Annotated in this window: 54 protein-coding genes and 1 tRNA gene (2 of these 55 cut by a window edge); 26 read left to right on the forward strand and 29 right to left on the reverse strand. The window is 69.2% G+C overall.

Annotated elements, in window-relative coordinates:
- Positions 1–130: the end of a dihydrofolate reductase gene (locus BR07_RS0103070; RefSeq protein WP_027504172.1), read on the forward strand. 350 nt of this gene lie to the left of the window's left edge; 130 of the gene's 480 nt are visible here — the last part of the coding sequence; its start codon lies off the left edge, out of view; the stop codon is at positions 128–130.
- A gap of 40 nt (positions 131–170) precedes the next feature.
- Positions 171–497, forward strand: a complete 327-nt coding sequence (locus tag BR07_RS0103075; protein ID WP_027504173.1) for a cupin domain-containing protein — start codon at positions 171–173, stop codon at positions 495–497.
- Positions 498–544: 47 nt separating this feature from the next.
- Here the strand turns inward: BR07_RS0103075 and BR07_RS0103080 are convergent, their stop codons facing one another.
- Positions 545–1,498, reverse strand: coding sequence for an acyl-ACP desaturase (locus BR07_RS0103080; protein WP_027504174.1), 954 nt, complete (start codon positions 1,496–1,498; stop codon positions 545–547).
- A gap of 321 nt (positions 1,499–1,819) precedes the next feature.
- Here BR07_RS0103080 and BR07_RS0103085 point away from each other — a divergent pair, with 321 nt between their 5' ends.
- From BR07_RS0103085 to BR07_RS23095, 4 genes are all read left to right on the forward strand, one after another.
- The gene (locus BR07_RS0103085; RefSeq protein ID WP_307095423.1) at positions 1,820–3,061 is read left to right on the forward strand and encodes a PucR family transcriptional regulator; all 1,242 of its coding nucleotides are present in this window, start codon (positions 1,820–1,822) and stop codon (positions 3,059–3,061) included.
- Between the two features lie 54 nt (positions 3,062–3,115).
- A tRNA-Arg gene (locus BR07_RS0103090) sits at positions 3,116–3,188 on the forward strand.
- A gap of 25 nt (positions 3,189–3,213) precedes the next feature.
- Positions 3,214–4,110 carry a DUF3089 domain-containing protein gene (locus BR07_RS0103095; RefSeq protein WP_027504176.1) on the forward strand — a complete coding sequence of 299 codons (897 nt, stop codon included), beginning with the start codon at positions 3,214–3,216 and terminating at the stop codon, positions 4,108–4,110.
- A gap of 681 nt (positions 4,111–4,791) precedes the next feature.
- Positions 4,792–6,129 carry a DEAD/DEAH box helicase gene (locus tag BR07_RS23095; protein WP_051612974.1) on the forward strand — a complete coding sequence of 446 codons (1,338 nt, stop codon included), beginning with the start codon at positions 4,792–4,794 and terminating at the stop codon, positions 6,127–6,129.
- Here the strand turns inward: BR07_RS23095 and BR07_RS0103105 are convergent.
- Positions 6,109–7,392 carry an MFS transporter gene (locus BR07_RS0103105; RefSeq protein WP_027504177.1) on the reverse strand — a complete coding sequence of 428 codons (1,284 nt, stop codon included), beginning with the start codon at positions 7,390–7,392 and terminating at the stop codon, positions 6,109–6,111. The genes BR07_RS23095 and BR07_RS0103105 overlap by 21 nt on opposite strands.
- A gap of 141 nt (positions 7,393–7,533) precedes the next feature.
- Here BR07_RS0103105 and BR07_RS0103110 point away from each other — a divergent pair, with 141 nt between their 5' ends.
- Positions 7,534–9,522 (forward strand): ATP-binding cassette domain-containing protein, encoded by a 1,989-nt coding sequence (locus tag BR07_RS0103110; protein ID WP_037184420.1) that lies wholly within the window; start codon positions 7,534–7,536, stop codon positions 9,520–9,522.
- Positions 9,519–10,250, forward strand: a complete 732-nt coding sequence (locus BR07_RS0103115) for an energy-coupling factor transporter transmembrane component T family protein (protein ID WP_027504179.1) — start codon at positions 9,519–9,521, stop codon at positions 10,248–10,250. The genes BR07_RS0103110 and BR07_RS0103115 overlap by 4 nt, the downstream gene beginning before the upstream one ends.
- A gap of 3 nt (positions 10,251–10,253) precedes the next feature.
- Here the strand turns inward: BR07_RS0103115 and BR07_RS0103120 are convergent, their stop codons facing one another.
- The 13 genes from BR07_RS0103120 to BR07_RS0103180 form a co-directional block, all read right to left on the reverse strand.
- Entirely contained in the window at positions 10,254–10,685 is a 432-nt protein-coding gene (locus BR07_RS0103120; RefSeq protein WP_027504180.1) for a type II toxin-antitoxin system Rv0910 family toxin, read from the reverse strand.
- Between the two features lie 68 nt (positions 10,686–10,753).
- Complete coding sequence (locus tag BR07_RS0103125) at positions 10,754–12,415, reverse strand: solute symporter family protein (protein ID WP_231476145.1); 1,662 nt, start codon at positions 12,413–12,415, stop codon at positions 10,754–10,756.
- Positions 12,412–12,774: a DUF485 domain-containing protein gene (locus BR07_RS0103130; protein ID WP_027504182.1), complete on the reverse strand. Its 363-nt coding sequence runs from the start codon at positions 12,772–12,774 to the stop codon at positions 12,412–12,414. The genes BR07_RS0103125 and BR07_RS0103130 overlap by 4 nt, the downstream gene beginning before the upstream one ends.
- Before the next feature lie 141 nt (positions 12,775–12,915).
- Positions 12,916–14,649, reverse strand: a complete 1,734-nt coding sequence (locus tag BR07_RS0103135; RefSeq protein WP_027504183.1) for a sodium/solute symporter — start codon at positions 14,647–14,649, stop codon at positions 12,916–12,918.
- 31 nt (positions 14,650–14,680) lie between these two features.
- The gene (locus BR07_RS0103140) at positions 14,681–15,037 is read right to left on the reverse strand and encodes a hypothetical protein (RefSeq protein WP_027504184.1); all 357 of its coding nucleotides are present in this window, start codon (positions 15,035–15,037) and stop codon (positions 14,681–14,683) included.
- A gap of 1 nt (position 15,038) precedes the next feature.
- Entirely contained in the window at positions 15,039–15,863 is an 825-nt protein-coding gene (locus BR07_RS0103145; RefSeq protein ID WP_051612976.1) for a LytR/AlgR family response regulator transcription factor, read from the reverse strand.
- Positions 15,864–15,896: 33 nt separating this feature from the next.
- The gene (locus BR07_RS0103150) at positions 15,897–17,036 is read right to left on the reverse strand and encodes a sensor histidine kinase (RefSeq protein ID WP_037184426.1); all 1,140 of its coding nucleotides are present in this window, start codon (positions 17,034–17,036) and stop codon (positions 15,897–15,899) included.
- Between the two features lie 29 nt (positions 17,037–17,065).
- Positions 17,066–18,244, reverse strand: a complete 1,179-nt coding sequence (locus tag BR07_RS0103155; protein WP_051613065.1) for a lipase family protein — start codon at positions 18,242–18,244, stop codon at positions 17,066–17,068.
- 77 nt (positions 18,245–18,321) lie between these two features.
- Complete coding sequence (locus BR07_RS0103160; RefSeq protein ID WP_027504188.1) at positions 18,322–19,953, reverse strand: Na+/H+ antiporter; 1,632 nt, start codon at positions 19,951–19,953, stop codon at positions 18,322–18,324.
- Between the two features lie 24 nt (positions 19,954–19,977).
- Complete coding sequence (locus BR07_RS0103165) at positions 19,978–20,166, reverse strand: antitoxin (RefSeq protein ID WP_027504189.1); 189 nt, start codon at positions 20,164–20,166, stop codon at positions 19,978–19,980.
- A 5-nt stretch (positions 20,167–20,171) separates the two neighbouring features.
- A complete protein-coding gene (locus BR07_RS0103170) occupies positions 20,172–21,293 on the reverse strand; it encodes an MBL fold metallo-hydrolase (protein ID WP_231476150.1) in 1,122 nt (373 codons plus the stop codon).
- 51 nt (positions 21,294–21,344) lie between these two features.
- On the reverse strand, positions 21,345–23,027 hold the full coding sequence (locus tag BR07_RS0103175; protein ID WP_051612977.1) for a purine-cytosine permease family protein: 1,683 nt from the start codon (positions 23,025–23,027) through the stop codon (positions 21,345–21,347).
- Positions 23,028–23,187: 160 nt separating this feature from the next.
- The gene (locus BR07_RS0103180) at positions 23,188–23,922 is read right to left on the reverse strand and encodes an enoyl-CoA hydratase (protein ID WP_027504192.1); all 735 of its coding nucleotides are present in this window, start codon (positions 23,920–23,922) and stop codon (positions 23,188–23,190) included.
- Between the two features lie 93 nt (positions 23,923–24,015).
- Here BR07_RS0103180 and BR07_RS0103185 point away from each other — a divergent pair, with 93 nt between their 5' ends.
- The 7 genes from BR07_RS0103185 (at position 24,016) to BR07_RS0103215 (ending at position 31,343) form a co-directional block, all read left to right on the forward strand.
- Positions 24,016–25,101, forward strand: a complete 1,086-nt coding sequence (locus BR07_RS0103185; protein ID WP_027504193.1) for an NAD(P)-binding domain-containing protein — start codon at positions 24,016–24,018, stop codon at positions 25,099–25,101.
- The gene (locus BR07_RS0103190) at positions 25,098–26,738 is read left to right on the forward strand and encodes an ABC-F family ATP-binding cassette domain-containing protein (RefSeq protein WP_027504194.1); all 1,641 of its coding nucleotides are present in this window, start codon (positions 25,098–25,100) and stop codon (positions 26,736–26,738) included. The genes BR07_RS0103185 and BR07_RS0103190 overlap by 4 nt, the downstream gene beginning before the upstream one ends.
- Before the next feature lie 136 nt (positions 26,739–26,874).
- Positions 26,875–27,162 (forward strand): helix-turn-helix transcriptional regulator, encoded by a 288-nt coding sequence (locus BR07_RS0103195; protein WP_027504195.1) that lies wholly within the window; start codon positions 26,875–26,877, stop codon positions 27,160–27,162.
- Complete coding sequence (locus BR07_RS23100) at positions 27,159–27,725, forward strand: hypothetical protein (RefSeq protein WP_037183974.1); 567 nt, start codon at positions 27,159–27,161, stop codon at positions 27,723–27,725. Before BR07_RS0103195 ends, BR07_RS23100 begins: the two co-directional genes overlap by 4 nt.
- Complete coding sequence (locus tag BR07_RS0103205; protein WP_027504196.1) at positions 27,722–28,618, forward strand: ABC transporter ATP-binding protein; 897 nt, start codon at positions 27,722–27,724, stop codon at positions 28,616–28,618. Before BR07_RS23100 ends, BR07_RS0103205 begins: the two co-directional genes overlap by 4 nt.
- Positions 28,615–29,835 carry an ABC transporter permease gene (locus tag BR07_RS0103210; RefSeq protein ID WP_027504197.1) on the forward strand — a complete coding sequence of 407 codons (1,221 nt, stop codon included), beginning with the start codon at positions 28,615–28,617 and terminating at the stop codon, positions 29,833–29,835. The genes BR07_RS0103205 and BR07_RS0103210 overlap by 4 nt, the downstream gene beginning before the upstream one ends.
- A 20-nt stretch (positions 29,836–29,855) precedes the next feature.
- Positions 29,856–31,343 (forward strand): carboxyl transferase domain-containing protein, encoded by a 1,488-nt coding sequence (locus BR07_RS0103215; protein ID WP_027504198.1) that lies wholly within the window; start codon positions 29,856–29,858, stop codon positions 31,341–31,343.
- Here the strand turns inward: BR07_RS0103215 and BR07_RS0103220 are convergent.
- The gene (locus BR07_RS0103220) at positions 31,324–31,854 is read right to left on the reverse strand and encodes a CGNR zinc finger domain-containing protein (RefSeq protein WP_027504199.1); all 531 of its coding nucleotides are present in this window, start codon (positions 31,852–31,854) and stop codon (positions 31,324–31,326) included. The genes BR07_RS0103215 and BR07_RS0103220 overlap by 20 nt on opposite strands.
- A gap of 165 nt (positions 31,855–32,019) precedes the next feature.
- A complete protein-coding gene (locus tag BR07_RS0103225; RefSeq protein WP_027504200.1) occupies positions 32,020–32,700 on the reverse strand; it encodes a GOLPH3/VPS74 family protein in 681 nt (226 codons plus the stop codon).
- Between the two features lie 42 nt (positions 32,701–32,742).
- Between BR07_RS0103225 and BR07_RS0103230 the strand changes: the two genes are divergently transcribed.
- Positions 32,743–34,626, forward strand: coding sequence for a propionyl-CoA synthetase (locus BR07_RS0103230; protein WP_027504201.1), 1,884 nt, complete (start codon positions 32,743–32,745; stop codon positions 34,624–34,626).
- Between the two features lie 13 nt (positions 34,627–34,639).
- Here BR07_RS0103230 and BR07_RS0103235 read toward each other — a convergent pair whose 3' ends face one another.
- The 3 genes from BR07_RS0103235 to BR07_RS0103245 all read right to left on the reverse strand — a co-directional run bounded on the left by BR07_RS0103235 (position 34,640) and on the right by BR07_RS0103245 (position 39,298).
- Positions 34,640–35,995: a cryptochrome/photolyase family protein gene (locus tag BR07_RS0103235; protein WP_027504202.1), complete on the reverse strand. Its 1,356-nt coding sequence runs from the start codon at positions 35,993–35,995 to the stop codon at positions 34,640–34,642.
- A gap of 38 nt (positions 35,996–36,033) precedes the next feature.
- A complete protein-coding gene (locus BR07_RS23105) occupies positions 36,034–36,969 on the reverse strand; it encodes an esterase/lipase family protein (RefSeq protein ID WP_051612978.1) in 936 nt (311 codons plus the stop codon).
- A 151-nt stretch (positions 36,970–37,120) separates the two neighbouring features.
- Positions 37,121–39,298 carry a glutamine synthetase III family protein gene (locus BR07_RS0103245; RefSeq protein ID WP_027504203.1) on the reverse strand — a complete coding sequence of 726 codons (2,178 nt, stop codon included), beginning with the start codon at positions 39,296–39,298 and terminating at the stop codon, positions 37,121–37,123.
- Between the two features lie 232 nt (positions 39,299–39,530).
- Between BR07_RS0103245 and BR07_RS0103250 the strand changes: the two genes are divergently transcribed.
- Positions 39,531–40,238: a response regulator transcription factor gene (locus BR07_RS0103250; RefSeq protein WP_027504204.1), complete on the forward strand. Its 708-nt coding sequence runs from the start codon at positions 39,531–39,533 to the stop codon at positions 40,236–40,238.
- A gap of 53 nt (positions 40,239–40,291) precedes the next feature.
- Entirely contained in the window at positions 40,292–41,611 is a 1,320-nt protein-coding gene (locus tag BR07_RS0103255; protein ID WP_197027712.1) for a sensor histidine kinase, read from the forward strand.
- Between the two features lie 25 nt (positions 41,612–41,636).
- On the opposite strand, the gene BR07_RS0103260 is transcribed toward BR07_RS0103255, so the two are convergent.
- Both BR07_RS0103260 and BR07_RS0103265 read right to left on the reverse strand, forming a co-directional pair.
- Entirely contained in the window at positions 41,637–41,993 is a 357-nt protein-coding gene (locus BR07_RS0103260) for an FKBP-type peptidyl-prolyl cis-trans isomerase (RefSeq protein WP_027504206.1), read from the reverse strand.
- A 70-nt stretch (positions 41,994–42,063) separates the two neighbouring features.
- A complete protein-coding gene (locus tag BR07_RS0103265; RefSeq protein WP_027504207.1) occupies positions 42,064–42,750 on the reverse strand; it encodes a DUF2848 domain-containing protein in 687 nt (228 codons plus the stop codon).
- A gap of 101 nt (positions 42,751–42,851) precedes the next feature.
- On the opposite strand from BR07_RS0103265, the gene BR07_RS0103270 reads away from it, so the two are divergent.
- Entirely contained in the window at positions 42,852–44,213 is a 1,362-nt protein-coding gene (locus tag BR07_RS0103270; RefSeq protein WP_027504208.1) for an MFS transporter, read from the forward strand.
- Here BR07_RS0103270 and BR07_RS0103275 read toward each other — a convergent pair.
- Positions 44,210–44,851: a GntR family transcriptional regulator gene (locus BR07_RS0103275; protein ID WP_027504209.1), complete on the reverse strand. Its 642-nt coding sequence runs from the start codon at positions 44,849–44,851 to the stop codon at positions 44,210–44,212. The genes BR07_RS0103270 and BR07_RS0103275 overlap by 4 nt on opposite strands.
- Before the next feature lie 59 nt (positions 44,852–44,910).
- Between BR07_RS0103275 and BR07_RS0103280 the strand changes: the two genes are divergently transcribed.
- Positions 44,911–45,708, forward strand: coding sequence for a carbon-nitrogen hydrolase family protein (locus tag BR07_RS0103280; RefSeq protein ID WP_027504210.1), 798 nt, complete (start codon positions 44,911–44,913; stop codon positions 45,706–45,708).
- 37 nt (positions 45,709–45,745) lie between these two features.
- Here the strand turns inward: BR07_RS0103280 and BR07_RS0103285 are convergent, their stop codons facing one another.
- From BR07_RS0103285 to BR07_RS0103295, 3 genes are read right to left on the reverse strand one after another with little or no spacing between them, the layout of a single operon-like run.
- Positions 45,746–47,053 (reverse strand): citrate synthase, encoded by a 1,308-nt coding sequence (locus BR07_RS0103285; RefSeq protein WP_037183979.1) that lies wholly within the window; start codon positions 47,051–47,053, stop codon positions 45,746–45,748.
- A gap of 52 nt (positions 47,054–47,105) precedes the next feature.
- A complete protein-coding gene (locus tag BR07_RS0103290) occupies positions 47,106–48,032 on the reverse strand; it encodes a carbohydrate kinase family protein (RefSeq protein ID WP_027504212.1) in 927 nt (308 codons plus the stop codon).
- Positions 48,029–49,003, reverse strand: a complete 975-nt coding sequence (locus BR07_RS0103295; RefSeq protein ID WP_027504213.1) for an aldose 1-epimerase family protein — start codon at positions 49,001–49,003, stop codon at positions 48,029–48,031. Before BR07_RS0103295 ends, BR07_RS0103290 begins: the two co-directional genes overlap by 4 nt.
- A gap of 53 nt (positions 49,004–49,056) precedes the next feature.
- Between BR07_RS0103295 and BR07_RS0103300 the strand changes: the two genes are divergently transcribed.
- On the forward strand, positions 49,057–49,803 hold the full coding sequence (locus tag BR07_RS0103300; RefSeq protein WP_231476153.1) for a CPBP family intramembrane glutamic endopeptidase: 747 nt from the start codon (positions 49,057–49,059) through the stop codon (positions 49,801–49,803).
- Here the strand turns inward: BR07_RS0103300 and BR07_RS0103305 are convergent.
- A complete protein-coding gene (locus tag BR07_RS0103305; protein ID WP_027504215.1) occupies positions 49,790–50,488 on the reverse strand; it encodes a TetR/AcrR family transcriptional regulator in 699 nt (232 codons plus the stop codon). The genes BR07_RS0103300 and BR07_RS0103305 overlap by 14 nt on opposite strands.
- Before the next feature lie 98 nt (positions 50,489–50,586).
- Between BR07_RS0103305 and BR07_RS0103310 the strand changes: the two genes are divergently transcribed.
- Positions 50,587–51,504: an NAD-dependent epimerase/dehydratase family protein gene (locus BR07_RS0103310; protein ID WP_027504216.1), complete on the forward strand. Its 918-nt coding sequence runs from the start codon at positions 50,587–50,589 to the stop codon at positions 51,502–51,504.
- On the opposite strand, the gene BR07_RS0103315 is transcribed toward BR07_RS0103310, so the two are convergent.
- Both BR07_RS0103315 and pdxH read right to left on the reverse strand, forming a co-directional pair.
- Positions 51,495–52,757, reverse strand: a complete 1,263-nt coding sequence (locus BR07_RS0103315) for an MFS transporter (protein WP_027504217.1) — start codon at positions 52,755–52,757, stop codon at positions 51,495–51,497. The genes BR07_RS0103310 and BR07_RS0103315 overlap by 10 nt on opposite strands.
- Entirely contained in the window at positions 52,754–53,365 is a 612-nt protein-coding gene (pdxH, locus tag BR07_RS0103320; protein WP_027504218.1) for a pyridoxamine 5'-phosphate oxidase, read from the reverse strand. Before pdxH ends, BR07_RS0103315 begins: the two co-directional genes overlap by 4 nt.
- A gap of 143 nt (positions 53,366–53,508) precedes the next feature.
- Between pdxH and BR07_RS0103325 the strand changes: the two genes are divergently transcribed.
- The 4 genes from BR07_RS0103325 to sepH form a co-directional block, all read left to right on the forward strand.
- A complete protein-coding gene (locus BR07_RS0103325) occupies positions 53,509–54,630 on the forward strand; it encodes a citrate synthase 2 (RefSeq protein ID WP_027504219.1) in 1,122 nt (373 codons plus the stop codon).
- Between the two features lie 194 nt (positions 54,631–54,824).
- On the forward strand, positions 54,825–55,775 hold the full coding sequence (locus tag BR07_RS23110) for a hypothetical protein (RefSeq protein WP_081821055.1): 951 nt from the start codon (positions 54,825–54,827) through the stop codon (positions 55,773–55,775).
- Positions 55,776–55,908: 133 nt separating this feature from the next.
- On the forward strand, positions 55,909–57,030 hold the full coding sequence (serC, locus tag BR07_RS0103335) for a phosphoserine transaminase (protein WP_027504220.1): 1,122 nt from the start codon (positions 55,909–55,911) through the stop codon (positions 57,028–57,030).
- Positions 57,031–57,158: 128 nt separating this feature from the next.
- On the forward strand, positions 57,159–57,671 hold the 5' portion of the coding sequence (sepH, locus tag BR07_RS0103340; RefSeq protein ID WP_027504221.1) for a septation protein SepH. The gene runs 348 nt beyond the window's last position; 513 of the gene's 861 nt are visible here — the first part of the coding sequence; its start codon is at positions 57,159–57,161; its stop codon lies off the right edge, out of view.

The raw sequence follows: 57,671 nt of genomic DNA on the forward strand, positions 1-57,671 counted from the left end.
CGATCTGGACGTCCCCGGCGGCGACACGGTCGCTCCCGAGGTACCGGCATCGTTCACCCGGACCGAGGGCGCCTGGCAGACGAGCAGCGCATCCGATGTTCGCTATCGATTCGTGCGCTACACGCGCTGATTCGCCGCGCCGGGGCCCGCTGAGCGGGACAATACGACGCATGGACAAGAAATCGCTGACCGCGCTCGCTCGACAACAGCTGAAGCTGGCGAAGACCGCGTCCAGCGGGCGGAGTTCGCACACCGTCTACGGCGGACATCAGCGCAGCCTGCGGCAGACCGTCGTCGGCCTGGCCGCGGGCAACTCGCTGGCCGAGCACGATCTGAACGGGGAGTCCACGGTCCTGGTCCTCAGCGGCCAGTTGCAACTGGTGAGCGGTGAGCGATCCTGGAAAGGTTCCGCGGGCGATCTCCTCGTCGTCCCCGACGCCCGCCACAGTGTGGAGGCCGTCGAGGACGTCGCGTTCCTGCTGACCGTCGCGATGTAGGACGGGCAGGCCGGAGGCCGGTCGATCGAAGACGGTCGTCAGATCTGTCAGACGGCGATGGCTTCGCCGCGTTCGCGGTCGCGGGCCAGTGCTCGGTCGCGTGACTCCTCGAAGCGCACCGCCTGCTTCTCGAGGTCGGCCAGGTAGTCGGCCACCATCTCGCGCAGCTTCTCGCCCTCGGGTCCGAAGTCGGTGCGCTCGAAGATGTCCCACTTGCGCAGCACCGGCATGATGACCTCGTCGAGGTGCTGGCGCAGGTCGTAGATGCCGTACTTCGCGATGAGGACGGCGTTGCGACGGAAGTCCGGCTGGTTGAGCCCCGGCATCTGGAAGTTCATGACGACGTCGGCGATCGCCTTCATCGTCTGGTCCGGCGCGAGCTCGATGGCCGCCGAGCACATGTTGCGGTAGAAGATCATGTGCAGGTTCTCATCGGCCGCGATGCGGGCGAGCAGTGCGTCGGCGATCGGATCGTTGCAGGCCTTGCCGGTGTTGCGGTGCGACACCCGGGTGGCCAGCTCCTGGAACGTCACGTAGGCGACGCCGTGCAGCAGGTTGGCGCCCTCCATCGGCGAGTCGATACCGACCGTCATGTGCTCCATCCGCGCCTGCTCGAGCGCGACGGGATCGACGCTCCGGGTGACGACGAGATAGTCGCGCATCGCGATGCCGTGGCGGTTCTCCTCCGCGGTCCAGCGACCGACCCAGGTTCCCCAGGCCCCGTCCATCGAGAAGTTCTCGGCGAGCCCGCGGTGGTAGGAGGGCAGATTGTCCTCGGTCAGCAGGTTGGTGACCATGGCCGCCTTGGCGACCTTCGACAGCGACGACTGCTCCGGCGACCAGTCCTGGCCGCCCAGCATTGCGAAGTTCTTGCCGTCGCTCCACGGAATGTAGTCGTGGGGGTTCCACGGCTTGGCCAGCGTCAGATGGCGTTCGAGATTGGTTTCCGCTACCGGCTGCAGTTCGCGCAGCAGCTCGATCTGTGACAGCACCTGTGGCATGAGGTTCCCCCGTGACGCGTCGTGTTCCGTCGACCTGGCCGGCCGACGAGAGGTGACGCTAGGACGGGTCCGATCGGGCCACCGCCGCCTTGCGTCGATGTTGGGACGAGTCGCAGGACGGTCCGATTCCGCCTGGCTCGGGTCACAGCGCCGCGAGGAAACGCGGGACGAAACTACACATATGAACTTTTATTGCCCTACAATCTGAACTTGCGCCCCGTTTTTGTGCGAGTGACGAGCCAGTCGACCGTCGACGTGGAGGGAAACCGCCACGTGACACGGAGTGGACGTACGGCTCGCCGACCGGAAGGAACTAGTTACGTGAGTGTCGAGAACACGCAGTCGTCCCAGGCGGCTGCGGTGGAGAAGAGCACCACCGGACTCATGGTGGCAGGCCGCACCGGCGTGCCGCCACGCGACCTCGAGAACGTCGCTCGTCGGACGGTGGGTCAGCCGGCTGCGGCCACCCGCACGTCGACACTCGGCGCGACCCTCCGGGCTGACGTCACGGAACTGACGGTGTCCTGCCTGTCCATGGCCGTCGGCGTCGGCGACGCACCCACCACCTCGGACGAGGACATCGCCGAGCTCGGTGGCCGCGCGGCGCAGTGGGCCCGCGAGGGTGTTCCGCTCCGCGCCGTCCTCGGCGTCTACCACGAGGGCATCCAGATGGGCTGGGACCTGGTGTCCGAGCGCGCGACGGGCAATCTCAAGGCTGTCGCCAAGGCGTTCGTCGCCCTGTCGGAGCGCATCTCGACGGCCGCGTCGGCCAGCTACGTCGACGAACTGCAGGCCGTCGCGAGCGAGCACCACACCGCCGCGCACACCGTCGTCACCGCACTGCTCAGTGGCCACAACGCGCGTTCGGTGGCCCGCCAGTCGGGCATCGAGCTCGCCGACTCGTTCACCGTGCTGGCCGTCTCCATCGCCGCGCATCCCGACGAGTCCAACCCCGCCCTGCCGCGCGCGGTCACCGCCCGTCGCAAGCTGCGCCGCGTGCAGGCCGAGCTGGCCCTCGTGTGCGACCGCTCCCCCCTGTCGATGCTGTCCGCCGAGGGCGGCACCATTCTCGTTCCCGGCGAGCGCGACGACGAATGGGTCGCCACTCTCGTGGAGCGCATGTCCGTCGCCGCCGAGACCGCGGTCACCGCCACGGTCGCCACCAGTTCCGTCAACGACGTGCCGGCCGCCTCGGATCAGGTGCACGAGCTTCTCGACCTCGCCCAGCAGCTTCGTCGACCCGCCGGTGTCTACCGCATGACCGACCTGGTTCTCGAGTACCAGCTCACCCGCCCCGGCCCCGGCCGGGCGTACCTGTCACGCGTTCTCGTCCCGTTGGACAACTCGCCCGAGCTGCTCGAGACCCTCGAGATCCACATCAACCACGACCTCAACCGTCAGCGCTCGGCGCGTCAGCTGCACCTGCACACCAACACGGTCGACTACCGCCTCAAGCGGATCGCGCACCTCACGGGGTTCGATCCCACGCGCCCGTCCGGAATGCGGCACCTGCAGGCCGCACTGGTGGCACGCAAGCTGGAGGCCATCTCGCCCAGCGCCTGACAGACATGTCGACCCGGTAGAGTGCTGAGCGTCAGCCCGGCTCTCGCCGGGTCGGCCCTCGTAGCTCAGGGGATAGAGCAACCCTCTCCTAAAGGGTAGGTCGCAGGTTCGAATCCTGCCGAGGGCACCGAAAGCCCCGCTACAGTCCAGCCATGACGCGCGCGCTCCTCCTGGTGGCAGCCCTGTTCGGCTCACTTTTCCTGTCGGTGCCGGCCGCGTCGGCAGCACCGTCGACAACCTGGCTCTGCCGGCCCGGCACCGCGGATCCGTGTGGTGGTGGCACCGACGCCCCTGTCGACTGCTTCTACGTCTACCCCACCGCCTCTCTGCAACCGGCGCAGTCGGCGAACCTCGACACATCCCCCGAACTCGCCTTCGCCGCGGCGGCGCAGGCCCGCCCGTTCGGCTACGTGTGCAACGTCTGGGCTCCGGTCTACCGTCAGGCCACGCTGCTGAGCCTCGCCACGGCCGACGGTCCCGCACGCGATGCGGCACTCGCCGCGGCCTACGTGGACATCGATGCGGCGTGGACCGATTTCCTCGCGCAGCGGAACTCGGAACGCGGTGTCGTGCTTGTCGGCCATTCGCAGGGTTCACGCATGCTACGCACGCTCCTGCAGCAACGCATCGAACCGGATCCCGCGACGCGAGCGCTGTTGGTGTCCGCCATCATTCCCGGCATCTCGGTGCGGACGTCGGACTTCACCACCGTCGCCCCGTGCACGGATGTGAGCGAGACCGGTTGCGTGGTCGCGTATTCCACGTTCTCGCGCACTCCCCCACCCGACTCCCGCTACGGCGGCGACGGCATCCTCTGCACCAACCCGGCGTCGCTCGAAGCGAATGCCAGGACGCCGGTACTGGGGCCGTTGCCGAACCTCACGGCGCAGTGCGACGGTGACAACGTGCTCATGATCGACGGCCCCGGAGCCTCGGCCCTGCCCACGCTGCCGAACGCGACCTGGGGGCTGCACCTGCTGGACCTGACGATTCCGCAACAGACACTGGTCGATCTGGTGCGGTCGCAGAGCGCGGCGTTCACTGCCTGACCGCACACCGATTCCGTGAGGCGCACACCCGCTGCGGCCTGCTGGGAGGGATGTGCGCCCACCAGAGGGGGGGTGCACACCCCTACCGGGCCAGCATCTCCCGCGCACCCACCGCAGCCCCGTGCGCGCCGGTCACACGGGGTGCGCACACGCGAACCAGACCCGCACGCCGAAGCGCACACCGATTCCGTGAAGCGCACACCCGCTGCGGCCTGCTGGGAGGGGTGTGCGCTCACCAGAGGGGGTGTGCACACCCCTACCGGGCCTTGCACCGAAGCGCACACCCACCGCAGCCGCGCGCGCTCATCACCCGGGTGCGCACACGCGAACCAGACCCGTACTCCGAACCGCACACCGATTCCGTGAGGCGCACACCCGCTGCGGCCTGCCGGGAGGGGTGTACACCCACCAGAAATGGTGTGCACGCACTGCCGATCCCGTTCCGCCACAACAACTCCACCCGGCAGAGCGTGCACAGCACCCACCCCACGCGCTGCGAGACGGCGGTCACAGCGACGGACCGGCTATACTGGGTCACGCTGCTGCGCCACTGTGCGCGGCGTACGTCGTGGAATCAGCACGAATTTTTCTTACGGCGATCGGAACTGCCCACCGGCAGTCTCGCCATTCTGCGCTCCGCCACAGGAGTGCTCAGATGCCCGAAAGGCACTCGAACTCTTCATGACTTCTTCCTCCTTCGCCGACCTCGGCGTCAGTGACCGTCTCGTCCGCGCTCTCACAGCTGCCGGCATCGCGTCACCGTTCCCCATCCAGGCGGACACCCTGCCCGACACGCTGAAGGGTCGCGACGTCCTCGGACGCGGAAAGACCGGCAGCGGAAAGACTCTCGCGTTCTCCATCCCCATGGTGTCCCGGCTCGGCGAGACGTTCTCGGGCGTCCGCAAGCCCAACCGCCCGCGTGGTCTGATCCTCGCCCCCACCCGTGAGCTGGCCACCCAGATCGCTGCCGCCCTCGAGCCGCTCACCATGGCGTCGAACCTGCGCGTCACCACGATCTTCGGTGGCGTCTCGCAGGCACGCCAGGTCACCGCGCTCAGCCGCGGCGTCGACATCGTCGTCGCCTGCCCCGGTCGCCTCGAGGATCTGATGAAGCAGCGTCTGGTGACGCTGGACGACATCGAGATCACCGTGCTCGACGAGGCCGACCACATGGCGGACCTCGGCTTCCTGCCCGGCGTCACGCGCATCATGAAGGCCACACCCTCGCACGGACAGCGCATGCTGTTCTCGGCGACGCTGGACAACGGCGTCGACAAGCTGGTCAAGCAGTTCCTCACCGACCCGGTGCAGCACTCCGTCGACGAGGAGAACTCCCCCGTCGCCGCGATGACCCACCACATCTTCGAGGTGGGCGGCGTCGACGGCAAGAAGGCGCTGGTCCAGCGCCTCGCCTCCGGTGAGGGTCGCCGCATCCTCTTCATGCGCACCAAGCACCAGGCTCGCAAGCTGGCGCGTCAACTCACCGAGGCCGGCATCCCGTCCGTCGACCTGCACGGCAACCTGTCGCAGGCTGCGCGTGACCGCAACCTCGCTGCGTTCTCCAACGGCGACGCGCGCGTGCTCGTGGCCACGGACGTCGCGGCGCGCGGTGTGCACGTCGACAACGTCGAGCTGGTCGTCCACGTCGATCCGCCCGCCGAGCACAAGGCCTACCTGCACCGCAGTGGCCGTACGGCCCGTGCGGGCAGCGCCGGCGACGTCGTCACCGTCGTCCTGCCGGAGCAGCGTCGAGACCTGTCGGTCCTGATGCGCAAGGCCAAGATCGACGCGGCGCCGCAGCGCGTGACCGTCGACTCACCGGCCGTCCAGGAGCTGGTCGGCGACGTCGCGGCCTACGTCAAGCCCGCTCCCAAGGAGGCCGCACCGGCTCCGAAGCAGCAGCAGCCCGGACGCGGACGCTCCACCCGCGGCGGTCATGCCGGCAACTCCAACGGGGGTTCGGGTCGACGTCGTCGCCCCACCACCGCGCGCAGCGAATCAGCCGGTTACCGGGGCTGATCGCCGAGCGATCCCGACGCTGAGCACCGCCGCCACGACGCAGAGACCAGCTGCGCCGAACCAGGCGGCGGTGTACTCACCGGTGGCATCGCGCACGACCCCCGCCACCACGGACGCGATGCCCGCGCCCACCTGGTGCGAGGCGAACACCCAGCCGAAGACCAGCGGCCCCTGCGTGCCGAACACCTCGCGGCACAGAGCGATGGTGGGCGGCACCGTGGCGACCCAGTCGAGGCCGTACACGACGATGAACACCACGATCGACGGGTGCAGGGCGTCGGACAGCAGCGCCGGCAGGAACAGCAGGGCGACGCCTCGGAAGGCGTAGTACGCGCCCAGCAGCAGTCTCGGATCCACCCGGTCGGTGAGCCAGCCCGACGCGATGGTGCCCACGATGTCGAAGATCCCTACCACGGCCAGCAGTCCGGCGGCCGTGGTCTGCGGCATGCCGTGGTCGTGCGCGGACGGGATGAAGTGCACCCCGACCAGCCCGTTCGTGGTGGCGCCGCAGATCGCGAAGCCCACCATCAACGCCCAGAACGTCCGCACGGACGACGCGTCCCGCAGTGCTCGGATCGCCCGCATCGCGGGATTCCCCGTGACGAGCACCGGGGCGGGCTGCTCGGTCGCCCCGTACGGCAGCTCCCCCACCTCCTCCGGAGAGTTCCGCAGAAACAGCAGGACGAACGGCACCACGGCCAGGGCACCGCCCGCCACGACGAGTGACGCCGTCCGCCATCCCGAGCTGTCGGCGAGCGCGGCGACCACGGGCAGGAAGATGAGCTGACCGGTCGCGGACCCGGCCGTGAGGATGCCGGACACGAGCCCGCGCCGCCGCACGAACCATCGGTCGGTGACCATGGCGGCGAAGACGAGTGCCATCGATCCGGTACCCAGGCCGATGAGCAGTCCCCACGTCAGCAGGATCTGCCACGGCGCGGTGACGAACACGGTGAGGGCGCTGCCCAGGGCCACGACGGTGAGGGCGACGGACGTCACCGTCCGGATGCCGAAGCGGTCCATCAGTGCCGCCGCGAACGGTGCGGTCAGCCCGAAGAGCAGCAGGTTGACACCCACCGCCGCGGACAGCACGCCGCGCGACCAGCCGAACTCGTCGGTGATCGGCACCATCAGCACCGACGGAGCGGCGCGGAACCCCGCGGCCCCGAGGAGTGCGAGGAACGCCACGGCGGCGACGATCCAGGCCCGGTGCACGCGTCTCGGGCGCGTGATCTGCACGGCGGCGTCGGAGTCGGACGTCATGGCTCACTTTCTCGTTCCGCGGGTCTCCGTCGGAACGGGAACCGGACACGCCGGTGGCACACTCGAGGGGTGAGATCCAGAACGGCCACAGGTCGCGGTACGAAGACGCTACACCCGGACGAACTCGCGACCGGATCGGTGATGACCGCCCTCGCCGTCGCGTTCTCGGTGATCGGCGCCCTCATTCCCGTGGCGGGTGCGCTGCAGATCGTCGCCATCGTCCCGTTGGCCGTCATCGCCCACCGCCACCGCCTGCGGGCACTGGCCGTCGCCGGTACCGCCGGCATGCTCGTGTCGTTCGTCGCGGGCGGGTTCGGCACCGCGCTGACGATGACGATCTCCGGAGTGCTGGCCGGCATCGTGGGAGTGAGCGTCCGACGCGGACGTGGGTTCACGTCGGTGCTCACCCTCTCGCTGCTCACCGGCGCCGTGGTGGGCGCCCTCTCCGTGCTGATGCTGCTGATCCTCAGCGGACTGCGCGAGCTGTTCCTCACCGTCCTCGACAACTCGATCCGCGGCAGCGCGGACATCGTCGGCAGGATCGCACCCGCCGAGGACGTCGCCACCGCCGTGGCCGACTACGCCTCCTTCGCCCTGGGGTACTGGTGGGTGCTCGTCTTCGTCTCGGCGCTGATGTCGACGGCCGTCAGCGGCGTCGTCGCGTGGTGGGTGCTGCGCGCCACCCTGTCCCGCCTCGGCGAGCTGGAGTCGCGGGGCGAGTTGCCCGACGTCGTGGTCACCCCCGACGACGCGGCCGCACCGCACCCCGTGCCCGTGCGGTTTACGGGCGTGACCTACCGCTACCGGGGCGGTCACGACGACGCGCTGGGCCCACTCGATCTCGAGATCGTGCCCGGCCGTTTCGTGGCCGTCGTCGGCGCCAACGGATCCGGCAAGTCGACCCTCGCTCGCATCCTGGTGGGCACCGAGCCGACGGGCGGCCGGATCGACCGGACGGGTTCCACCGGGCTCGGCCTGATCGGCGGAACCGCGATGATTCTGCAGCATCCCGAGTCCCAGATCCTCGGTACCCGCGTGGCCGACGACGTCGTGTGGGGCCTGCCGGCGGCGGCGCGGCCGACACCGGACCGTGTCGAGGCCCTGCTCGCCGAAGTGGGCCTGGCCGGGTACGGGCTGCGCGACACCGGCAGCCTGTCCGGTGGCGAACTGCAGCGCCTCGCCGTCGCCGCGGCGCTGGCTCGCGAACCACGGCTGCTTGTCGCCGACGAGGCCACCGCGATGATCGACCCCGAGGGACAGCGCGATCTCGTCGAACTGCTCGCCCGGCTCCCCCGTCGCCACGGCATGGCCGTCGTCCTCATCACCCATCGCGCGACCGAGGCAGCGCTGGCCGACGACGTCGTACGGCTGCACCGCGGCCGCCGGGTGATGCACGACCCGAACTGGATGTCGTCGACTCCGCTGCGGACGGATCCGCTGCCGCCGCCCGGACCACCGTTACTGGTGCTGCGCGGCGTCGGTCACGTGTACGACCGACGCGGTCCGTGGGCCACCCGCGCGCTCGAGGGAATCGACCTCACGGTGCATCGCGGCGAGGGGTTGCTCGTCATCGGCGGCAACGGCTCCGGCAAATCCACGCTGGCCTGGATCATGGCCGGCCTGACGAAGCCCTCCGAGGGCACGTGCGAGCTCTCGGGCAAGGCCACGTCGTCGTCCGTCGGCACCGTCGCGCTCTCGTTCCAGCACGCTCGATTGCAACTGCAGCGCCGCACCGTGTCCGAGGACATCGAGGCCGCGGGAGGAACCGACGTGGGCACCATCGACGTCAGCCGTGTCCTCGACCAGGTGGGACTCGATCGCCGCATCGCGGGCGCGCGTGTCGACGAACTGAGTGGCGGGCAGATGCGGCGCGTCGCGCTGGCCGGACTTCTGGTGGGCAAGCCGGACGTCCTGGTGCTCGACGAACCGCTCGCCGGACTCGATCCGCCGGGTCGACGGGAGATCACCGCCCTGCTCACCCATCTGCGCCGCACGGGGCTCACCCTCGTCATCATCTCGCACGACGTCGACACCCTGGCGTCCGTCCGCTCGCGCACCGTCGTGCTCGACCACGGCACCGTGGCGCCCGAGTCCACGAACGACACCATCGAACGAGGAGCGACCCGGTGAGAGGCACACTGCTCCGCGAACTTCCGCGGGAGACGTCGGTCCACCGACTCTGGGCGGGAACGAAACTCGTGGCGGTCACGCTGCTGGGCGGGTCGCTGGTGGTCTACCCGACCTGGCCGATGCTCGCCGCGGTGTCCGTCGTCCTGCTGCTCGCGGCGATCGCCGCACGAGTCCCGGTGTTCGCGATCCCCGTTCCGCCGTGGTGGCTCTGGGGACTGGTCGCGTTCGGTGCCGCGGTGAACTCGGTGGTCGGCGTCGACGCCGTGTGGATCTACTTCCGCGGCATCCTGTTCGGCGTCGTGCTGCTGTGGGCGACGCTCACCGTGGCCTGGACGACGTCGATGGCGGACATCGCACCGGCCATCGCCACTCTGTTGTCGCCCCTGCGCAGAGTCGGTGCGCCCGTGGACGAGTGGGCCGTCTCGATGGCTCTGCTGCTGCGGTCGCTGCCGATGTTGGTCGACGACGTCTACACGCTGGTGGCCGCACGCAAGCTCCGACCCCGCAAGAGCACGCGCAGCGGCAAGACGCAGGACACATTCCTCATCGACATCATGGCCGCCATCATGTCGGTGGCCATCCGGCGGTCGGCCGACATGGGCGAGGCGATCGCGGTGCGCGGCGGCAGCGGCAGCATCACGTCGGGCCGACGTCGCCCGCACGGATCCGACGCGGTCGCCCTGGTGCTGGTGATCGCCGCGTGCGCGACGGGGGTCGTACTGTCCTGACGCTCAGGAGAAGACGGTGACGAACGTGTCGACGGACTTCTCGATGTCGCCCTTGAGCGCACGCGCCACACCGGATCCCACGGGACCGAACAGGGGCGCGCCGCCGAGATCGATCGTCATCTTCAGCTCGGAGCCGTCCTTCTTCTCCGCGACGGTGAGCTTCAACGAGACCTTGACCCCGCCCTTGCCCGCGCCCTTCAGTTCGAGCTCGCGCGGCGGGGAGTACTTCTTCACGGTCCACTGCACCCGGTTCCGCATGCCCTTGACCGACACCACGGACGCCATCTGCGTGCCCTCGGACAGTTCGGCGGGCAGGTCGCCGCGCCACCCGTCGTGAATGCTGAGCCATTCCTCGTACCGCGTCAGATCGGATGCGCCGTTCCAGGCATCCTCCGCGGACAGAGGAACGATGCGGACCACCTCGAGTTTCGCCACGCCGTGAACACTAGCGCGTGACGACACCCGCGGTGGCCCGCATCGTGTCCGAACTTCCAGGACGAATCCTAGTGAGCGACCGGCTTCTCGGCGCCGACGCCGGTGAGGGATCGCACCTCCATCTCCGCCGCCTTGTCGGTGCTCTCGTTGTCCTTGCTCGTCAGCGTTCCCACGATGCCGAGGATGAAGGCGAGCGGGATCGAGACGATGCCCGGGTTCGACAGGGGGAACCAGGCGAAGTCCGAGCCCTTGATCATCGCCGTCGCCGAGCCGGACACGGCCGGGGAGAAGATGATGAGCACGATGGTGGAGATCAGACCGCCGTACATGCTCCACAGCGCGCCGCGCGTGGTGAAGCGTCGCCAGAAGAGCGAGTACAGGATGGTCGGCAGGTTGGCCGCCGCGGCGACCGCGAAGGCCAGCGCCACGAGGAAGGCGATGTTCTGTCCGTTGGCCAGGATGCCGCCACCGATGGCGAGGATGCCGATGACGACGGCGGTGATGCGGGAGACCTGGACCTGCTTCTTGTCGTCGACCTTGCCCTTCTTGATGACACCGGCGTAGATGTCGTGAGCGAAGGACGCGGACGCCGTGATGGTGAGGCCGGCGACGACCGCGAGGATCGTCGCGAAGGCGACCGCCGAGATGACGCCCAGCAGGATCACCCCGCCGAGTTCGAACGCGAGAAGCGGTGCGGCAGCGTTCTGTCCGCCGGCCGCGGCGAGGATGCGGTCCGGTCCGACGATGGCGGCGGCGCCGTAGCCGAGCACCAGCGTGAAGAGGTAGAACGCACCGATCAGCGCGATCGCCCAGACGACGCTGCGACGGGCTTCCTTGGCGGTGGGCACCGTGTAGAAGCGCATGAGCACGTGCGGCAGGCCGGCGGTGCCGAGCACCAGGGCGATACCGAGCGAGACGAAGTTCAGCTGCGACGTGGCCGAGCCGCCGTACTGGGCGCCGGGGGCGAGAACGTCACGCGCGGCGACGGTCTCGGAGACCGAGTCGCCGACCATGGTCTGCGCGCTGCCGAGGATCTCGGACAGGTTGAAGCCGAACTTGGCCAGCACCATCACCGTCATGAGACCGGCACCGGCGATGAGCAGCGCGGCCTTGATGATCTGCACCCAGGTGGTGCCCTTCATACCGCCGACGAGGACGTAGACGATCATCAGGACGCCGACGACCGCGATGACGATGGACTGTCCCGTGCGATCCGAGATGTCGAGGAGCAGTGCGACGAGGCCGCCGGCTCCGGCCATCTGCGCGAGCAGGTAGAAGAACGACACCGTGAGTGTCGACAACGCGGCGGCGGTACGCACCGGGCCCTGCTTGAGGCGGAAGCTCAGCACGTCGGCCATCGTGAACTTGCCGGTGTTGCGCAACATCTCGGCGACGAGAAGCAGGGCGACGAGCCACGCGACGAGGAAGCCGATGGAGTACAGGAAGCCGTCGTAACCGTAGACGGCGATGGCGCCCGCGATGCCGAGGAAGCTCGCCGCGGAGAGGTAGTCACCGGCGATGGCGACACCGTTCTGCGGTCCGGAGAAGCCGCCGCCCGCGGTGAAGAACTCCGCGGAGGTGGCGTTCTTCTTGCTGGCCTTGATCACCACGGCCATGGTCACGATGACGAAGACCGCGAAGATCGAGATGTTGACGAGCGGGCTGCCGACGGTCTCGGCCTCGATCGTCTGCTGGGCCAGGAACTGCTGCGCGGCAGAGTAGGTGGTCACTGGAGGGGTCCTTCGAGTTCGTCGCGGATCTTCGCGGCACGGGGGTCGAGCTCACGGTTCGCGAACTTCACGTAGATGCCGGTGATGGCGAACGTCGTCACGAACTGTCCGAGTCCGAGCAGCAGTCCGACGTTGATGTTGCCGAAGACGCGGGTGGCCATGAAGTCGTGTGCGTACGCCCCGAGGAGCACGTACGTCGTGTACCAGATGAGGAAGAAGGCGGCCATCGGGAAGACGAAGCCGCGCAGGCGCTTCTTGAGTTCCTGGAACTCGGGCGTGGCCTGCATGTCGACGAAGTCCTGGGGGGACGGGGTCCGGGGTTCGGGGTGTGCGCCCGAATGGGGTTGTGCGGTGGTCACGGGTGCTCCTACGTGTCGGGAGATACTCGGATGACGGTAGTGAGACCACCATCACACCGATACGGCGTGGCGCCGATCACACGCCGAGCAGCGCGCCGGTGCGCCGAACGGTCTGCCGGGCGGGACGAACGGTCGTGCCGCTCACTGCTTGCGCAGTCGCTCCACGCCCAGACCGAGGCGTTCGGGTGCGTGCATGGCCGACATGATGCGGCCGATGTCCAGCGGTATCGAGGACCGAGTCGCCAGCGACACCGTCACCATCCCGGCGAAGGCGAGGGGCACGCTGACCGCCGCCGGGTAGCCGACGATCGCCGCGGCCCACCCACCCAGGAGCTGGTCGGACACCCCGCCGAGCACGGCGAGGGATGCGGCGGCCGTGGAGACCCCGCCGCCGACGATCAGCCCCGCGGCGGCCCCGGCGGCGGTGAGACCGCGCCACCAGATGCCGAGCACCAGCAGCGGACACAGCGTCGACGCCGCGACGGCGAACACGAGCCCGACGGTGCGGGAGAGGTCGAGCGTCACCAGCCCGACCGACAGCAGCAGCGGACCGGTGCCGGCCACGATCGCGGCGATCCGGAAGTCGCGTACCCGGCCGCGCAGGACGTCGGTGCTGAGCACTCCGGCGATGGTCACCAGCAGTCCCGACGACGTGGACAGGAACGCCGCCATCGCGCCCGCGGCGACGAGTGCGGCGAGCAGCAGCCCCGGCACCCCGTCGATGGCCGCCGACGGCAGCAGGAGCACGGCCGCGTCGGATGCTCCGGTGATCAGCAACTGGGGAACGTACAGGCGTGCGAACACACCCAGCACCGTCGGGAACAGGTAGAACACCGACAGCAGACCCACCACGGTCAGCGCCGTCCAGCGGGCCGCCGGCCCGTCCGGGTTGGTGTAGAAGCGCACGAGGACGTGGGGCAGCCCCATCGTGCCGAGGAACGTGGCGAGGATCAGCGAGTACACCTGGTACAGCGGGAAGGGACCACCGAAACCGTTGCCGGGCGAGAGCCAGTCGGAGCCCTCGACCGGTGCGCCCGCCACCACGGGGACCGGCGATCCGGCCTCGAGTTCGAGCACCGTGCCCGACTGCAGGGTGTGGTCGCCCGCGTCGAGTGTCGTCGGTCCGTCCACCGCGGCGCCGTCGACGGTGCCGCGGACCACGACGTCGAGGTTCTCCTGCACCTGCACGACGACGTCGGTACTGATGTCGACAGTCGTGGCGGTGTCCACGGACGGCGGTGCGGGAGTGCCCATCTCGCGCGGATCGGCCGCGAAATGCACCGCGAGCACCAGCGCCGGTACCGCGACGGCCGTCAGCTTGAGCCAGTACTGGAACGCCTGGACGAACGTGATGGAGCGCATGCCGCCGCCGACCACGTTGAGGATCACGATCACCCCGATGACAGCCGCGCCGACCCAACTGGGAACGCCGAGAAGGATGTTGAGGGTGAGCCCGGCGCCCTGCAGCTGCGGGACGAGGTACAGCGCGCACACCCCGGCGACCACCAGCATGGCCAACGTGCGGAGCCGCGCCGAACCGAGGCGGAACTCGGCGAAGTCCGGCACCGTGTACGCACCGGACCGTCGCAGCGGCGCCGAGACGAACAGCAACAGCCCGAGATACCCGGCCGTGAAGCCCACCGGGTACCACAGTGCGTCGGCACCGTACTTGGCGATCAGGCCCGCGACCCCGAGAAACGATGCGGCCGAGAGGTACTCACCGGACACGGCCGCGGCGTTCCACCGCGGACCCACGCTACGGGAGGCGACGAGGAAGTCGGAGGTGGTGCGCGCCAACCGGACTCCGTACGCGCCCACCGCGACCGTGGCCACCGCCGAGAAGATGACGGCGAGCACCGTGGGGACGGACACCATCAGCGCGTGCCGGACGTGAGAGCGCCGGCCATCAGTCCTCCACCAGTTCGGTGAACTCCTGCTCGTTGCGCTCGGCCGAACGGACGAAGAGGTACCCGGCGACCAGCAGGACCGGGTACGCGGCGACGGCGAGTGCCCACCACGGAACCCCGATGCCGGCGATGCGTGCGGTACCCGCGGCCGGCGCGAACACCCACACCAGCGGGACGATGCCGAGGATCAGGACGACGACGGCCGCGGTGCGCAACGCGAGCGCCAACTGTGCGCGGACCAGGCCGTTGATCATGGCCTCGCCCACCTCGGTCTGCTCCTGGACCTCCACCCGGGTGCGCACGATGCGTGCGCCGCGGCGCTGGGCCAACACCACCTTCTCTCGCTGCGCCGCCATCTCAGGAACGGTGCTGTCCGGCGAGTGCCGCTCGTGGGCCGCGGACGAGCCGATCGCGGAGTTCGCGGGTGTGGCGGCGGCTCACCGGGAGCTCGACGGGTGGGCAGGCACCCGTGCCGCGCAGGCAGACCACCAGTCCGGACCCGACGGTGCGGGTCCCCCCGACCTGGCCGACGGACACGAGGTACGACCGATGGACGCGCAGGAATCCGTGGTCGGCCCAGCGGGACTCCAGCGTCGAGAGGGCGATCCGCACCAGGTGGGTGCCGGTCGTCGTGTGCAGCCGGGCGTAGTCGCCCTCGGCCTCCACCCAGACGACGGTGGATCGCGGCACCATCGTCGTCACACCGCCGAGCTCCACCGGGATCACGTCGTCCTGGTCGCTGCGCCCCGCGGGACCCGGTACCGCGCCGGACCTCTTGTCGACGACGCGGCGGACAGCGTCGGACAGGCGCTGGTCACGGATCGGCTTGAGGAGGTAGTCGACGGCCCCGATCTCGAAGGCGGCGACGGCGCGATCGTCGTGGGCCGTCACGAAGACGACCGCCGGCGGTGAGGCGAAGTTGCTCAGCACTCCGGCCAGTTCCATGCCGTCGAGTCCGGGCATGTCGATGTCGAGAAAGACACCGTCGACCGGCGCGTCGCGCAGGATGCGCAGCGCCGTGGTGGCGTCGCTCGCGCCCTCGACCGATCCGACCGCCGGGTGGCGGCGCAGCAGGTAGACGAGTTCGTCCAGGGCCGGCCGCTCGTCGTCCACGGCGAGCAGCCGCAGGGGCCGGTCGGCAGCGGCGGGCGTGGTCGCCTCGGTGGCATGGGTGGGGCTCATGGCGTCTTCATCGTGCCATGTCGCGCGCGCACGTCAGGGCCGGATGCCTGCCCGAAATTTCGGGATCCGCATACTCACCTTGGTGCCGGCGTCCGGCGCGGTCTCCACCACCAGGCCGTAGTCGTTGCCGAAGGCGGCGCGCAACCGGTCGTCGACGTTGGCGAGTCCGACGTGCACCCCCTCCTCCGATCCCAGGTCGCCGGAGCGCAGCAGTTCCGGATCCATGCCGACACCGTCGTCCTCGATGCTGATGGCCGCGTCCGTACCCGCGTCCGCCGCGATGACGGTGATGCGGCCGCGTCCCCGGCCGGCGACGCCGTGGCGCACCGCGTTCTCGACGAGGGGCTGCAGCGCCAGGAACGGCAACACCACTCCCAGTACCTCGGGAGCGATCTGCACCGTCACGTCGAGGGAGTCACCGAAACGCGCGCGCTCGAGCGTGAGGTACCGGTCGATGTTGCGGAGCTCGTCGGAGAGCACCGTGAACTCCCCCGCCGTGCGGAACGAGTAGCGCGTGAAGTCGGCGAACTCGAGGACCAGCTCGCGCGCACGATCGGGATCGGTCCGCACGAACGACGCGATGGTCGTCAGGGCGTTGTAGATGAAGTGCGGGCTGATCTGGGCGCGCAGCGCCCGGACCTCGGCCCGGTCGAGGCGTGCTCTGCTCGCGTCGAGTTCGGCCAGCTCGACCTGCTCGCCGACGTACCGCGCGACCTCGGTGCAGGCCCCGAGAAGACCGGGACCGGGTTCCTCCAGCGTGACCACGCCCAGCACGCAGACCACGCCGGCGCCCTCGGTGAGGACCGGCTGCACCACCACCGAACGTGCCGGGGCGTCCGCGGTCGCGGCGGTGCGCAGCAGCACCCGACGCTCGGTGTCGACGGCGCGGCGGGCGACCACGGGGAACTCGTCCAGGGTCCCGTCGACGGGACCGTCGTGGCCCAACACCGTCCCGTCCGGTCCCGCCAGGACGACGGCGGCGGCGCCGGTCAGTGTGCGCAGGTGCGGCGCCGCCTCCGACGCGGACGCGGCGTCGAGGCCCCGCCGCAACGGGCGTGCCGCGAGCGATGCGGTGTGCAGCGCGGCGTGCACCGCGCGTTCGGTGGGCGTGGTCAGCGGGCGCGTCCCCCGGCGCGTGATGACGACGACCGCACCGGCGACGACCGCGGCCATCACCAACAGGACGACCGCCGTGGTGGCTGTCACGGCACCTGGTCACACGTGTTCGTCGGTTGTCCGGTTCCCTCGAACCGCTGGGTGATCCAGTCGATGCCCTCGATGTTGGCGGCCGAGTCGGCGTGGCCCTGGTCCGCCCGGACCCGGTAGTCGATGACGTCGCCCTGCGCGCACGCTCGGCGGGACGCGTCCTCGGTCCACTGCGGCAGGATGAGATCGTCTCGCGAACCGACCAGCACCATCATCGGCGCCGCGGCCCGCCCCTGCGGTAGGGCGTTGTCCGACAACCACTCTCGAATGGCGGCGTACGCTTCCGGCGAGCTGGGGCGCACGTCGTCCGGTCCGATGGATCCCGCGGCCGTCAACTTGCCGGCGGCCAGGGGTCCCGTGCAGGCCAACAGGACGTCCTTGTTCTCCAGCAGTCCGCCGCTGAGGAAGTCAGCGTCGGTGTACTCCGGATGGTCCACGAGGAAGCCCTCGACGACGAACGGCATGATCGCCTTCTGGGGCAACGTGAGCTGCCCCAGTCCGGACTCCGGGGCGATCGGGCTGATGTCCGCGGCCGGGGACAGGTTGGCCGATCCCAGGAACTCGAGCCCGTCGCCGTACTCCGCGGCCATCTCGGCGGCGGCCCAGGTGGCCTGCCCACCCTGCGACACGCCCAGCGCCGCCCAGCGAGTCCCGCTGCCGGGCGCCACGTTCCGCGCTGCGCGGACAGCGTCGATGATGTCGTGGCCGGCCGACGGGGCGTTCAGGTACGGATGCGGATCGTCGGTTCCCAGGCCCTCGTAGTCCGTCACCGCGACGACGGCGCCGCGTTCGAGCATCGGCGTGACCAGGCCGATGGAGCCGAGCAGATTGGGATAGAGGGACGGTGCGCACTCGTCGGTCACACCCGTCGTGCCGTGCCCGACGGACACGACCGGCCATCCCCCCTCGGGCGGTGCGCCGGCCGGGACGAACACCGTGCCCGTGACGTCGACACCGCCGCCGTCCACCCCGGACGTCGAGCGGTACGTGATGCGGTGCGCCGTGGCGCCGAGATTGGTGACCGCCTGGTCGACCTGACCGAGGAGCACGTCGGCGACCAGCGAGCCGCGCTCGTCGCCCGTGGGGGCAGGAGAGCGGGGTGCCGCGTCGGTGGTCGCGTCGTTCCCCGGGGTGGGCGCGGGATCCGAGGACGCACATCCCGACAGCATCAGCATCGACGCCGCCAGTGCCGATCCCAGCAGGACCGGGACCCTGCCGCGCAGTCCTGGTCTCGAACCGATCCTGCACACGTTCACTCTCGACCTCTTTCCGCCATGAATCGCTGCAACCGTGTCTCGGTGGCGGCCTGCTCGATGTCGAGCCCGTCCAGAACCGCGGCGAGAACCTCGTCGTCGAGGTCCCCCGCGTCGCGTGCGGCGAGCAACGCCTCGCGCTGTCGCCGCAGTGCGGTGCGCCGCCATCGATCGAACACCGCGCCGGAGGACCGCGCCCGCGCGGCCCTCTCCTGATCGTCCTCGTCCTGCTCCGTGCGGAGTCGGCCCAGCATCACGCGGCGCACCCGATCGACGACCTCGGCGGCCTCGGTTCCCTCGACCTTCGTCATCGCCTCGTCGAGCGACTCCTCGACCGCACGGCGGGCGATCTGCCGAGCGAGTGCGCGCTGCTCGTCGAGATGCCGGGCCTCGTCCGGGTCGGAGATGTCCAGCCGTCGGATCACCATCGGCAATGTCACCCCCTGGATGAGCAGGGTTCCGACGGCCACGGTGAAGGCGATGGCCTGGATGACTCCGCGCCCCGGGAAGTCGTCCCCCGCGAGGGTGGTGAAGGGGACACCGGCGGCCGCCGCGAGGGTCACCACTCCGCGCATCCCGGCCCAGGACAGGACGACGTTCTGGCGCCAGGTCAGTTCCGCGTCCTCGGTCGATCGAGCCCGGTGGTAGACGCGTCGCAGCGCCGAGCCGGCGAACAGCATCACCGGACGCACTGCCATGACGAGCGCGAGGACCAGAAGTCCGTACAGGAAGATGTGGTGGACGGGCAGCCCCTCGCGGCTGATGTCGTCGATGACGAACTTGAGCTGCAGGCCCATGTAGGCGAAGACGAAGGTCTCGAGGAGCAGATCGAGCGTCGGCCAGACGTGCCGCTCCTGGATTCGCGTCGGGATCGCGTCGCCGCTGCGCGCCGAACCGAGCACGAATCCGGCGGTGACGACGGAGAGCACACCCGAGGCGTGGATCTGCTCCGCGGCGAGGTAGGCGGTGAAGGGAACGAGGATGCCCAGCACGGTCTCCAGCGCGCTGTCCGCCATACGGCTGCGGACGAAGCGCACGAGTCGGCTGAGCACGTATCCCACGGCGACGCCGCCCACGACCTCGTAGACGAAGAACAGGAGCGGCGAGTCGATGCCGACCCGGCTTCCCGTCACGGAGGCGACGGTGATGGTGAACAGGGTCAGCGCCGCCGCGTCGTTGACGAGTGATTCGCCGGTGAGGATCGCCATCATGCGCGCGGGCAGACCCAGCTTGCGCCCCACGGCCACCGCGGCGACGGCGTCGGGCGGCGCGACCACGGCGCCGAGGACCAGGGCGGCGCCCAGTGTCAGCTCCGGGACGAGCCAGTACGAGAAGTACCCCACCGAGACGGTCGTGACGACGACGAGACCGACGCCGAGCCGGACGATGGAGCGGAAGTTGTGCGCGAAGGAGCGGAACGAGAAGTTCAACGCTGTCGAGTACAGCAGGGGCGGAAGGATCACGCCCAGAAGGAGTTCGGGTTCGAGAGCGGGACGCGGCAGCCCGGGGACGAACGAGGCGAGCGACCCGACGGCGACGAGAACGAGGGGCACCTGCAGATCGAGGCGCTTGGCGAAGCCGGCGATGACGACGGCCCCGACGATCACCAGAAGCAGGAGCCACCCGTCCATCGACTCGACTACCGCGCGGGTCTGCTACTTCTCGGGGATCGCCTTCTTGGCGGCGTCCTGGACCTTGTCGATCTTGTCGGCGTACTTGCCCTGCGTCTTCTTGTCGGCGAAGTCCGCTGCCTTGTCCACGGCCTTCTCGATCTTGTCACTGTTCTGAGCGGCGGCCTTCTTGCCCTGGCCGATCAGCTTCTTGAGGTTGCCCACGAGTGCCATGGTCGTCACGATACCGCGCCGGACCACCAACGCCGGTGCGGGAGAGGACGCGCGAGATCGACACGCTGGCCCGGCATCGGCACCACCACCGAGATCCGCTCCGCCTCGGCGGCCGTCAGCAGCCGCTCCACGGGTTCGGACCACGGGTGGAACGCGAGGTTGAAGGTCGCCCAGTGGACGGGCACGACGATGCCGGAGGACGGGGTGCCCTGTTGCAGGTCACCGTGCGACCGCGCCGCCTCCTCGGGGTTCATGTGGATGTCCGGCCACCGGTCGTCGTAGGCACCGACGGGAAGCAGGGTCACGTCGAACGGACCGAGCCGCGCGCCGATGTCCGCGAACGCCTCGGTGTAGCCGGTGTCGCCGCCGAAGAAGGCCCGGTGCTCCGGACCCACCACCGACCACGACGCCCACTGCGTGGTGTCGCGCACCAGGGACCGGCCCGAGAAGTGTCGTGCCTCCAGGCACGTGACGGTGAGCGATCCGATGCGGACGTCGTCGTTCCAGTCGAGCTCGACGATCCGGTCCTCGGGAACCTTCCAGCGGCGCAGATGGGCGCCCACCCCCAGCGGCACCAGGAACGGCGCCGACTGCGACGTGAGCAGCGTGGCCACCGTGTCACGGTCGAGGTGGTCGTAGTGATCGTGCGAGATGACGATGGCGTCGACCTGCGGAAGCGCCTCGGCCGCAACGGGTACCGGGTGCAACCTGGCCGGTCCGAGAACCCGCGACGGTGAGACCCGCCGGCTCCAGACCGGATCGGTGAGCACGCGGTGACCGTCGATCTCGACGACCACCGAGGAGTGCCCGAACCAGGTGACGGCCAGGTCCCCGGCCTCCGCCGGCGCGAGCGGGGTGGCCAACGGCACGGCGCGCTCGGGTCGTCCCGAGCGGCCGCGCGTGAGCATCGCGGCTCCGATGCTCGCCTGCTCCCCCGCCGCGACCGGCGAGCTGCTGCGTGTGTTGTGGAACTTGCGGTCCCGGTAGTGCGAGGACGCGGCGGCGTACGGACGGATGGCACCGCGTCCGGCGCCGACGGCGGACGGCACACCCCACGCCGCGCGCGCGAGCCAGGACAACCCTGCGGCGGCGAGCCCGATGGACACTGCTGCGGTGGCTGGATTCACGCCTCCGACACTAGTCCACGGTTGATGTGTACCGACTTCACAAGTATCGGCTCACGTCTGTTCCGGCAGGATGTGCTCCCCCGTCTTGTCTGTGCTCAGCGACAGCGACGAGATGTAGAGCGTCTCCCCGTTCGGCCCCTTCTTGGCCGACGCGATCATGTCCGGCCGCTCGAACTCCATGCCCGACACCGAGCACAGCAGCGTCGCGTCGGACGGGTTGCCGTACTCGTCGAACATCGGCAGGTCGATGCCGTCGTCGGTGCGCCGCAGGTAGTACTTGCCCTTGGTCGCGATCGCCAGCACGGGCGGCAGCACGATCGCCAGTACCAGCGCCACGATGGGCGAGTACGGCTTGATCGCCGGCCCGAACGCCCCGAAGAACACGAGGATGGACAGGATCGCGGACACCGCCATGGAACCGAAACCGACGGGGTTCACCGCGTAGAGCATCCCCCTGCGGAACTCCGGCACCTTCGGGGACAGCTTCAGCAGGTACTTGTTGAACACGATGTCGGAGGCGACCACCGCGATCCAGGCGATACCGCAGTTCGCGTAGAACCCGAGGATGTTGTTGAGGAAGTCGAACATGTTGGCTTCCATCAGGATCAACGCGATCGCGAGGTTGAACAGCACGAAGACCAGTCGTCCGGGGTAGGACTTGGTGACGCGGGTGTACGAGTTGGTCCACGCCAGGGAGCCCGAGTACGCGTTGGTCACGTTGATCTTGATCTGCGAGATGACCACGAGCACCACGGCGAGGGTCATGGCGAGCCAGCCCGGCATGAAGTTCTCGTAGATCTCGAGGAACTGGTGCACCGGCTCGTTGGCGATCGACGATCCGTCGACCACGTTCGCGATGAGGTACACGGCGAGGAACAGTCCGACGATCTGCTTGAGCGCACCGAAGATGACCCAGCCCGGCCCCGCGAGCAGGACGGCCGTCCACCAGCGACGCGAGTTCTCCGGCGTCTTGGGCGGCATGAAGCGCAGGTAGTCGATCTGCTCCGCGATCTGAGCGATCAACGAGAGGCAGACACCCGCGGCCAGCATGACGGATCCGAGGTTCACACCGGTGCCGGCGGCACCGTCGGCACCACCGTAGGCCATGAACTGACCGATGGAGTCGGGGTTGCTCACCACGAGATAGACGAACGGCAGCACCATGAGGATCAGCCACAGCGGGGTCGTCCACACCTGCAGTGTGGCGAGCGCCTTCATGCCGTAGATGACCAACGGGATGACCATCAGGGTGGACACCGCGTACCCGATGGGCAGCGGGATGTTCAGCCCCAGTTCGAGGCCCTGGGCCATGATCGACCCTTCGAGCGCGAAGAAGATGAACGTGAACGTCGCGAAGATGACGTTGGTGACCACCGACCCGTAGTAGCCGAATCCGCTTCCGCGCGTGATCAGATCGAGGTCGATGTTGTAGCGCGCCGCGTAGTAGGCGAGCGGCAGACCCGTCAGGAAGATGACGACGGCGAACACCAGGATTCCCCACAGCGCGTTGCCGGTGCCGTAGGAGATGCCGATGTTGGCGCCGATGGCGAAGTCCGCGAGGTAGGCGATTCCGCCGAGAGCCGACGTCGCCACGACGCCGGTCCCCCACTTGCGGTAGCTGCGCGGGGCGAAGCGCAGCGTGTAGTCCTCGAGCGTCTCCTTCAGTGCCGCCGACTGCTTCTGACTGTCGGACGTGAGCGTGGAGTCGGGTGGAACGTCTCCGAGAGCGGTCATGGTCGGGTGCCTCCGGTCGTGTCGCACGCCGTGGCGGCGCGATGCGAGATGACCGTAGGAACGCTGTGTTGCCGGACTGTACGCACTCTGTGTCGAGTGCGTTACGTGGTGCCGGGGTGTCGCCTTTGCCCGAATCGGCAGGTCAGGGACCCCGATGTCGTCACTGGCCCTGGAAGACCGGGCGTCGCTTCTCCTTGCGCGCGATCCGCGCCTCCACGGCGTCGTTGCTCGCCCAGGCGGCCGCGAACGCGTCGAGCTGCGTGGCGTTCGCCTCGTCACGTGTGCCGTCGTCGTTGAAGACGAGTTTGAGGTGACGCAGCGACAGTGGCGCCAGCTGCGCGATCTCCTCGGCCCACGCGTGCGCGACGTCGAGATCGCCGAGTTTGTTGGCCAGTCCGCACGCCAGCGCCTGCTCGGCGGACAACTGCTCGGCACCCAGGAGCACCGTCCGGGCGGGACCGCCGCCGGCCAGCGACACCAGCCGCTTGACGGTCCAGTTGTCCACGGCGATGGCCAACCGGGTGGAGGGAATGGCGAAGAAGGCGCCCGAGTCGACCACCCGCAGGTCTGCGGCGATGGCCAACTGCGTGCCCGCACCCACAGCAGGCCCGTTCACGGCGGCGATGACCGGGACCGACACCGTCTGGAGCGCGCGGTTCATCGACAGCAGCGCCTCGGGGAACTCGTCGGCGATGGCTTCGCCCGACAGATCGGCGCCCGCGCAGAAGCTCGTGCCCTCGCCGGTGATCACGACGACGCGGGTGCCGTCCGCCTCGGCACCCTCCACCGCCTCACGCACTTCGGTGCACAGAGCCGTGTTCAGAGCGTTGCGGCGCTCCGGTCGCTGCAGTTCCACGGTGAGAACCGCGCCGTTCCTGGTGATACCAATGGTCACGTTGTGTCTTCTCTCTGCGTGGAACGAAGTGTTCTGTGAGACCCCCTTACGCGAATTTACCGGGTGCGGAGCCCTGACTGGTGTACTGGACGGGTGCAACACGTCGACGTCGCAGTGATCGGTGCCGGGCAGGCCGGTCTGTCCGCGGCCTATTTCCTGCAGCGAGCGGGGCTGCGGGCATGGGACGACTACGTCGTGCTCGACGGTGCGCCGGCTCCCGGTGGGGCGTGGCAGTTCCGCTGGCCCTCCCTGACCCTCGAGACCGTCAACGGGGTGCACGACCTTCCGGGCATGGCGTTCGCGGACACGCTGGCCCCCGACGTCGACCCCGCGCACGTGCCCGCGTCGTCGGCGGTGCCCGAGTACTACGCGGCGTACGAGAAGCACTTCGCGCTGCCCGTGCGGCGGCCGGGACGGGTGTCGGTCGTCTGCGACCGGGACGAGACGACGATGCGGTACCGGGTGGAGGCCGAGCAGGGCGACGTCCACGCACGGGGCTTGATCAACTGCACCGGCACCTGGGAGCACCCGTTCGTCCCGCGCTACCCCGGCATGGAGACGTTCACGGGGCGCCAACTGCACACGCGCGACTACACCTCGGCGGAGGAGTTCCGCGGCGAGCACGTCGTCGTCGTCGGAGGCGGGATCTCCGCGGTGCAGTTGCTCGACGAGATCTCGCGCGTGACCACCACGACGTGGGTGACCCGCCGCGAGCCCGTCTTCCTCGAGCGGGACTTCACACCCGAGGTGGGCCGCGCTGCCGTCGCGCAGGTCGAGGATCGGGTGCGCCGCGGACTGCCGCCGGGATCGGTGGTGTCGGTGACCGGTCTGATCCTCACCCCCAGCTTGCGCGAGGCCCGCGATCGCGGCGTCCTGGTACGGCGGCCCATGTTCGCGGAGGTCACACCCGACGGAGTGCGGTGGGACGACGGCACCGCCACCCGGGCGGACGTCATCCTGTGGGCCACCGGGTTTCGCAGCGCGCTCGATCACCTCGCGCCGCTCCGACTGCGCGGGCCGGGCGGCGGCATCACGATGACCGGCGCGTCGGCCACTCGAGTGGCCGCGCGGCCCAGCGTCCATCTGATCGGATACGGTCCGTCGGCCAGCACCATCGGCGCCAACCGTGCGGGACGCACGGCCGTGCGGGAACTACTTCAGGAGCTGGGCGAGACGTGAGTGCCGTGGTCCGTGTCGACGACCTGTCCGCCTATCGCGGCGAGCGCACGCTGTTCGACGGTCTCGACCTCACCGTCGGACCCGGCGACGTCGTCGGGCTGGTCGGCGCGAACGGAGCCGGCAAGTCGACGTTGCTCGGCCTGCTGGCGGGCACGGCGACCGGGGTCGACCACGACGGCACGGTCACGCTCACCCCGTCGGACGCCACCGTCGGCCACCTGGCGCAGGAGGTCTCCCGCGTTCCCGGTGAGACCGTCGAGATGTTCCTGCAGCGCCGCACCGGAGTGCGCGCGGCCGAGGACGCGATGAACGCGGCGGCGGAGACGCTCGGCGACGCGAGCGCGTCGGACGATCTCTACACACCGGCACTGGAGCGGTGGTTGGCGCTCGGCGGCGCCGATCTGCCCGAGCGAGCCGAGTCGGTGCTCGCCGGCCTGGGCCTGGACGCGGCGCTCGACACCGAGATGTCCGCCCTGTCCGGTGGGCAGGCGGCCCGCGCATCACTCGCGGGAATCCTGTTGGCGCGCTACGACGTCCTGCTTCTCGACGAGCCCACCAACGATCTGGATCTCGCGGGACTGGACCAGCTCGAGAACTTCGTGACGAGTACCCAGTGCGCCGTGATGATCGTCAGTCACGATCGTGAGTTCTTGGCGCGCACCGTCACCGGCATCGTCGAGCTGGACCTGGCGCAGCAGCAGATAGCGGTCTACGACGGCGGGTACGAGGCCTACCTCGTCGAGCGCGACGTGGCGCGTCGTCACGCACGGGAAGAGTTCGAGCAGTACGCCGACACCAGGTCCGGGCTCGAGGATCGCGCTCGGATGCAACGGAACTGGCTCGAGCACGGCGTGCGGAACGCTCGACGCAAGAGCAAGGACAACGACAAGGCGAGCCGGAAGGTCCGCGCCGAATCGACGGAGAAGCAAGCCGCCAAGGCGCGCCAGACCCAGCGACGCATCGAACGGCTCGACGTCGTCGAGGAGCCGCGCAAGGAGTGGGAACTGCGCATGGAGATCGCGGCGGCGCCCCGCAGCGGCAGCGTCGTGGTCTCCGTGAACTCCGCCGTCGTGGAGCGGGGGGCGTTCCGGCTCGGGCCGGTGACGGCACAGATCGACGCCGGGGACCGCATCGTCGTCACCGGCGCCAACGGCTCGGGCAAGACCACCCTGCTGCACCTGCTGCTGGGCCGCATCACGCCGACCAGTGGATCCGTGAGCATCGGCTCCGGAGTCGAGATCGGCGAGATGGACCAGGCCCGTTCGGCTTTCGACGGACCCGACTCGGTCGCCGACGCGCTGGCAGCCTCCGTTCCGGACTGGCCGGACGCCGACGTCCGCACACTCCTGGCGAAGTTCGGTCTCCGCGGACAGGCCGCCCTGCGGCCGTCGGCATCCCTGTCCCCCGGCGAGCGCACCCGAGCGGGACTCGCGCTGCTGCAGGCCCGGGGGGTGAACCTGCTCGTGCTCGACGAGCCCACCAACCACCTCGACGTCCCCGCCATCGAGCAGCTCGAATCGGCACTGGAGACCTACGAGGGAACGATGCTCCTGGTCACCCACGACCGGCGGATGCTCGACTCGGTGCGCAGCACGCGCCGGTGGACCGTCGCGCAGGGCGTTCTGCACCACGACTGAGGATTTCCCCACCCGATCGTCGCAGTTCCTGCCGATCGGCAGAATGACGCACGATCGTGTGGTTCAGCGCGCGCTCGCGCGAACAGAGCTGCCTCCGGTATTGACACATCGTTAGGTTTATACAACACTTCGATACATGAGTCCGGTCAAACGCGGGACCACGCTCCCCATCCACAACCGCATCGGTGTGCTGCGCGCCGAGCGTCGGATGACCCGCGCCCAGCTCGCGGAACTCGTCGAGGTCAACCCGCAGACGGTCGGCGCACTCGAACGCGGCGACCACTACCCGAGCCTCGATCTCGCGATGCGCATCTGCGACGTGTTCGGGCTGCCGGTCGAGGCGGTGTTCTCGCGTACCGAGTTCGCGCCGCTGTCCACGGAGGTCTACCGACGCACCCAGCCCGAGGAAGGGACACCACGATGAGTGACACCGTTCTGGACCGCTATCAGGCGTTCCGCACCCGTCGATACCTGCAGAACGAGGCGCGGTACGCGCACTACCTCCCCGGCTGGCGCACCAGGTCACGGCGCCGGCTGCTGGTGTGGATTCTCGTCGCCTCGCTCGTCGCGCTCGCGGCATCGTCGATCTTCATCCTCGTCGGGCCCGAATGGGCGCCGCTCACCTGGCTTCCCGGCGCGATCCTCATGAGCGTGTCGTGGACGACACTGCAGATCGTCACCGGCCGCCGCAGCGATGCTCCCGCCGATGCGCTCGACGAGTGGGACCTGGAGCGTCGCAACGCGGCTCGCTCCATCGGGTTCGCGATCACTCAGGGCGCGGTGACGGTTCCGGCGCTCGCACTGGTGTGGGCGACCACCTTCACCGACGATCCCCGACTGGCACTCGGTGGCGGATTCATCATACTGAGTGGTCTACTTGTCGGGATCTGCTCTCCCGGCATCATCCTCGCCTGGACGGCGCCGGTCGACGAACCGGACGAATTCCCCACTCCCACACCCCACTCCCCCGAGAAAGGATCAGCATGAGCGGCTCGACTCTCGAGATCGACGACCTGCACAAGAGATACGGCGAGACCGTCGCACTCGACGGCGTCGGGTTCACCGTGAATCCCGGCGAGGTGTTCGGGTTCGTCGGCAGCAACGGTGCCGGCAAGACCACGACGATGCGCATCACCCTCGGCGTGCTGGGAGCCGATTCGGGAGAGGCACGCCTGAACGGGCAGCCCATCGACCTGAACGTGCGCCGCACCATCGGGTACATGCCGGAGGAGCGTGGGCTGTACCCGAAGATGAAGGTGGGGGCGCAGCTGAAGTACCTGGCCGAGCTGCACGGGCTGTCCACGTCCGACGCCTCCGCCGCGGTCGCGACCTGGACCGAGCGCCTCGGCATCGACGGCCGGGTGAACGACACGGTCGATTCACTGTCACTGGGAAACCAGCAGCGAGTCCAGTTGGCCGCAGCCCTGATTCACGATCCCGCCGTCCTGGTGCTGGACGAACCCTTCTCGGGTCTCGACCCCGTGGCCGTCGACACCATGAGCGAGGTGCTTCTCGAGAAGGCCCGCACCGGTGTCCCCGTGCTGTTCTCGAGCCACCAGCTCGATCTGGTGCAGCGCCTGTGCGATCGGGTCGGCATCATCGGTTCCGGCCGGATGAAAGCCGTGGGCAACGTCGACGAACTGCGCGGCAAGTCCGGCACCACCCTCGAGGTGCACGCCCCGGCCGCTCCCGCCGGCTGGGCCGACGCGCTGACCGGGGTCACCACCGTGTCGCACTCCGACGGGCGCACCAGCCTGTCGTTGGCGCCCGAGGCGGACGACCAGGCGGTGCTCGCCGCAGCGCTCGCCACCGGACCCGTGCACGAGTTCGCCCGCAGCACACCGTCCCTGACCGACCTGTACCGAGAGGTAGTGGCATGAGCGAGAAGTCGACCACCCGATCACCGCTCTCGGCGGGACGAGCCATCGCGCTCGTCGCCCGGCGCGAGTTCGACGTCCAGGTCCGGAAGAAGAGCTTCCTGATCTCCAACGCCATCGTGCTGCTGGTCATCGTCGGCGGCATCGTCGCGTTCTCGATCTTCTCCGGCGGCAGCGACTCCGAGGACCGGACGCCCCTCGGGCTGGTCGGTGACCAAAGCCTGTCCCAGACCCTCACCGCGGTGGGCGATCAACTCGGCGCTCCCGTCGAGGTCCGCGAGATCGGCTCGGCGGACGAGGCTCGCACGCAGGTCACCGACGGCGACGTGGACGTGGCGCTCGTCCCCGGGACCGGCGGCGCGTACACGGCCGTCACCGAGGACACCGTCGACGGCACCCTGAAGGCCGTCATCGACAGCGCGGTCGCCGCGCAGGCGCAGAACGACGCCCTCACCGGGCTGGGAGTCGATCCCGCCACCGTCACCTCGGCGACGAGCGCCGCCACGGTCACGGTCGAGGCCGTCGATCCGCCCGATCCCGCACAGGGTCAACGACTCGCGCTGAGTTTCATCGCCGTCATCCTGCTGTACGCCCAGATCATCACTTTCGGCATGTACGTCGCGATGGGTGTCGTGGAGGAGAAGTCGTCCCGGGTCGTCGAACTGCTGCTCTCCACCGTGCGCCCGCTGCAGCTGCTGTGGGGCAAGGTGATCGGCATCGGTGTGGTCGGACTGGTGCAGCTCACCGCGTACGGCGCCGCCGGCCTCATCGCGGGCACGGCCACCGGCACGCTCACGGTCACCGGTACCGCCGTCAGCGTCTTCGTCTCCACCATCGGCTGGTTCGTGCTGGGCTTCGCGTTCTTCGCGGTGCTCTACGCCGCCGGCGGCTCCATGGTGTCGCGCCAGGAGGACGTCAACTCGACGACGATGCCGCTGCTGATCGTGATCCTGGCGATGTTCTTCGCGGCGTTCTCGTCCATCGACGACCCGGGAGCGACACTGCCGACCGTCCTGTCGTGGATTCCCCCGTTCTCAGCCATCCTCATGCCGCTGCGCATCGCGGCGGGCGTCGCGGACCCGATCCAGATCGTGGGCACCATCGTGCTGATGATCGTCGCCACCCTGGTTCTCGCCGTCGTCGCGGCCAAGATCTACCAGCGCTCCATCCTGCGCATCGGCCGCACGGTGTCCTGGAAGGAGGCGCTCGGGCGCGCCTGATCGCACGCCATACTGAGCGCATGACGACCTCGGCGCAGCAGTTCCTCGACGCGGTGCTCGATCCCGGGACTTTCCTCTCGTGGGATCGGGCACCGCTCGTCGTCGCGGCGGACGAGCAGTACCTCGCCGACCTCGAGCGCGCACGAACCCGGAGCGGAGTGGACGAGGCGGTCCTGACGGGTGCGGGCACCGTCGGCGGGCGGCGCGTCGCCGTGGTGGTGTGCGAGTTCGCGTTCCTCGCCGGATCCATCGGTGTGGCCGCGGCGGAGCGCATCACCCTGGCCGTGGAACGCGCCACGGCGGAGCGGCTTCCGCTGATCGCGTCCCCCACTTCCGGCGGCACGCGCATGCAGGAGGGCACCGCGGCGTTCGTGCAGATGGTGAAGATCGCCGCGGCGGTGACCCTGCACAAGGACCTCGGCCTGCCCTACCTCGTCCATCTCCGGCACCCCACGACGGGCGGCGTGTTCGCGTCGTGGGGATCGCTCGGCCACGTCACGTTCGCCGAACCCGGTGCCCTCATCGGGTTCCTCGGACCGCGGGTCTACCAGGCCCTCTACGGCCAGGACTTCCCCGAGGGCGTGCAGACGGCCGAGAACCTGTTCCGCTGCGGCGTGATCGACGCGGTCGTCCCTTTCGCCGATGTCCGCGGCGTCCTCGAACGGGCCCTGGTGGTTCTGCAGGACGAGCCGGAGGCGACCCCCGAGTACGCGGAACCGTCCGACGAGGGTGCGGACACCTCCGTGTCGGCATGGCACTCGGTCCTGCTGAGTCGCCGCGACGACCGCCCCGGTGTGCGAGAGCTGCTGGCGGCGAACGTCTCTCATCACATCCCGCTGAGCGGCACGGGGCGCGGCGACTTCGACTCCACCGTGACCCTGTCCCTCACCCGATTCCGCGGACGATCGTGCGTCCTGTTCGGGCAGGATCGCACCGGGCAGACGCCGGAGAACACCATGGGTCCGGGCGCTCTCCGAGAAGCGTTGCGCGGCATGCGCCTCGCGGAGCAACTGGGCCTGCCGCTGGTCCTGGTGATCGACACGCTCGGCGCATCGCTGTCACGCGAGGCCGAGGAGCACGGGTTGGCTCCAGGAATCGCGCGCTGCATCTCGACGCTGATCACCCTGCGCACCCCCACCGTGTCGGTCCTGCTGGGGCAGGGCACCGGCGGCGGCGCGCTCGCACTGCTGCCTGCCGACCGCGTCGTGGCCGCGCAGCACGCGTGGCTGGCGCCGCTCCCGCCGGAAGGGGCGAGTGCCATCGTGCACCGCGACACCGCACACGCGCCCGCGATGGCCGAGGCGCAGGGCATCCGGCCCGTCGACCTCCGGGCGGCCCGGATCGTCGACACCATCGTGCCCGAGGACCCGGATGCCGCCGACGAACCGCACCGGTTCATGGGTCGCCTGGGGACCGCGATCGCCCGCGAACTCGACACCGTCACCGCCCTCGACCCGGGCGTCCGGCAGTCCGAGCGACTGCGTCGGTTCAGGACGCTGGGGCAGTAGCCTTCGCGCGGTGCCGCCGGACCGCGTCGCGGTTGGAACAGGCCGTGCCGCAGTACCGTTGGCGACCGGTACGGGAGAAGTCGGCGTAGACACGGTCGCAGTCGTCCGCCGAACACCGACCGAGACGGTGCATGCCGCGGCCCACCAGATGCAGCGCGGTACCGACGCTCACCAGCGCGCGCACGACGTCCGCGAGCGGTAGATCCGGATCCCGGTAGTGCAGGTGCCAGCCGTCGTCGGCGTGGTTCGTCAACCTCGGGTATGCCGAGGTCTGCGCGAGCAACGCGTTCAGTGCGAGCGCCCGTTGCTCGTGCGTCGGCGCGTCGACCACGCCGAGCCACTCCTCGAAGAACACCTCCGCGCGGGCCAGATCGGTGTGCATGGCCACCGTGTCGTCCGACATGCCCGCCTCGAGGCACCGGCTCTCGAACTCCACCGCATCGGTCGGGGGCGAGTTCACGATGTCGACGGCCAGCCGGACCGCATATTCTCCGTAAGGGTTGAGATGCACAAGACCATTACAGCAGACTCGTCGTCATGAGCACCGTGGAATGTCTGCATCGATGGACGGTCGAGTCCCGCCACCGCACCAGCGAGGGCACCGTCGTCTATCACCGGTGCCACTGCGGACGGCACCGCGTCACCCGGGAGACCCCGGTCCAGGAAGCGGTCGGGATCAGCTCCCCGACGTACCGGCCATGACGGGAACCATCACCGCCACGGTGACCGCGGTGTAGACGTCCTGCACCGCCTTGCGCACGGCATCGCTCGCCCACTCCCCCTGCGCGATGTCCTTGGCACGGTTCTTCACCGCGCGCTTGTCCGCATCGGGAAAGACCTTGTGCGTCGCGTCGATCGCCGACAGCAACGCCACCACCGCGGACGTCCGCGCATCGGGATCGAGACCGTCGATCAGGACGGAGTGCAGCGTCTCGCGGACCCGGTCCTCGTGCGACGAATCGAGCGTCGGCCACGTGGTGGTGGGGAACAGGCCCAGGACCTTGCCCTTCTCCTCGCCGACGAACCCACGCTCGACGACGCGGGCGACCACCTGCTCGCGAATGTCCTTGTGCAACTTCTCGACGGCCGATTTCGGCGTCATCGGACGTTTGGCCGTCTCGATCGCCTCCACGGCCCGCTCGAGTATCGGATCCGACACCGTTCGAGCGCCGGACACCGCGAGCCGGCCCTTCTTCGTCGTCTCGTTGTCCCCGGCCACCGACACGGTGCCGTCAATCGCGAGCTCGAGGATCACCGCGCCGGCGAGCACCCGCGGCAGCTTGGTGCTGTCGACGACGGGCTTGCCCGTTCCGTCGTCCAGCAGAAGAAGCAGCAGATCCTCGGCAATCAGGGTCATGTCTCGACCTTACGGAAGTGCGGCCGAGATTACAGTCGGCTCATGACCGAATCGGGCGCCTACCGCCAGGCCTACGACGCCGCTGCCGCCGACCCCGACGCCTTCTGGCTCGAGGCGGCGCGGGCGATCGACTGGGACGTCGCGCCGACCATCGCCCTGGACTCGTCGAACGCACCCTTCCACCGCTGGTTCCCGGACGGTCGACTGAACACGTGCGTCAACGCGCTCGACCGCCACGTCGCGGCCGGTGCCGGCGATCGGACCGCGCTGATCCACGATTCCGCCATGACGGGCGCTCGCGTGTCGTTCACCTACTCCGAACTCCTCGACCGGGTGTCCCGCTTCGCGGGGGCGCTCGCCGCTCGCGGCGTCGGTTCGGGTGATCGCGTCGTGCTCTACATGCCGATGATTCCGGAGGCCGTCGTCGCGATGCTCGCCTGTGCGCGCCTCGGTGCGGTCCACTCGGTGGTGTTCGGCGGGTTCGCCGCGAAGGAACTGGCCGCGCGCATCGACGACGCGGATCCCGTCGCGATCGTGACCGCCACTGGTGGTCTCGAACCCGGACGCACCGTCGACTACGTGACACCCGTCGCCGCGGCCCTCGCCATGTCGACGTCGTCCCCGCGTGCGGTCTTCCTCACGCGCCGACCGGAGATCGACATCGAGGCGCCTGGCGACTGGCTGGACTTCCATCGGGAACTCGACGCCGCGACCCCCGCGGATCCCGTGTCGGTCGCGGCGACCGATCCGCTCTACATCCTCTACACCTCGGGCACCACCGGGAAGCCGAAGGGCGTCGTCCGGGACAACGGCGGACACGCCGTCGCGCTGCGCTGGTCGATGACCAACATCTACGACGTCGGACCCGGCCAGGTCATGTGGACCGCCTCGGACGTGGGCTGGGTGGTCGGCCACAGCTACATCGTCTACGGCCCGTTGCTGGCCGGAGCGACGACGGTGCTGTACGAGGGCAAGCCCGTCGGCACCCCCGACGCGGGCGCGTTCTGGCGAGTGATCGAGGACTACGGGGTGCGTGCGCTGTTCACGGCGCCCACAGCACTGCGCGCCGTACGCAAGGTCGATCCGGAGGCCGCGCTGCTGCGCGATCACGACGTGTCGTCCCTGGAAACCCTGTTCGTCGCCGGCGAGCGCCTGGATCCGGACACCTTCTCGTGGGCGTCCCGCATCCTGGACCGACCGGTGGTCGACCACTGGTGGCAGACCGAGACGGGGTGGGCGATCTGCGCGAATCTCCGTGGGCTGGAACCGATGCCGCTGAAATCGGGCTCACCGACGGTGCCGGTGCCCGGGTTCCACGTCGGCATCGTCGACGGTGCGGGGGCCGAGGTACCCGCCGGCACCGAGGGCAACATCGTGCTCGAACTCCCCCTGCCGCCCGGCACACTCGCCGGACTCTGGCAGGACGACGACCGGTTCCTGTCGTCGTATCTCGCCGCGTTCGACGGGTACTACCTCACCGGCGATTCGGGCTACGTCGACGAGGACGGCTACGTCTACGTCCTGGGGCGCACCGACGACGTCATCAACGTCGCGGGGCACCGATTGTCCACGGGCAGTATCGAAGCCGTCGTCGGCGCCCACCCGGCCGTCGCCGAGTGCGCCGTGATCGGCATCCACGACGAGACGAAGGGTCAACGCCCCAGCGCGTACGTCGTGCTCAAGACCGGCGTGGACATCGACGACGAGACCCTGCGCTCCGAACTCGTCGCCGCCGTTCGCGAGGACATCGGCGCCGTTGCCACGTTCCGTGACGTGACCGTCGTGCAGGCGTTGCCCAAGACACGCTCGGGCAAGATCCTGCGCAAGACGATGCGCCAGATGGTCGACGGCGACGAGGTGGTCGTGCCGTCGACCATCGAGGACGCGTCCGTGCTCGACGCCCTGGCGGCCCTGTTCAGGCCCTGAACGGACCGCACAGTCAGGACTTGAGCGCGCCGAAGCGTCGGAGCGCTTCCTCCCGCTCGTGCTTGTGGTCGACGATCGGCTCGGGATAGTCCTCCGGCCGTCCGTTCTTCAGGGCGTGCACGGCCTTACCCTCGACACCGCGGAGCTCGGGAACCCAGCGACGCACATAGTCGCCGTTCGGGTCGAACTTCTCGCCCTGCGTCGTGGGGTTGAACACCCGGAAGTACGGCGACGCATCGGTTCCCGTGCCCGCGGTCCACTGCCACCCGTGCTGGTTGCTGGCGATGTCGCCGTCCATCAGGTGCTGCAGGAAGAAGCGTGCACCCCGCCACCACGGCAGGTGCAGGTCCTTCACCAGGAAGGATGCGACGATCATCCGCACCCTGTTGTGCATCCAGTTCTCCGAGACCAGTTGGCGCATGCCCGCGTCGACGATGGGGAAGCCCGTCGTGCCGTCGCACCACGCCTGGAAGAGCTCGTCCGCGTGCGGCCCGGAGTCGAGCTCGATCTTGTCGAACCTCTTGTCGTAGTTCTCCCGAGCGCTGTCCGGTCGGCGAAAGAGGATGTCGGCGTAGAAGTCTCGGAAGCACAACTCGCGTCGGTACGCCTCCGAGCCGTCGTTCTTCAGTGAGGCCAGATCGGCCAGCATGGTGCGCGGATGGATGGTCCCGTACTTCAGGTGCACCGACATCCGGCTGGTGCTGTCCTTGTCCGGACGGTTGCGCTCGTCGTCGTACCCGGTCGCACGGTCGTCGCGGAAGTCCGCCCACGAGGACAGCGCCGCCTGCTCGCCGGCCTCGACGTCCGCACGGGTCTTCTCCGTCGGAATGGTCACTCGCTTGCGGCCGCCCGACACGTCGTCCGGATCGATCCACGACGCCGACGACGCGGAGGTGTCGGCGGGGCCGCGCCAGCCGTGGTCCTGCCAGCGGCGGTAGAACGGCGTGAAGACCTTGAAACCCTCGCCGTCGTCCTTGACGATGCGGCCGGGCGACACCGCGTACGGCGACCCCGTCCGCACCAGGTCGACCTTCTCGGCGACGGCGTCGTCGCGGCGTCGACCGTACGGACCGTAGTCCTCGCTCACGTGCACGGCGCCCGCTCCCACGGCCTTCGCCACGGCCGGAACCGCGGCCACCGGATCGCCCTTCACCACCATCAGGCGGCCGCCGAGCTGATCGTCCAGCGCTGTCAACGACCGGAACAGCACGTCGCGGCGCGCGGCACCCGACGGGCCGAGGAGGTGATCGTCGAGCACGAACAGCGCCAGCACGTCCCGGCCGTCCTCGGCGGCGTGGGCCAGTGCCGGGTGGTCACCGAGGCGCAGGTCGCGGCGGAACCACAGGACGGAGGGTGCAGAAGAGCTCATGACAGACGTTCGTACCCGTTCCGCGCCCCGGCCGAACGTCAGGGTCCGGTGTAGGCCGGCTCGGCCGGAAGCACCTGCGTCTGGATCTGCGCGTCCACCAGGCCGGCGATGGCGGTGGGCGCGGTACGCAGCGGGCCCAGCGGATCGGTTCCGGGCGGGGTGAGCTGGAGACAACTCTGCGTGCCCACCCTCGACTCGACGGCCGGGCCGTCGTTGTCCAACGCGTCGGCCAGCATCGCGATCGCCGTGGCGTCCGACGGAAGCAGGACGTGGGAGACGTACTTCAGGGGGCAGACGTCCTGGATCACCAGGTTCGACGCCCCGGCCATCGCGCCGGCGGCCGGGGCCGGTCGCACCAGCTCGTCGAACGCCGTCGAGATCGTGGTGGCCGACGTGCCCGCCGGGAACGGCGTCGACGTCAGTGCGGCCATGAAGTCGGACCCCTCCGAGAACTGCCAGATGGGGGCCGCACAGCCGCCCAGCGCCGCGCACACCGCATCGGTGTCCTGCGGAGCACCCACCGGAGCGAGCCCGACCACATCGTCCACCACCGCGGCGACCTCGGGATCGGACTTCACCGCCCACGCGGCGAGAGTTCCGCCCTGGCTGTGGCCGACCAGATCGACCGGGCCACCGCGGGTGCTCGCGGTGCGCAGCACGGCGTCCACGACGAAGCGGGTGCTGATCTGCACGTCGACCGTCGCGCGCCGAGGTAGTTCCACCGTGCAGAACGGTCGACCGGTCTGCGTGAGCCACGGTTCGAGCACCGCGCCGAAGTCCTCGACACTGTTCGTCCAGGTGCCGTGCACCAACACCACAGGGTCCTCCGCCGCACCCGCGACGTCGCCGCTGCACGCGTAGGTGGAGCCGACGGCCGGGTCGGCGGGCGCTGCGACCGCCGTGACGGCGCTGACCACCACCGTCGCCGCCACCGCGGTCAGGACCAACCCGACCCGAACCGGTAGCGCGAACAACGACCCTGCATTCCACCCTGACGATCCTGATCCCGACGACCCCATGCCGCATCACCCCCGACGGGGAAGCTACCGCCCGCCGGAGGTGGTGCCGCACGGAAAACGGACATTCGGCACGCCTCGAGTGAATGTCACCAGCGCGCCGCGTGCATCACAGGACGAACAACATCTCCTGGTAGGTCGGCAGCGGCCACAGGTCGTCGGCGACGATGTCCTCGAGCTGATCGGCCGCCGCCCGCACCTCCGCCATGGCCGGAAGGAGCGCGTCCCTGGCGTGGGTGGCCTCGCCGAGCGCGTCGTGCCCGGTGTCGGCGTCCAGCGCGCCCTTCAGCGTCGCCAGCCCGGCCCGCAGAGCCGCGAGCGGCACGGACACGGTGTCCAGCGGTGCCCTGTCGATCTCCACGCCCACCGCCTGCAGCGCGGCCAGGTTCTGGGCGACCTCCGTCTGGTACCGCACTGCCGCCGGCAGCACGATGGTGGTGCCCATCTCGAGCGTCAACCGAGCCTCCACACCGATGGTGAGTGCGTACTGCTCGAGCCCGATCTCGTAGCGGCTGTGCATCTCTCGCGAGTTGAACACGTCGTACTTCGAGAAGAGGGCCAGTGCCTCGTCGGTGATGAGCTCCGGCAATGCGTCCAGCGTCGTGCGCAGGTTGGCGAGACCCCGCGCCTCCGCCTCGATGGGCCAGTTCTCCGAGTACCCGTCACCGTTGAAGACGACAGCGCCGTGGTCGGTGATGATCTGCGTCAACAGGTTCTGAACCGCGGTGTCGAAGTCGACGCCGTCCGCGACGGCCGTCTCGAGCTCGGTGGCCATGTGGTCGAGCGACTCGGCCATGATCGTGTTGATGACGACCATGGGCTCGTTCACCGTCTGCATCGACCCCGGAGCGCGGAACTCGAATCGGTTGCCGGTGAACGCGAACGGGCTCGTACGGTTGCGGTCGCCCGGATCGGTGGGCAGCACGGGTAGCGTGTCCGCCCCGATCATCATGGTGCCCTTGCCCTTCGAGGACGTCGCCGCGCCCTTGGCGATCTGGTCGAAGACGTCGGCGAGCTGGTCACCCAGGAAGATCGAGATGATGGCCGGCGGAGCCTCGTTCGCGCCGAGTCGGTGATCGTTCGTGGCCGACGCCACCGATGCGCGCAGCAGCCCGGCGTACTTGTGCACCGCGCGGATCACCGCGGCACAGAAGACGAGGAACTGTGCGTTGTCGTGCGGGGTGTCCCCCGGGACCAGGAGGCTGCCGAGCTCGGAGTTGCCCAACGAGAAGTTGACGTGCTTACCCGACCCGTTGACGCCCTCGAACGGCTTCTCGTGGAACAGGATCTCCATCCCGTGCTTCTTGGCGATGGTCTTGAACGTCGTCATGAGCAATTGCTGGTGATCCGCGGCGATGTTGCCGCGCTCGAACATCGGCGCGATCTCGAACTGTCCGGGCGCCACCTCGTTGTGCCGGGTCTTGGCCGGGATGCCGAGCTTGAACAGTTCGCGCTCGGTGTCCATCATGAAGCCCAGGACGCGTTCGGGAATCGCGCCGAAATAGTGGTCGTCGAACTCCTGGCCCTTGGGCGGCTTCGCACCGAACAGGGTGCGCCCCGCGTTGAGCAGATCCGGACGCGCCAGGAAGAAGTGCCGGTCGACGAGGAAGTACTCCTGCTCCGGTCCGCAGAAGGACACGACGTGCTCGGGGTCCTCGTGTCCGAAGAGCGTCAGGATGCGCTCGGCGTGCCGGCCCATCGCCTGCTGGGAGCGCAGCAGACCCGTCTTGTGGTCCAGTGCCTCACCGGTCATCGACACGAACACCGTCGGGATGCACAGCGTGTTGCCGTTCGGATTCTCGAGGACGTACGCCGGGCTGGTGACGTCCCACCCCGTGTAACCACGCGCCTCGAAGGTGTTGCGCAGACCGCCGTTCGGGAAACTCGACGCGTCGGGTTCGCCCTGGATCAGCGTCTTGCCGGCGAACTCCGCCAACGCGGAACCGTCCGACACCGGCTCGAGGAAACTGTCATGCTTCTCCGCTGTCAAACCCGTCAGCGGGTAGAACACGTGCGCGTAGTGCGTCGCACCCTTCTCGATGGCCCAGTCCTTCATCGCGGACGCCACCGCGTCGGCCACCATCGGATCGAGCGGCGCACCGTGCTCGATCGTCTTCATCACCGACTTGTAGACCGATTTCGGCAGGCGCTTCTGCATCACCACACGGTTGAACACGTTCTCGCCGAAGACCTGACCCGGAGTCTCCGTGTCGGTGTAGCTGACGGCGGGAGGCTGGTACGCCTCGACCGCTCGCAGAGCCTGGAGACGGACCGTGTTCGCGCTCATCGTGATACCCCTTGCATGCTCGACCCCGACCGCGCTGGATGCACCGACGGCTTCGAGAGACGATAGAGACGCTCTGTTCCGGGAAGATTGCGCAGACGTGACCACCGCGATCGTTCCCGGCCCGGCCGGTTGTGTGCAGTGATCCGCGGTGAGCGCGGATCACTGCACACAGGTCGACTCCCGCGGCGCGGGGCGTATCCGCACACCACGGGCGTTCCGGCACAATCGACGGATGACCGCTCCGGACCAGCCCACCGTCCTCGTGGTGGACGACGACGTCGACGTGCTGGCCTCGATCGAGCGCGGACTGCGGCTGTCCGGGTTCACCGTGCTCACCGCTCGCGACGGCGCCGCCGCTCTCGACCTCGTCGGTGCGCAGGATCCGGACGTCGTGGTGCTGGACATGAACATGCCCGTCCTCGACGGCAACGGCGTGGTCACCGCATTGCGCGCCCGCGGCAACGACGTCCCGGTGTGCGTCCTGAGCGCGCGCAGTTCCGTCGACGACCGCATCGCGGGCCTCGAGTCCGGCGCCGACGACTACCTGACCAAGCCGTTCGTCCTCGCCGAACTGGTGGCACGCATCAACGCGATGCTGCGCCGCCGCGGCACCATCGGTACCAGCGTCCCGGCCACTGCCGCCGTGGTGGTCGGACCGCTGAGCCTCGACGAGCCGGGCCACCGCGCCACCATCGACGGGCGGCCCCTCGACCTCACCAAGCGCGAGTTCGAACTCCTCGCCGTCCTCGCGCACAACGCCGGAGTGGTGCTCAGCCGGGAGCGGCTCCTGGAACTGGTGTGGGGGTACGACTTCGTGGCCGACACCAACGTCGTCGACGTCTTCGTCGGGTACCTGCGCCGGAAGATGGAGAGCGGTGGGGTGCCACGGATCCTGCACACCGTCCGCGGCGTCGGCTTCGTCCTGCGCACGGCTTCATGAAGCTCCTCCGGCCTTCCCGGCGCATGACGACCAGCCTCCGGCCTTCCCGCCGCATGACGACCGGCCTCCGGCCTTCCCGGGTCTTCTCGCTGCGCGCCCGCGTGGCCGCCGCCACCGCCCTGGGCGCCCTCATCATCGTCTCGCTCGTCGGTTGGTACGTCGCAGCGGCCATCTCCCGCAACAACATCCTGCAGCTCGACCGTCGGCTCGAGACCGCGTCCGAGGTGGTGGTGCCGCGTGCGCAGACGTTCGAGATGTTCCTCGGGAGCCTGAGCAGGTCCGAGGCCTTCGCCATCACGATCAGGCAGACCGATCAGGTGCGGGCCAGTACGCAGCCGCAGCTCCCCGCGATGCCGCTCGGTTCGGCGACCGCCGACGTCGACGGCACCCCGTTCCGCGTCTACACCGCCGCGGTGCCGGACCGGACGGACGTCACCGTGTCCATCGCGGTGCCGTTGTCGGAGGCGCAGGACATCACGGACGACCAGCAGCGGCAGGTACTGCAGGCCGGCGCTCTGGCGGTCGGCGCGTCGACGGCACTCGGCTGGATCCTCGGCGGACGGGCAGTGCGCCCGTTGATGAGGCTCACGCACGACGTCGCGAAGGACCCGCCGACACCACCCCGCAAGTCGACGGGTGTGCGGGAGGCGGACGCCCTCGCGGCCGCCGTCGGCGACATGCTGCAGCGAGTGTCGGACGCCCAGGCGCGCACCGAGAGCGCCCTCGAGACGGCTCGCGACTTCGCCGCCGTGTCGGCGCACGAGCTGCGGACGCCGCTGACCGCCATGCGTACCGACATCGAGGTGCTGCGCACGCTCGATCTCTCGGCCGAGCAGCGGCAGGAGATTCTCGACGACCTCCAGCGCACGCAGGGCCGGGTGGAATCGACTCTCGCCGCGCTGGAACGGCTGGCCACCGGAGAGCTGACCACCGACGCGGACCGGGTGAGCGTGGACGTCGTGGAGATCGCCGACCTCGTCGCACGGGACGCCGCGCGGACGTTGCCGGAGACGCGGGTGCGGGTGGAGGCCGACGGGCCGGTGTCCGCCCTGGGCCATCCCACGGGACTACGGTTGGCGCTCGACAACGCCGTGCTCAATGCCGTGCGTCACGGCGGCGCGACGACCGTGGTGATCAGCGTGGCGCGCACGGCGGAGGGTGCGCGAATCAGCGTGGACGACAACGGGTCCGGCGTCCCGGAGGACGAGCGGGAACGTGTCTTCGGACGCTTCGAGCGCGGATCACGAGCCGCGGCGGGCGGATCCGGACTCGGGCTCGCACTGGTCGCCCAGCAGGCTCACCTGCACGGTGGAACTGTGCATCTGGAGGCGAGCCCGCTGGGCGGTGCGAGGTTGGTGCTCGACGTGGCGTGAGCCCGTCGAATCTGCGGAGCAGAGATCAGGCGTTCAGCAGATCGATGACGAAGACGAGGGTCTTGCCGGACAGCCGATGTCCGGCGCCTGCGGGGCCGTAGGCGAGCTCCGGCGGGATGGTGAGCTGACGGCGTCCGCCGACCTTCATGCCGGGAATGCCGTCCTGCCAGCCCTGGATGAGGCCGCGCAGCGGGAAGGTGATGGACTCGCCGCGGTTCCAGGACGAGTCGAACTCCTCGCCACTCTCGAACTCGACGCCCACGTAGTGGACCTCGACGGTGCCGCCGGGAACGGCTTCCGCGCCGTCACCGACCGTGATGTCCTGGACCACGAGGTCGGTAGGAGGGGGGCCGGCCTGGAACTCGATCTCGGGCTTGGTCACGATGAACTCCTGTAGTCGACTGATACCGAACGACGATGTCCTGTACCGATCGACTGTAACGTGACTGCGCTCAGCCTATCGGGGACGGCATGGCGACGGTGCGGTAGGCGCAGGTCAGAGTCCGATCGGTCGCCGGGTCGCGCAGCTCGACCTTCCACGCGCTCGCGAACTGGTCCACCCCCGGAACCATCGACACCGTGCCGGACATCAGCACCGTGCCCGCCCGGAAGAGCCCCCGCTCGGTGAGGACGTCGAGCCAGTGATCGGGCGAGAGCAGATCGCCCAGAGTGCCGTCCTGGATCAGGGTCTCGTCGTCTCCGACCCACGCGCGCAGCGTGATGTCGTCGAGGCGGTCGGCCACCTCCGCGAGCCGCCAGGCCCCGGTGCCGAGCACGTCGGGTGAGGCGTTCTTGCTCCACGCGACGCTGTGCACCTCGAGATCGCGATCGGTGTGGTCGCACGCGACGGTCAGCAGCACGTCGTCGCGGGTGGGACCCGTGATCACCAGTGCCCACTCCGCCTCGCCCGAGGTGTGTCCGTGCTGGACGTGCACCTCGGAGGTCTGCTGTGCCAGGTAGGGCGAGATGGGGTACATCGCCGGAATGGTGGTCGGTGCGGGAACGCCGAGCTCGGCCAGTTCGGCGATGTGGGACGCGACCTCGGCCTGGTCACGGCCCGCGTACCCGGCGTTCAGGAGTGTGGTCACGGTGACCGACTCGGTGGAACCGTCGGGAAGTTCGAAGGTCAGTGTCGTCATCATTTCTCCTGTTACTTCTCTGTTTCGGAAGCGCTCGAGGGGTTGCGCATACGTCTTGTATACAGCAAGTATATGAACCACGACACCCGAAAGGACATCCCATGGACGGCACGACACCCGACGGCCGAGGGGCGGTGCGTCCCGACCGGACTGCGCTGACCAAGGCTTTCGCTGCCAGCCTGACCGGTACGGCACTGGAGTGGTACGACTTCGCCGTCTACTCCGCGTCGGCCGCACTGATCTTCCCCATCATCTTCTTCCCGGAGAGCGACCCGTTGACGGGAACGCTGCTCGCGTTCTCGACCTACGCCGTGGGGTACGTCGCGCGACCGATCGGCGGGTTCGTCTTCGGCCGCCTCGGCGACGTCATCGGGCGCAAACAGCTGCTCGTCATCACGTTGTTGCTCATCGGCGTCACGACGTTCCTCATCGGACTGCTGCCGGGCTACGCGACCATCGGCGTCGCGGCGCCGATCATCCTGGTGGCGTTGCGGTTCGCGCAGGGCGTCGCCGTCGGCGGCGAGTGGGGCGGTGCCGTCCTGCTCTCGAGTGAGTACGGCAATCCGCGCAAGCGTGGATTCTGGTCGTCCGCGGCGCAGATCGGCCCGCCCGCCGGCAACCTGATGGCCAACGGCGCTCTCGCGGCCCTCACCTTCGCCCTCACCGAGGAGCAGTTCGAGTCGTGGGGCTGGCGCGTGGCATTCCTGCTGTCGGCCGTTCTGGTCGGCTTCGGGTTGTGGATCCGCCTGAAGCTCGAGGACACCCCGGTGTTCAAGGCGCTGCAGGAGAGCGGCGACCGACCCGCGGCACCGATCACCGAGGTGTTCCGCGAGCAGCGCCGCCCCCTGGTCGCCGCGATCCTCTCGCGCATCGCGCCCGACGTCATCTACGCCCTCTTCACCGTCTTCTCCATCACCTACGGCGTGCAGAAGCTCGGCTTCGTGCGCAGCGAGGTGCTCACGGCCATCCTCATCGGCTCGGCGTTCCAGCTGGCCACCATCCCGCTGGCGGGCGCACTGTCCGACATCGTGAACCGGCGACTGCTCTACGCCGTCGCCGCCGTGGGCGGCGTCGTGTGGGTGGCCGTCTTCTTCATCCTCATCGGCGGCAGCTCGTTCGGCATGCTCGTCCTGGGCGTCGTCGTCGGACTGACGTTCCACTCGTTCATGTACGGGCCGCAGGCCGCGTTCGTGACGGAGCAGTTCTCGCTGCGCCTGCGCTCCACCGGTGCCTCGCTGGCGTACACGATCGCCGGCGTCTTCGGCGGCGCGATCGCTCCGCTCATGTTCACGTTCCTGCTCGACCGCACCGACAGCTGGGTGCCCGTCTTCGTCTACATCATGGCGATGGGTGTGCTCACCGTCCTCGGCCTGGCACTCGGCCGTGGTCCCGATCCCGCGGAGGAGGAGAGCTACGTCGCGCAGAACCTCGGCGCCGAGCAGCTCTCGGCGCGGGAGAGCTAGCCGCGCAGCAGGATTCGCATGGTGACGTCCAGGTGTGCATCGATCTGCGCGGACGCCGCGGCCAGATCCCCCGAGGCCAACGCGTCGACGATCGCGCGATGCTCGGTGCACACCTGGCGCTTGCGGTCGGGAGCGCCGAACAGCGCGGACAACCCGGCACGCAACTGCCGAGCCCGCAGCCCGGCGTACGTCCGGGACAGCAACTCGCTGCCTGCGGAGTCGATCAGTTCCTGGTGGAACGTACCGTCGAGGTCGATGAAGGTTCGGGCGTGATCCTCGGCGGCACCGGCGGCCAGAGCCTCCTGCGACTCCAGAGTGGCCGTCATCGCCGCGATGGGTACGTTCCCGGCGTCGATCGCCTTCTCCGCGGCGTGCCGTTCGAGCACGCCGCGCAGGTCCATCAGTTCACCGATCTGGCGCCCGGACATCGGCGGCACGTACGCGCCCCGGCCGCGCACCATCTCGATGAGACCCTCGGACACCAACAGCAGCAACGCTTCTCGGACCGGGGTGCGCGACACCCCGATCTGCGACGCCAGCTCGCCCTCGTTCAGGAACGTGCCCGTGAACGCCGGTTCGGACAGCACGCGGTCGCGGAGATAGACATAGGCACGCTCGCGACCGGACTGTTCTTGCATACTGTGTGTATACCAGTCACGACCCTCGACACCCCGCACGCCGACGTCAGGAGCACCGCATGAGAATCAGCCTCGCCCAGATCACCGCGTCCCGCGATCCGAACGAGAACCTCGACCTGGTGCGCTCGTCCGTCCGTGACGCTGTGGACGCGGGCGCCCGGCTGTGCGTCCTTCCCGAGGCAACGATGCGCCGATTCGGCGGATCGATCGCCGACGTCGCCGAGCCGCTCGACGGCCCCTGGGCCACCGCGGTGCGCGAGATCGCCGACGACGCGGGCATCACCGTCGCGGCCGGCATGTTCACCCCGGCCGTCGGCGGTGACGAGCGGGTGCGCAACACCCTGCTGATCACCGGCGGGGGCGTCGAGGCGTCGTACGACAAGATCCACCTGTTCGACGCGTTCGGTTTCGCCGAGTCCGACACCGTCGCACCGGGAACCGAGCCGGTGGTCGTCGACATCGACGGCGTGGGTGTCGGCTTCGCGACGTGCTACGACATTCGCTTCCCCGGCCTCTTCCAGACCCTCGCGGACCGCGGCGCCCTGCTCACCGTCGTCGCCGCGTCGTGGGGCCGCGGCCCCGGCAAGGTGGATCAGTGGACACTGCTCGCCCGCGCCCGCGCACTGGACTCCACGACGTTCCTCGCGGCCTGCGGGCAGGCGGACCCCGCCGAGTCGGGTATCGAGATCTCGGGCTCGGCACCCGTGGGCGTCGGCAACTCGATGGTGGTGTCCCCCACCGGCCACGTGCTCGACCAGCTCGGCGCGGCGCCCGGTCTGCTCACGCTCGACATCGACCCGAACGAGATCGACGCGGTGCGCCAGAACCTGCCGGTGTTGGCCAACCGGAAGTTCTGACGCACCGCGTCGGGGGTGTCGCGAGGGGCGGGGCCGATCAGCGGCCGTCGATGCCCTCGTAGCCGCGCTCGGTGTAGCCCGTGTAGATCTGACGGGGGCGGCCGATCTTGGCGTTCGGGTCCTGGTGCATCTCCTGCCAGTGCGCGATCCACCCGGGCAGGCGGCCGAGGGCGAACAGCACCGTGAACATGCGCTCGGGGAAGCCCATGGCGCGGTAGATGAGACCCGTGTAGAAGTCGACGTTCGGGTACAGCTTGCGCTCGACGAAGTAGTCGTCGGACAGGGCGACCTCTTCGAGCTTCATCGCGATGTCGAGCAGCTCGTCGTTGGTGCCGAGCTTCTCGAGAATCGAGTGCGCCGTCTTGCGCACGATGGCCGCGCGCGGGTCGTAGTTCTTGTAGACACGGTGTCCGAAGCCCATGAGCTTGACACCGTCCTCCTTGTTCTTGACCCGCTTCAGGAAGTCGGCGCTGTCGCCGCCCTCACTCTGGATGCGGTAGAGCATCTCGAGGACGGCCTGGTTGGCGCCGCCGTGCAGCGGACCCCACAGTGCGTTGATGCCGCCGGAGATGGACGTGAAGAGGTTGGCGTCGGACGAGCCGACCAGGCGCACCGTCGACGTCGAGCAGTTCTGCTCGTGGTCGGCGTGCAGGATGAGCAGCATGTCGAGCGCCTTGACCATCTCGGGATCGGCCTCGTAGGGCTCGGCCGGGAAACCGAAGGTCATGCGCAGGAAGTTCTCGACGTAGCTCTTCGAGTTGTCCGGGTACAGGAACGGCTGGCCCACCGACTTCTTGTACGCGTACGCGGCGATGGTCGGCAGCTTGGCCAGCAGACGGATCGTCGAGAGCTCGACCTGCTCGGGATCGTTCGGGTCGAGCGAGTCCTGGTAGTACGCGGACAGCGCGTTGACCGCGGACGAGACGACGGGCATCGGGTGGGCGTTGCGCGGGAAGCCGTCGAAGAAGCGCTTGAGGTCCTCGTGCAGCAGGGTGTGCCGACGGATGCGGTCGGTGAAGTTCTCCAACTCGACGGTGGTGGGCAGCTCCCCGTAAATCAGCAGGTAGCTGACCTCGAGGAACGACGACTTCTCGGCGAGCTGGTCGATCGGGTATCCGCGGTAGCGCAGGATGCCCTCGGCACCGTCGATGTACGTGATGGCGGACTTGGTGGAGGCCGTGTTGACGAACCCACCGTCCAGCGTCGTGTACCCGGTGTTCGCGAGCAGTTTGCCCAGCTCGATACCGTCGTTGCCTTCGGTCGCTCTCGCAATGGTCATCTCGTGTTCGCCGCCGGGATAGATCAGCTTGGCGGTGGCGGCGTTGTCGGCATTCTCAGCGGGCACGAAGGGTCCCTCTCGAGCTCGGTGTAACGGAACTTGTGGTGTCTCGATAAAACTAGTCGTCGCCGACCTCGTCCGCCCAGGGAGGGTCCGCCCCCGGTCGTGACACGGTGATGGCGGCTGCCTTCGCGGCGAACGTGAGAGCCGCCGTCCAGGCGTGTGAATCGAGTCGCAGAAGGTCCGCCGACGAGCGCACGCCGTGCTCCGTCAGGTGGTGGAGCATCGCTCCGTGGACGGTGTCGCCCGCACCGATGGTGTCCGCGACCTGCACCGACACACCGGGAACGACTGTCTCGCCGGCCGTGGTGACCACCGACAGTCCGTCCCCGCCGCGCGTGACGACGACGGCCGTCACGCCCGCGTCCAACCAGTCTCGGACGGTGGTGCCCTGCGGCCCCTCCCCCAGCCATCCCGCGTCCTCGACCGACACCTTGAGGATGTCGATCGACGGAAGCCAGGTACGGAACCGGGCGCGGTAACCGTCGCCGTCCGTCATCGCGGCCGGGCGGATGTTCGGATCGAGCATCGTCAGGACCCCGGCGTCGTGCACCCTCGCGAGCAGCGCCGCGTACACGCTCGCGCCCGGCTCGTAGAGCAGCGACAGCGTGCCGAACGACGCCGCGGTCACCGACTCGGGGATGGTCGCAGGCGCCTCGACGAGTCGGTCCGCGGTGCCGTCGGCATAGAACGAGTACTCGGCGGCGCCGTGCGCGTCGAGCACGGTCAGGGCGAGCGTGGTCAGCTCCGGCCCACGCTGCAGCAGGTCGAGTCCCACCTTCGACGCCTCCAGCCACGCCACCAGGTCGCGGCCGAACGGGTCGCGGGAAATGCGGGAGAGGAACTGCACGTCCGCACCGAGGCGGCCGAGCGCGACGGCGACGTTGAACGGGCCGCCGCCCAGCTTCGGCGTCAACGCGGGACCACCGCCCTGGCGATCCGGCACCAGATCGACCAGCGCCTCGCCGCACACGAGGATCGTCACGAGGCGCTCCCGTCGTCCGCCCGGATGCCCCAGCTCCCGGTCCAGGTCTCCCCCGGCTCCAGCACGATCAGCCCCACCCCTGAGTTCAGCGCGTCCGGTGGGCACGTCATCGGTTCGATCGCCAGGGCGCGGCCGCGGTCCGGGTAGGCCTGATCGTGCGCCGGATCCGCCGTGAACACCTGCACCCACGGGAAGTTCGCGTCGGTCCACAGCACGGTGGCTGCGCTGTCCGGCGGCGTCAGGTACTGCCGTGCGATGCCGTCCGCGTCCGGGACGAGGGCACTGAACGGGGTGTCGAGCCAGACTCCGGCGAGGCTCCGCGCAGCAGCGAAGTCGAGGTCCGTGTCCTGCACGGGCACGGGGCCGCCGCTCGGCAGGTTGCGCTCGCCGTCGAGCGGGAGACGCACACCCGCCGAGAGTCGGAGCGTGCACTCGTCCAGGGGCGCATCGCCTGCGCGGACGAACGAGTGGACGCCCATGCCGAACGGCGCCGTGCGATCCCCGACGTTCGTCGCCGTGTGGGTCACGGTCAATCCGTCGTCACCGAGGCTGTGCCGAGCGGTCAGCTGCAGCGCGAACGGCCATCCCGGTTCGCCGCCGATGTCGATGGTGTGGGTGATCGACGAGTCGGACCGCTCCGCGACGTCCCATTCCCGTCGGCGGACGAGTCCGTGACTCGCGTTGTTCCGGGCCGGTTCGGTGATCTCGAGCTGATGTGTCTCACCGTCGAACATGAACCGGCCGTCGCGCGTGCGGTTGGGCCACGGTGCGAGAACAAGCCCCGCCGACAACGGGGGTTTGAGGGCGACCCGATCCCGACCGGCCTCCGGCCTGCCCGCGTCCCACGTCTCGGTGAGCCGCCGGCCGGCATGCTCGAGGGCTCGCAGTCCCGCACCGGTGGCGGCGACGTCGGCTCTGTACGCACCGTGGCGCAGCGAATGGGACAGGGCGGATGGCGCGTCGTCGACCATGGCAGCACGCTACCGCCCTGATGTGACGCGCCGTTCTCTGTACGGTGGATCGGGTGTCCACAGTCGTCGTCGCCACCGAACCGGTGACATCCCGCCGTTGGTTCGACAGGACCCTCGTCGACATCGTCGTGGTCGTCGCCGCCCTCGCGGTCTTCAACCTGACCGCACACTTCGCGCCCACTCCCATCGCGGTCGCCGCGGTGCCGGTCGGCGCCCTGATCCTGCTCGCCTTCGCTCGTGCGCGCGGCGTCCAGTGGAGCGACCTCGGGCTGAGCAACATCGGGCGCGGAGCCCGTCACGGCGCCGCTGCGGCCGGACTCACGCTGGTGGTGGTGGCCATCGCCGCCTCGATCCCCCTCACCCAGAGCGCCTTCCTCAACGAGCGGTACGGCGTCAACGTCGGCGCCACGCTGTTCGCGGCCCTCGTCATCATCCCGCTCCAGACCGTCATTCCCGAGGAACTCGCGTTCCGCGGCGTCCTGCACGCGAAGTTGTCGCGGTGCTTCGGCATTCGCGCGGTCGCCGTCATCGGCTCGCTGCTTTTCGGCCTGTGGCACGTGGCGTCCTCACTCGGCCTGACAGTGGGCAACGACGGGTTCTCCGCCGTGCTGGGAACCGGACTGTTCGGCCAGATCATCGGGGTGTGCGGCGCGGTCGCCGGGACCACCGTCGCCGGCTTCGTCTTCACCTGGCTGCGCCATCGCGGCGGGAGCATCCTCGCTCCCATCGGTCTGCACTGGGCACTCAACGGCGCCGGCGCGTTGGCCGCACTCGCGGTGTGGCACGTCACCTTCCACTGAGGTCGAGCGTCGCGGCGAGATTCCGCACGATGTCGGCGTAGAACGCGCCGGTGTCCTCGGTGACGCCGACCAGATGGCCGAAACGCTCGAACGACACCGCGCCGAAGACCGTGATCCACGCCGACAACGTGCGGGCCACCAGGTCGGTCGTCATCACGCCGCCGACGTCCTCACCGGTGGCCTGGCGATAGTGCTCCACGACGAAGTCGCGCGCCGCTGAATAGATGTCGTGCTCGATACGGACCGGCGGTGAGGACCGATGCGCATCGACGACGATGCTCACCACCACGAGAGTCGGGCGCGTGGCCGGACCGACGGTCGTCTGCGGCGCTCGATAGCCGGGCACGGGCGAGCCGTACAGCAGCGCGTACTCGTGCGGGTGCGCCGCGGCCCACGATCGCAGTGCGTCACAGACCGCGACCCAGCGGTCGACAGGCTTCCCACCCTGCGGATCCGCATCCTCGAGGGCCGCACCCAGCTCGTCGTAGCACTGCACGATCAGTGCCGTGAGCAGCTCGTCCCGGCTCGCCACGTAGCGATAGACGGCCGAGGACACCATGCCGATCTCCCGCGCCACGGCGCGCAGGGATAATGCCGCGGGTCCGATGTCGGCGAGCTGGGTCCGAGCTGCGCCGAGGATCGCGGCCATCGTCTCCGTGCGGGCGGTCTCCCGAGGCGTGGGCATGCCTTCACAGTAACCGAGAGCACCGCTCTTGACTTTCGAGAGCGGTGCTCTCATAGTTGTAGCGAGAGCGGTGCTCTCCACTACGGAAGGTGTTTCCCATGTCCGATCGTCACGTCGTCGTCGGGGCCGGCCCCGTCGGTACCCACGTCGCCCGCCTGCTCGCCGACCGCGGCTCCGAGGTCGTTCTCGTCTCCCGTCGCGGCACCACGGCCCCCGGCGTCACCTCCGCCACGCTCGACGCCTCCGACGCCGACGCTCTCAGCGCCCTCACGGACGGTGCCGTCGCGCTGTACAACTGCGCCAACCCGAGCGACTACACGCAGTGGCATCAGGTGTGGCCCCCTCTGGCGCGGTCGCTGCGCACCGCTGCCGAACGGACAGGCGCCGTCCTGGCTGTCACGGGCACCCTCTACCCGTACGGGCCCGTCGCCGACGGTGTCATGCGCGAGGGAATGCCCGACGCGGCCACCGACCACAAGGGTGTGCTGCGGGCCCAGATGTGGGCGGAGCTCGCCGACGCTCACCGCGCCGGTTCTCTGCGCGCCGTCGAGGTACGCGGATCCGACTACGTGGGAACGGGAGTGGGCGCGAACGGCCACGTCACGCGCCTTCTCCCCGCTGCGCTCGACGGCAAGGCAGTGTGGGCGATCGATGCGGCCGACGTGCCGCACTCGTTCACCGACGTCCTCGACGAGGCGCGGGCACTGATCGCCGCCGTCGACACTCCCGAATCATGGGGTCAGGTGTGGCATGCGCCGACCAATCCCGCTGTGACACTGCGGCAGGCGATCACCGACACACTCGCGGCCGTGGGCAGACCCCCGGTGCCCGTACGCGTCGTACCCCGCGTGATCACGCGGGCGGCGGGTCTCGCCGTACCGATGCTACGGGAGGTGAACCAGCTGTCCTACCAGCGCACCGCGCCCTACGTCCTCGACTCGACGCGGTCACAGCAGATGCTGGGCATCGAGCCCACTCCCTGGGCGGAGGTGTGCCGCCGCACCGCTCAGGTGTGAGCCGTGACGCGGTACTTGACGAAGGCCGGGATGGCGAGGGCCGCGATCATCACGCCGACGATGACCAGCACCCCGCCGCCCGCCGCCGCGGCCGCGGTACCCACCATGAAGGCGGCCGCGCCGTGCAGGACGTCGCCCACCCGCGGGCCGCCCGCGACCACCACGATGAAGACTCCCTGCAACCTGCCACGCATGTCGTCGGTGGCCACGGACTGCAGCATCGAACTCCGGAACGCGGCGGAGATCATGTCGGCGCCGCCGCCGATCGCCGGGAAGCCCAGCGCCAGGTACAGCGCCCACCCTCGCTGACCGACGGTCGCGAGCGCCACGGAGACGCCGAACCCGATCATCGCGCCGCCCCACACCACGATGCACGCGATCACCGCGACACCCTGACGCTGCACGCGCGGCAACCACCCCGAGAAGATTCCGCCCAGCACCGCGCCCGCCGACAGCGACGCGAACAGCAGTCCGAGGACGAGTCCACCCTCGGCCGGGTCACCGAACGTCTCGGTGGCCACCTCGGGGAACAGTGCGCGCGGCATCCCGAACACCATCGCGATGATGTCCACGACGAACGAGGCGAGCAGCACCTTCTGCGTCGCCAGGTAGGCGAACCCCTGGAACACCTCGCGCAGACCCGCGCGTCGGGACTCCCCCGTCGGCGGAATCTTCGGCAGTCGCGCGACTGCCCACAGGGTCACCGACAGCGCAATGGTGTCGAGCAGGTACAGCGTCGGCAGCCCGAACGCCGGAATCAACGCACCGGCCAGCATCGGGCCCGCGATGGCACCGAAGTTGAACACCGTCATGTTGAGTGAGTTGGCAGCGGGCAACTGCCGCAACGGAATCAGGCGCGGGATGATGGCGCTGCGCGTGGGTTGGTTCACCGCGAAGAAGCCCTGCTGCACGGCGAGCAGCACCAACACGATCCACACGTTGTTCAGCCCCAGGTGCGCCTGCAGCCACAGCATGAACGACGTCGCGCCGATCCCCACCGTGGTGATCATCAGCAGGGTGCGCCGATCCATCACGTCGGCCAACGCCCCGCCCCACAGCCCGAACACGACCAGCGGAACCAACGCGAAAGCACCCGCGAGTCCTACGTACGCCGAGCTCGACGTGATCTGGAAGATCTGTTGCGGCACAGCGACGACCGAGAGCTGGGCGCCGATGACCGTGACGACGCCCGAGGCCCACAGGCGTCGATAATCGGGATTCTGGAGAGGAGTGGTGTCGGCGAGAAGTCTCACGGTTGCAGACGTTCGACGCCGGACGCCGTGACCACCAGCCTGTTGTGCAGACGGTTGTTCCGGCCCTGCCAGAACTCCACGGACTCGGGCGCGATGCGGAGGCCGCCCCAGTTCGGAGGCACCGGCACGTCCTCGTTCTCGAACCTGTCCGTCACGTCGGCGAGTTGCTGTTCCAGATCCTGGCGCGATCCGATGGGGCTCGACTGCTGCGACGCCCACGCACCGAGCTGCGACCCCCGCGGCCGGGTGGACCAGTAGGCAGCCGTCTCGTCGGCGCTCACCCGCGTGACCGGTCCGCGCACCGTGAGCTGGCGCTGGATGCCGATCCACGGGAACGTCGCCGATGCGAAGGGCGTCGACTCGAGATGGCGGGCCTTCGCGGATCCGTAGTTCGTGTAGAAGACCACACCCGACTCCGACAACTCCTTGCACAGCACCGTGCGGGTCGCCGGTCGGCCGTCCGCGTCCACCGTCGCGAGTGTGATGGCATTCGGTTCCGGCAGACGCGCGTCGATCGCCTGCTGCAACCACACACGGGCGAGCGCGAGCCAGCCGTCGGCGAGGTCGCTCTCCTCGAGATCGTCGTCCCCGCCATACGCCACCCGCATATCCGCCAGGTCGATGTTCTCGCTCACCGCGCAGACGCTACTCCCGGAGTACGGTGCGGCCCGCGCTACCCACTAGGGTGCGGTGAGGTGCAGGTCCACGCACGAAAGCGGGGTCCGCGGACACAGGAGAACGAGGGATCTTCATGGCCCAGGAAACAGTGGTACCGGAGGGCTTCGTCGCCGGACTCGAGGGCGTCGTCGCCTTCACCACCGACATCGCCGAACCCGACAAGGACGGCGGCGCACTGCGCTACCGCGGCGTCGACATCGAGGACCTCGTCGGCAAGGGCGTCACCTTCGGCAACGTGTGGGCACTGCTCGTCGACGGACGCTTCGGCCCCGGACTGCCGCCCGCCGAACCCTTCCCCCTCCCCATCCACACCGGCGACGTCCGCGTCGACGTCCAAGCCGGACTCGCGATGCTCGCACCGATCTGGGGGTACGAGCCGCTCCTCGACATCGACGACGACACCGCCCGCGAACACCTCGCCCGCGCCTCCGTCATGGCGCTGTCCTACGTCGCCCAGTCCGCGCGGGGCATCTACCAGCCGGCCGTCCCGCAGACGCGAATCGACCAGTGCTCGACCGTCACAGAACGATTCATGACTCGGTGGAAGGGCGACCCCGATCCCGCCCACACCGAGGCCATCGACGCCTACTGGGTCTCCGCCGCCGAGCACGGCATGAACGCCTCCACCTTCACCGCCCGCGTCATCGCCTCCACCGGAGCCGACGTCGCCGCCGCCCTCTCCGGAGCCATCGGCGCCATGTCCGGGCCGCTCCACGGCGGCGCCCCCGCCCGCGTGCTCCCCATGATCGAGGAAGTCGAGAAGTCCGACGACGCACGGGCACTGGTCAAGGGCATCCTCGACCGGAAAGAGAAGCTCATGGGCTTCGGGCACCGCGTCTACCGCGCCGAGGACCCCCGAGCCCGCGTCCTGCGCGCCACCGCACAGCGCCTGAACGCACCCCGCTTCGAGGTCGCCGCCGCCCTCGAGCAGGCCGCACTCGCCGAACTGCGCGAACGCCGCCCCGACCGCGCCATCGAGACCAACGTCGAATTCTGGGCCGCCGTCATCCTCGACTTCGCCGAAGTTCCCGCGCACATGATGCCCGCCATGTTCACCTGCGGCCGCACCGCCGGCTGGTGCGCCCACATCCTCGAACAGAAACGCCTCGGCAAGCTCGTGCGTCCCGCCGCCATCTACACCGGTCCCGCACCGCGCTCCCCCGAGAGCGTCGAGGGGTGGGGCACCATCGCGTGAGGTAGGTGGGGTGCCCAGTTGCTGGGTGCCCGGGTTTCCGCCGCGCGCACCGCACGGTGTTTCGCGCATTTCTCGTCCTGCGCGCGTAGCCGAGCGGTGCGCGCGGGGCAAGGGGCGGGCGCTCGAACCCGGGGATGACGGCCGACTGTGGACGGCCGCAGCGCGGGCGACCGACTCGTGCGCACACTGCGGCCGTGAACTTCTACGGGGAACTGCTGCTCAGCCGTCGTGACGCACTCGCACGCGGCGCCACCGACGCCGAGATCAAGGCTGCACTGGCGCGTCGCGAGATCGCCGTCGTCCGGCGCGGCATCTACGTCCCGGCGGCGGTCCTCGAATCGCTCGACGCCACCGGCCGGCACCTGCTCGAGGTGCGCGCGACGCTGCTGGCGAGCGCCCCCGCGGCGGCCGCCGCACACGGTTCCGCAGCCTTGGTGCACGGGATGTCGTTGTGGCGAGTCCCGGAACGGGTGCATCTCGGGATTCCGCGATCGTCGGGTGGCCACGTCGGTCGGCATCGCCACGTGCATGCCGACGGTCTGACCGAGCGGGACGTCGACGTCATCGACGGCCTGCGCTGCACGTCCGCTGCGCGCACCGTCGCCGATCTCGCGCGGACCCTCCCGTTCGAGGATGCGGTCTGCGCCGGTGACTCCGCGCTGAACCGACATCTCGTGACGCCGGAGTCGGTGCGCGAGTCGCTGAGCCGTACGCCGTCTCATCGCAGACGCACCGCCGCCGAGTGTGTACTCGACTTTCTGGACGGGCGAAGCGAGAGCGTCGGGGAGTCGCGGAGCCGCGTGTATCTGCACCATCTCGGCGTTCCGTGCCCGGAACTGCAGGTCACGCTGATGCTCTCGGACGGCCGCACCACCTTCCGTCCCGATTTCCTGTGGGAGGACGAGGGCGTGATCGGCGAGTTCGACGGCGTCTCGAAGTACTCGGCCCTCGCACGCCCCGGCGAGTCACCCGCCGACGTCCTGGTGCGGGAGAAGCGTCGCGAGGACCTGCTCCGCGCACACGGATGGACGGTGGTGCGCTGGACGTGGTCCGATCTGACGTCGCCGCAACTCGGCCGCGAACTGCGTCGGGTGCTGGCCGCAGGGTGCGGGGGCGCACGGCCGCGCACCACTCGGGTGGGGTGACCGCGCCCGCCGGCCCACCAGCACCGGGCAACCAGCACCGAGACGCCCAGCGGGGTGCACGACCCCTGTCACGGCTGCACTACCCTGATCACGCCGGTAACGCCCACACCGAAACTAAGGACGCGAACCCCGTATGGCCGAGAACCTGACCATTCCTTCCGACCTCAAGCCCGGCGACGGACGCTTCGGGTGCGGTCCGTCGAAGGTCCGGCCCGAGCAGCTCCAGTCCCTGGTGGACGTGGGCGCGTCGGTGTTCGGCACCAGCCACCGCCAGAAGCCGGTGAAGGACGTGGTGGGACGGGTGCGCGACGGTCTGCGCGAGCTGTTCTCGATCCCCGAGGGCTACGAGGTCGTGCTGGGCAACGGCGGCACCACCGCATTCTGGGACGCCGCGGCGTTCGGCCTGATCAAGGAGAAGTCGCTGCACCTCACCAACGGTGAGTTCAGCTCGAAGTTCGCCTCGGTGGCCAAGGCCAACCCGTTCATCGGTGACCCGATCGTCGTCTCCGCGGTGCCGGGCAGTGCTCCGGAGCCCACGTCGGATCCGTCGGTCGACCTGATCGGGTGGGCTCACAACGAGACCTCGACCGGTGTGGCCATTCCCGTGTCGCGCCCGGCGGGCTCGGAAGACGCCCTCATCGCGATCGATGCGACCTCCGGCGCCGGCGGCCTGCCCGTGAACGTGGCCGATTCGGATGTCTACTACTTCGCTCCCCAGAAGAACTTCGCTGCCGACGGCGGACTGTGGGTTGCGCTGATGAGCCCCGCGGCACTGGCCCGCGTCGACGAGATCGCGGCGAGCAAGCGCTGGGTCCCCGACTTCCTGTCGCTGCCCATCGCCATCGACAACAGCACCAAGAACCAGACGTACAACACCCCCGCGGTGGCGACGCTGCTCCTGTTCGCCGACCAGATCGAGTGGTTGAACGGCAAGGGCGGCCTGGACTGGGCGACGTCACGGACCGCCGACTCCTCGTCGCGGCTGTACGACTGGGCCGAGCGCTCCGAGTACGCGACGCCGTTCGTCGTCGACCCGAAGCATCGCTCGCAGGTGGTCGGCACCATCGACTTCGACGAGAAGGTCGACGCTGCAGCCGTCGCGAAGACGTTGCGCGCCAACGGCATCGTCGACACGGAGCCCTACCGCAAGCTCGGCCGCAACCAGCTGCGCGTCGGCATGTTCCCGGCCGTCGAGCCCGACGACGTCACCGCCCTGACCGCCTGCATCGATCACGTGGTCGAACACCTGGCGTGAGAGCGTGCGTGTCCCCCCCGACTGCTGCACTGTGGTGCATTACAGTCGGGGGAGGCACCGAACCCGGCCCCGTGCTCGGACAGCGAGCAGCCGAGGGGCAGGGGCCGTCGCGACGCAAAGGAGTGATCGTGCGAGAGATCCACGTGATCGGCCTGGCGTCGGACGGCAAGCACATCGTCTGTGCCGATTCCTCCGGTGAGAAGTTCCGTCTGCCGGCCGACGAGAAGTTGCGTGCCGCCGCCCGTGGTGACGCCGCGCGACTCGGACAGATCGAGATCGAGATGGATTCTCTGATGCGACCGCGCGAGATCCAGGCGCGCATCCGGTCCGGCGCCTCCATCGAGCAGGTGGCCAAGGAGTCGGGTATGCCGGCGAGCAAGGTGGAGCGCTACGCGCACCCCGTTCTGCTGGAACGCTCCCGCGCTGCCGAACTCGCCCAGCTGGGCCACCCCCTGCGTGCCGACGGGCCCGCCGTGCTCACCCTCGTGGAGATCGTGGGACTCGCGTTCCGCGGCCGCGGGCATTCGATGGACCAGGCCGAGTGGGACGCGTGGCGCGACGAGGACAATCACTGGATCGCTCAGCTGACGTGGCCCGCGGGACGCACCACCAACACCGCGCACTGGCGTTTCCAGCCGGAT

Source organism: Rhodococcus sp. UNC23MFCrub1.1 (assembly GCF_000686025.1).
In the GTDB taxonomy this organism is placed as follows: Bacteria; Actinomycetota; Actinomycetes; order Mycobacteriales; family Mycobacteriaceae; genus Rhodococcoides.

Bases quoted from the DNA above. Each gene is read 5' to 3' on its own strand.
- BR07_RS0103075 (WP_027504173.1), top strand. From the start codon at position 171: ATGGACAAGAAATCGCTGACCGCGCTCGCTCGACAACAGCTGAAGCTG.
- BR07_RS0103080 (WP_027504174.1), bottom strand. From the start codon at position 1,498: ATGCCACAGGTGCTGTCACAGATCGAGCTGCTGCGCGAACTGCAGCCG.
- BR07_RS0103095 (WP_027504176.1), top strand. From the start codon at position 3,214: ATGACGCGCGCGCTCCTCCTGGTGGCAGCCCTGTTCGGCTCACTTTTC.
- BR07_RS23095 (WP_051612974.1), top strand. From the start codon at position 4,792: ATGACTTCTTCCTCCTTCGCCGACCTCGGCGTCAGTGACCGTCTCGTC.
- BR07_RS0103105 (WP_027504177.1), bottom strand. From the start codon at position 7,392: ATGACGTCCGACTCCGACGCCGCCGTGCAGATCACGCGCCCGAGACGC.
- BR07_RS0103110 (WP_037184420.1), top strand. From the start codon at position 7,534: ATGACCGCCCTCGCCGTCGCGTTCTCGGTGATCGGCGCCCTCATTCCC.
- BR07_RS0103135 (WP_027504183.1), bottom strand. From the start codon at position 14,649: ATGGTGTCCGTCCCCACGGTGCTCGCCGTCATCTTCTCGGCGGTGGCC.
- BR07_RS0103140 (WP_027504184.1), bottom strand. From the start codon at position 15,037: ATGGCGGCGCAGCGAGAGAAGGTGGTGTTGGCCCAGCGCCGCGGCGCA.
- BR07_RS0103145 (WP_051612976.1), bottom strand. From the start codon at position 15,863: ATGAGCCCCACCCATGCCACCGAGGCGACCACGCCCGCCGCTGCCGAC.
- BR07_RS0103150 (WP_037184426.1), bottom strand. From the start codon at position 17,036: ATGGCCGCGGTCGTCGCCGGTGCGGTCGTCGTCATCACGCGCCGGGGG.
- BR07_RS0103155 (WP_051613065.1), bottom strand. From the start codon at position 18,244: ATGCTGATGCTGTCGGGATGTGCGTCCTCGGATCCCGCGCCCACCCCG.
- BR07_RS0103160 (WP_027504188.1), bottom strand. From the start codon at position 19,953: ATGGACGGGTGGCTCCTGCTTCTGGTGATCGTCGGGGCCGTCGTCATC.
- BR07_RS0103165 (WP_027504189.1), bottom strand. From the start codon at position 20,166: ATGGCACTCGTGGGCAACCTCAAGAAGCTGATCGGCCAGGGCAAGAAG.
- BR07_RS0103175 (WP_051612977.1), bottom strand. From the start codon at position 23,027: ATGACCGCTCTCGGAGACGTTCCACCCGACTCCACGCTCACGTCCGAC.
- BR07_RS0103195 (WP_027504195.1), top strand. From the start codon at position 26,875: ATGAGTCCGGTCAAACGCGGGACCACGCTCCCCATCCACAACCGCATC.
- BR07_RS23100 (WP_037183974.1), top strand. From the start codon at position 27,159: ATGAGTGACACCGTTCTGGACCGCTATCAGGCGTTCCGCACCCGTCGA.
- BR07_RS0103205 (WP_027504196.1), top strand. From the start codon at position 27,722: ATGAGCGGCTCGACTCTCGAGATCGACGACCTGCACAAGAGATACGGC.
- BR07_RS0103210 (WP_027504197.1), top strand. From the start codon at position 28,615: ATGAGCGAGAAGTCGACCACCCGATCACCGCTCTCGGCGGGACGAGCC.
- BR07_RS0103215 (WP_027504198.1), top strand. From the start codon at position 29,856: ATGACGACCTCGGCGCAGCAGTTCCTCGACGCGGTGCTCGATCCCGGG.
- BR07_RS0103225 (WP_027504200.1), bottom strand. From the start codon at position 32,700: ATGACCCTGATTGCCGAGGATCTGCTGCTTCTTCTGCTGGACGACGGA.
- BR07_RS0103230 (WP_027504201.1), top strand. From the start codon at position 32,743: ATGACCGAATCGGGCGCCTACCGCCAGGCCTACGACGCCGCTGCCGCC.
- BR07_RS0103235 (WP_027504202.1), bottom strand. From the start codon at position 35,995: ATGAGCTCTTCTGCACCCTCCGTCCTGTGGTTCCGCCGCGACCTGCGC.
- BR07_RS0103245 (WP_027504203.1), bottom strand. From the start codon at position 39,298: ATGAGCGCGAACACGGTCCGTCTCCAGGCTCTGCGAGCGGTCGAGGCG.
- BR07_RS0103250 (WP_027504204.1), top strand. From the start codon at position 39,531: ATGACCGCTCCGGACCAGCCCACCGTCCTCGTGGTGGACGACGACGTC.
- BR07_RS0103255 (WP_197027712.1), top strand. From the start codon at position 40,292: ATGACGACCGGCCTCCGGCCTTCCCGGGTCTTCTCGCTGCGCGCCCGC.
- BR07_RS0103265 (WP_027504207.1), bottom strand. From the start codon at position 42,750: ATGACGACACTGACCTTCGAACTTCCCGACGGTTCCACCGAGTCGGTC.
- BR07_RS0103270 (WP_027504208.1), top strand. From the start codon at position 42,852: ATGGACGGCACGACACCCGACGGCCGAGGGGCGGTGCGTCCCGACCGG.
- BR07_RS0103275 (WP_027504209.1), bottom strand. From the start codon at position 44,851: ATGCAAGAACAGTCCGGTCGCGAGCGTGCCTATGTCTATCTCCGCGAC.
- BR07_RS0103280 (WP_027504210.1), top strand. From the start codon at position 44,911: ATGAGAATCAGCCTCGCCCAGATCACCGCGTCCCGCGATCCGAACGAG.
- BR07_RS0103295 (WP_027504213.1), bottom strand. From the start codon at position 49,003: ATGGTCGACGACGCGCCATCCGCCCTGTCCCATTCGCTGCGCCACGGT.
- BR07_RS0103305 (WP_027504215.1), bottom strand. From the start codon at position 50,488: ATGCCCACGCCTCGGGAGACCGCCCGCACGGAGACGATGGCCGCGATC.
- BR07_RS0103310 (WP_027504216.1), top strand. From the start codon at position 50,587: ATGTCCGATCGTCACGTCGTCGTCGGGGCCGGCCCCGTCGGTACCCAC.
- pdxH (WP_027504218.1), bottom strand. From the start codon at position 53,365: ATGCGGGTGGCGTATGGCGGGGACGACGATCTCGAGGAGAGCGACCTC.
- BR07_RS0103325 (WP_027504219.1), top strand. From the start codon at position 53,509: ATGGCCCAGGAAACAGTGGTACCGGAGGGCTTCGTCGCCGGACTCGAG.
- serC (WP_027504220.1), top strand. From the start codon at position 55,909: ATGGCCGAGAACCTGACCATTCCTTCCGACCTCAAGCCCGGCGACGGA.